The sequence below is a fragment of the Wenyingzhuangia marina genome (assembly GCF_900130035.1).
In the GTDB taxonomy this organism is placed as follows: domain Bacteria; phylum Bacteroidota; class Bacteroidia; order Flavobacteriales; family Flavobacteriaceae; genus Wenyingzhuangia; species Wenyingzhuangia marina.
Window position 1 is genome coordinate 1 of sequence record NZ_FQXQ01000004.1, and the last position, 57671, is coordinate 57671.

43 protein-coding genes and 2 tRNA genes (1 of these 45 running past the window's edge) are annotated in these 57671 nt (G+C 31.4%); 21 read left to right on the forward strand and 24 right to left on the reverse strand.

Annotated features, from left to right (window positions below; translation table 11 throughout):
• Positions 1–252: 252 nt before the first annotated feature.
• The 4 genes from katG to BUB70_RS09510 all read right to left on the reverse strand — a co-directional run bounded on the left by katG (position 253) and on the right by BUB70_RS09510 (position 7286).
• Complete coding sequence (gene katG / locus BUB70_RS09495; RefSeq protein WP_073120962.1) at positions 253–2421, reverse strand: catalase/peroxidase HPI; 2169 nt, start codon at positions 2419–2421, stop codon at positions 253–255.
• Positions 2422–2735: 314 nt separating this feature from the next.
• Positions 2736–3074: a cupin domain-containing protein gene (locus BUB70_RS09500; RefSeq protein WP_073120964.1), complete on the reverse strand. Its 339-nt coding sequence runs from the start codon at positions 3072–3074 to the stop codon at positions 2736–2738.
• Between the two features lie 219 nt (positions 3075–3293).
• Positions 3294–4514, reverse strand: coding sequence for a 2-oxoglutarate dehydrogenase complex dihydrolipoyllysine-residue succinyltransferase (gene odhB, locus BUB70_RS09505; protein WP_073120966.1), 1221 nt, complete (start codon positions 4512–4514; stop codon positions 3294–3296).
• 48 nt (positions 4515–4562) lie between these two features.
• Positions 4563–7286: a 2-oxoglutarate dehydrogenase E1 component gene (locus BUB70_RS09510; protein WP_073120968.1), complete on the reverse strand. Its 2724-nt coding sequence runs from the start codon at positions 7284–7286 to the stop codon at positions 4563–4565.
• Between the two features lie 217 nt (positions 7287–7503).
• On the opposite strand from BUB70_RS09510, the gene BUB70_RS09515 reads away from it, so the two are divergent.
• Together BUB70_RS09515 and BUB70_RS09520 are read left to right on the forward strand one after the other, a co-directional pair.
• Positions 7504–7577, forward strand: a tRNA-Asn gene (locus BUB70_RS09515).
• Positions 7578–7644: 67 nt separating this feature from the next.
• A tRNA-Asn gene (locus tag BUB70_RS09520) sits at positions 7645–7721 on the forward strand.
• Positions 7722–7766: 45 nt separating this feature from the next.
• On the opposite strand, the gene BUB70_RS09525 is transcribed toward BUB70_RS09520, so the two are convergent.
• Positions 7767–10253: a pectate lyase family protein gene (locus BUB70_RS09525; protein WP_073120969.1), complete on the reverse strand. Its 2487-nt coding sequence runs from the start codon at positions 10251–10253 to the stop codon at positions 7767–7769.
• Between the two features lie 608 nt (positions 10254–10861).
• Between BUB70_RS09525 and BUB70_RS09530 the strand changes: the two genes are divergently transcribed.
• The 5 genes from BUB70_RS09530 to BUB70_RS09550 all read left to right on the forward strand — a co-directional run bounded on the left by BUB70_RS09530 (position 10862) and on the right by BUB70_RS09550 (position 21897).
• Positions 10862–16852 (forward strand): pectinesterase family protein, encoded by a 5991-nt coding sequence (locus BUB70_RS09530; RefSeq protein ID WP_200777492.1) that lies wholly within the window; start codon positions 10862–10864, stop codon positions 16850–16852.
• Positions 16853–16962: 110 nt separating this feature from the next.
• Positions 16963–17772 (forward strand): T9SS type A sorting domain-containing protein, encoded by an 810-nt coding sequence (locus BUB70_RS09535; RefSeq protein ID WP_073120973.1) that lies wholly within the window; start codon positions 16963–16965, stop codon positions 17770–17772.
• A 193-nt stretch (positions 17773–17965) separates the two neighbouring features.
• On the forward strand, positions 17966–19108 hold the full coding sequence (locus BUB70_RS09540; RefSeq protein WP_073120974.1) for a sterol desaturase family protein: 1143 nt from the start codon (positions 17966–17968) through the stop codon (positions 19106–19108).
• Positions 19109–19149: 41 nt separating this feature from the next.
• Positions 19150–20172: a Holliday junction branch migration DNA helicase RuvB gene (gene ruvB, locus BUB70_RS09545; RefSeq protein WP_073120976.1), complete on the forward strand. Its 1023-nt coding sequence runs from the start codon at positions 19150–19152 to the stop codon at positions 20170–20172.
• Positions 20173–20175: 3 nt separating this feature from the next.
• Positions 20176–21897, forward strand: a complete 1722-nt coding sequence (locus tag BUB70_RS09550) for a SulP family inorganic anion transporter (RefSeq protein ID WP_073120977.1) — start codon at positions 20176–20178, stop codon at positions 21895–21897.
• Positions 21898–21903: 6 nt separating this feature from the next.
• Here BUB70_RS09550 and BUB70_RS09555 read toward each other — a convergent pair whose 3' ends face one another.
• From BUB70_RS09555 to BUB70_RS09565, 3 genes are read right to left on the reverse strand one after another with little or no spacing between them, the layout of a single operon-like run.
• Entirely contained in the window at positions 21904–23397 is a 1494-nt protein-coding gene (locus BUB70_RS09555) for a DUF4301 family protein (protein WP_073120979.1), read from the reverse strand.
• Between the two features lie 13 nt (positions 23398–23410).
• Complete coding sequence (locus tag BUB70_RS09560; RefSeq protein ID WP_073120981.1) at positions 23411–24115, reverse strand: phosphoglycerol geranylgeranyltransferase; 705 nt, start codon at positions 24113–24115, stop codon at positions 23411–23413.
• On the reverse strand, positions 24102–24728 hold the full coding sequence (locus tag BUB70_RS09565; protein WP_073120983.1) for a 4'-phosphopantetheinyl transferase family protein: 627 nt from the start codon (positions 24726–24728) through the stop codon (positions 24102–24104). Before BUB70_RS09565 ends, BUB70_RS09560 begins: the two co-directional genes overlap by 14 nt.
• Positions 24729–24783: 55 nt before the next feature.
• On the opposite strand from BUB70_RS09565, the gene ahcY reads away from it, so the two are divergent.
• Positions 24784–26097, forward strand: coding sequence for an adenosylhomocysteinase (ahcY, locus tag BUB70_RS09570; protein ID WP_073120985.1), 1314 nt, complete (start codon positions 24784–24786; stop codon positions 26095–26097).
• Between the two features lie 45 nt (positions 26098–26142).
• On the opposite strand, the gene folK is transcribed toward ahcY, so the two are convergent.
• On the reverse strand, positions 26143–26643 hold the full coding sequence (gene folK, locus BUB70_RS09575) for a 2-amino-4-hydroxy-6-hydroxymethyldihydropteridine diphosphokinase (protein ID WP_073120987.1): 501 nt from the start codon (positions 26641–26643) through the stop codon (positions 26143–26145).
• Positions 26644–26705: 62 nt separating this feature from the next.
• On the opposite strand from folK, the gene sppA reads away from it, so the two are divergent.
• Both sppA and BUB70_RS09585 read left to right on the forward strand, forming a co-directional pair.
• Positions 26706–28436, forward strand: a complete 1731-nt coding sequence (gene sppA, locus BUB70_RS09580) for a signal peptide peptidase SppA (protein WP_073120989.1) — start codon at positions 26706–26708, stop codon at positions 28434–28436.
• A 3-nt stretch (positions 28437–28439) separates the two neighbouring features.
• Complete coding sequence (locus tag BUB70_RS09585; protein WP_073120991.1) at positions 28440–28889, forward strand: GNAT family N-acetyltransferase; 450 nt, start codon at positions 28440–28442, stop codon at positions 28887–28889.
• A gap of 106 nt (positions 28890–28995) precedes the next feature.
• On the opposite strand, the gene BUB70_RS09590 is transcribed toward BUB70_RS09585, so the two are convergent.
• From BUB70_RS09590 to pyrR, 4 genes are read right to left on the reverse strand one after another with little or no spacing between them, the layout of a single operon-like run.
• Positions 28996–29910 carry a ribonuclease Z gene (locus BUB70_RS09590; protein ID WP_188351960.1) on the reverse strand — a complete coding sequence of 305 codons (915 nt, stop codon included), beginning with the start codon at positions 29908–29910 and terminating at the stop codon, positions 28996–28998.
• Entirely contained in the window at positions 29910–30236 is a 327-nt protein-coding gene (locus tag BUB70_RS09595) for a hypothetical protein (protein ID WP_073120993.1), read from the reverse strand. The genes BUB70_RS09590 and BUB70_RS09595 overlap by 1 nt, the downstream gene beginning before the upstream one ends.
• Positions 30237–30241: 5 nt before the next feature.
• Positions 30242–31171: an aspartate carbamoyltransferase catalytic subunit gene (locus BUB70_RS09600; RefSeq protein ID WP_073120995.1), complete on the reverse strand. Its 930-nt coding sequence runs from the start codon at positions 31169–31171 to the stop codon at positions 30242–30244.
• Positions 31172–31720: a bifunctional pyr operon transcriptional regulator/uracil phosphoribosyltransferase PyrR gene (pyrR, locus tag BUB70_RS09605; protein ID WP_073120996.1), complete on the reverse strand. Its 549-nt coding sequence runs from the start codon at positions 31718–31720 to the stop codon at positions 31172–31174.
• A gap of 151 nt (positions 31721–31871) precedes the next feature.
• On the opposite strand from pyrR, the gene BUB70_RS09610 reads away from it, so the two are divergent.
• The 8 genes from BUB70_RS09610 (at position 31872) to BUB70_RS09645 (ending at position 40285) form a co-directional block, all read left to right on the forward strand.
• Entirely contained in the window at positions 31872–33236 is a 1365-nt protein-coding gene (locus tag BUB70_RS09610; protein WP_073121653.1) for a tetratricopeptide repeat protein, read from the forward strand.
• Positions 33237–33270: 34 nt separating this feature from the next.
• Entirely contained in the window at positions 33271–34194 is a 924-nt protein-coding gene (locus BUB70_RS09615; protein ID WP_073120998.1) for a polyprenyl-phosphate transporter, read from the forward strand.
• Positions 34195–34196: 2 nt separating this feature from the next.
• Positions 34197–35201 (forward strand): DUF368 domain-containing protein, encoded by a 1005-nt coding sequence (locus BUB70_RS09620; RefSeq protein WP_073121001.1) that lies wholly within the window; start codon positions 34197–34199, stop codon positions 35199–35201.
• A gap of 3 nt (positions 35202–35204) precedes the next feature.
• Positions 35205–35948, forward strand: coding sequence for a shikimate dehydrogenase family protein (locus tag BUB70_RS09625; RefSeq protein ID WP_073121003.1), 744 nt, complete (start codon positions 35205–35207; stop codon positions 35946–35948).
• 82 nt (positions 35949–36030) lie between these two features.
• Positions 36031–36411 carry a hypothetical protein gene (locus tag BUB70_RS09630; protein WP_073121005.1) on the forward strand — a complete coding sequence of 127 codons (381 nt, stop codon included), beginning with the start codon at positions 36031–36033 and terminating at the stop codon, positions 36409–36411.
• Between the two features lie 30 nt (positions 36412–36441).
• Positions 36442–37029, forward strand: a complete 588-nt coding sequence (locus BUB70_RS09635; protein ID WP_073121006.1) for a penicillin-binding protein activator LpoB — start codon at positions 36442–36444, stop codon at positions 37027–37029.
• A gap of 76 nt (positions 37030–37105) precedes the next feature.
• Positions 37106–38524 carry a COG3014 family protein gene (locus BUB70_RS09640; protein ID WP_229742993.1) on the forward strand — a complete coding sequence of 473 codons (1419 nt, stop codon included), beginning with the start codon at positions 37106–37108 and terminating at the stop codon, positions 38522–38524.
• Positions 38525–38566: 42 nt separating this feature from the next.
• Positions 38567–40285, forward strand: coding sequence for a DUF349 domain-containing protein (locus BUB70_RS09645; protein ID WP_073121010.1), 1719 nt, complete (start codon positions 38567–38569; stop codon positions 40283–40285).
• Between the two features lie 37 nt (positions 40286–40322).
• Here BUB70_RS09645 and BUB70_RS09650 read toward each other — a convergent pair whose 3' ends face one another.
• The 10 genes from BUB70_RS09650 to BUB70_RS09695 form a co-directional block, all read right to left on the reverse strand.
• A complete protein-coding gene (locus BUB70_RS09650) occupies positions 40323–40727 on the reverse strand; it encodes a Crp/Fnr family transcriptional regulator (protein ID WP_073121012.1) in 405 nt (134 codons plus the stop codon).
• Positions 40728–40939: 212 nt separating this feature from the next.
• On the reverse strand, positions 40940–41254 hold the full coding sequence (locus BUB70_RS09655) for a DUF6122 family protein (RefSeq protein ID WP_073121014.1): 315 nt from the start codon (positions 41252–41254) through the stop codon (positions 40940–40942).
• A complete protein-coding gene (locus BUB70_RS09660; RefSeq protein ID WP_073121016.1) occupies positions 41241–41876 on the reverse strand; it encodes a WbqC family protein in 636 nt (211 codons plus the stop codon). Before BUB70_RS09660 ends, BUB70_RS09655 begins: the two co-directional genes overlap by 14 nt.
• Before the next feature lie 2 nt (positions 41877–41878).
• Complete coding sequence (gene lepB, locus BUB70_RS09665; protein ID WP_073121018.1) at positions 41879–43432, reverse strand: signal peptidase I; 1554 nt, start codon at positions 43430–43432, stop codon at positions 41879–41881.
• Between the two features lie 15 nt (positions 43433–43447).
• Positions 43448–44149, reverse strand: coding sequence for a 4-hydroxy-tetrahydrodipicolinate reductase (gene dapB / locus BUB70_RS09670; protein ID WP_073121020.1), 702 nt, complete (start codon positions 44147–44149; stop codon positions 43448–43450).
• A 2-nt stretch (positions 44150–44151) separates the two neighbouring features.
• Complete coding sequence (locus BUB70_RS09675) at positions 44152–44715, reverse strand: DUF5683 domain-containing protein (protein WP_073121022.1); 564 nt, start codon at positions 44713–44715, stop codon at positions 44152–44154.
• On the reverse strand, positions 44705–45604 hold the full coding sequence (locus tag BUB70_RS09680) for a ParB/RepB/Spo0J family partition protein (RefSeq protein ID WP_073121024.1): 900 nt from the start codon (positions 45602–45604) through the stop codon (positions 44705–44707). The genes BUB70_RS09675 and BUB70_RS09680 overlap by 11 nt, the downstream gene beginning before the upstream one ends.
• A gap of 5 nt (positions 45605–45609) precedes the next feature.
• Entirely contained in the window at positions 45610–46371 is a 762-nt protein-coding gene (locus tag BUB70_RS09685; RefSeq protein WP_073121026.1) for a ParA family protein, read from the reverse strand.
• 136 nt (positions 46372–46507) lie between these two features.
• The gene (locus BUB70_RS09690) at positions 46508–47962 is read right to left on the reverse strand and encodes an aminoacyl-histidine dipeptidase (RefSeq protein WP_073121028.1); all 1455 of its coding nucleotides are present in this window, start codon (positions 47960–47962) and stop codon (positions 46508–46510) included.
• Complete coding sequence (locus tag BUB70_RS09695; RefSeq protein WP_073121030.1) at positions 47962–48591, reverse strand: NAD(P)H-dependent oxidoreductase; 630 nt, start codon at positions 48589–48591, stop codon at positions 47962–47964. The genes BUB70_RS09690 and BUB70_RS09695 overlap by 1 nt, the downstream gene beginning before the upstream one ends.
• Positions 48592–48672: 81 nt before the next feature.
• Between BUB70_RS09695 and BUB70_RS09700 the strand changes: the two genes are divergently transcribed.
• The 3 genes from BUB70_RS09700 (at position 48673) to BUB70_RS09710 (ending at position 55176) form a co-directional block, all read left to right on the forward strand.
• The gene (locus tag BUB70_RS09700) at positions 48673–49947 is read left to right on the forward strand and encodes a DUF2851 family protein (protein ID WP_073121032.1); all 1275 of its coding nucleotides are present in this window, start codon (positions 48673–48675) and stop codon (positions 49945–49947) included.
• A gap of 81 nt (positions 49948–50028) precedes the next feature.
• Positions 50029–52647 (forward strand): two-component regulator propeller domain-containing protein, encoded by a 2619-nt coding sequence (locus BUB70_RS09705; RefSeq protein WP_073121034.1) that lies wholly within the window; start codon positions 50029–50031, stop codon positions 52645–52647.
• Positions 52648–52734: 87 nt separating this feature from the next.
• Positions 52735–55176: a glycoside hydrolase family 31 protein gene (locus BUB70_RS09710; protein WP_073121036.1), complete on the forward strand. Its 2442-nt coding sequence runs from the start codon at positions 52735–52737 to the stop codon at positions 55174–55176.
• A 72-nt stretch (positions 55177–55248) separates the two neighbouring features.
• Here the strand turns inward: BUB70_RS09710 and BUB70_RS09715 are convergent, their stop codons facing one another.
• Positions 55249–57671 carry the 3' portion of an alpha-ketoacid dehydrogenase subunit alpha/beta gene (locus BUB70_RS09715; protein WP_073121038.1) on the reverse strand. The gene runs 34 nt beyond the window's last position, so the window shows 2423 of its 2457 coding nt (coding positions 35–2457); the start codon falls outside the window, past its right edge; it ends in the stop codon at positions 55249–55251.

Consider the following 57671-nt stretch of genomic DNA (forward strand, 5'->3'; position numbering starts at 1 on the left):
GCAATTGCTGGGAGAGTATGTCATCGCCTTTTTTTAGAAACCTCATTCATCTTTTTGAATGAGGTTTTTTTTTTGAACTATATTTTAATGAAGAAGAGTATCAGATAAATAAAGTTTAAAATAAATAAAAAGACTTCGTTATCTTGATTTAGCTCGATGATTTAAAATATATTTAGTTATTATCAGTAGAAATAAATTTATAAAAAAAGCATCTTAATTATTTTAAGATGCTTTTTTTAGTTTTATTGTTTACTATAAATCAAAACGATCTGCATTCATTACTTTAGCCCAAACTTTGACAAAGTCTTTAACAAACTTTTCTTTATGATCATCTTGTGCATATACTTCTGAATAGGATCTTAGAATAGAGTTAGATCCAAAAATTAAGTCTATACGCGTAGCAGTCCATTTAATTTTATTTGTTTTTCGGTCTCTAATTTCATACATATTTTTATCAACGGCTTTCCAAGTATTTGACATATCAGTTATGTTTACAAAAAAGTCATTGGTTAAAGTACCTTGCTTATCTGTTAAAACTCCATGTGTAGTATTCCCGTAATTTGTACCTATCACACGCATACCCCCTAATAAAACGGTCATTTCTGGAGCTGTCAATCCTAGAAGTTGAGCTTTGTCTACTAACATTTCTTCTGTACTTATATTGTCATCTTGTTTCTGAAAGTTTCTAAATCCATCAGCAGATGGTTCTAAAAATTCAAAAGACTCTACTTCTGTCATTTCTTGAGATGCATCCCCACGACCGACTTTAAAAGGTACTGTAATTTCATAACCAGCATTTTTTGCGGCCTTTTCAATTCCAATATTACCAGCTAATACAATCGTATCTGCTAGGCTTATATTAAATTCATTAGCTATAGGCTCTAAGATATTTAAAACTTTTTGTAATTTTTGAGGTTCATTTGCTTCCCAATTTTTTTGAGGTATTAAACGAATACGAGCTCCATTGGCACCACCACGCATATCTGATCCTCTGTACGTTCTAGCGCTATCCCAAGCAGTAGTAACCATTTCTGATATACTTAATCCTGAATTGGATATTTTTTCTTTTACTTTATTTACATCGTAATTTTTATTTCCTGCAGGGATAGGATCTTGCCATATTAAATCTTCAGAAGGAACATCAGGTCCAAAATATCTAGATTTAGGCCCCATATCACGATGTGTTAATTTAAACCAAGCACGTGCAAATGTCTCAGAGAAATATGCATGATCATTTTTAAACTTTTCACATATTTTACGATAAATAGGGTCTACTTTCATGGCCATGTCTGCATCTGTCATCATAGGCATTACTCGAATTGTAGGATTTTCAACATCAACAGGCTTGTGTTCATCTTTGATATTGATAGGCTCCCATTGATGTGCTCCAGCAGGACTTTTGGTTAATTGCCATTCATAGCCAAATAACAAATCAAAATAACCATTGTCCCATTTTGTAGGATTGGTTGTCCAGGCACCTTCAATACCACTGGTTACTGCATCACGACCTTTTCCTTTTCCGTTAGGGTTAGACCATCCAAAACCTTGTTCTTCTATACCAGCAGCTTCAGGTTCTGGTCCTAAAATACTTGCATCTCCATTTCCATGTGCTTTTCCTATGGTATGTCCACCTGCTGTTAGCGCTGCAGTTTCTTCATCGTTCATTGCCATACGAGCAAAAGTTTCACGAATGTGTAGCGCTGTCTTAGCAGGATCAGGATTCCCATTTACTCCTTCAGGATTTACATAAATTAATCCCATATGTACTGCTGCTAATGGCTTTTCCAGAGATGTAGGAGTTTCTAGGTCTTTATAACGATTTTCACTAGGTGCTAACCATTCTTTTTCTGCCCCCCAGTAAATGTCTTTTTCTGGATGCCAAATATCATTTCTACCAAAAGCAAAACCAAATGTTTTTAATCCTACACTTTCGTAAGCAATATTACCTGCAAGAATAATTAAATCTGCCCAGCTTATTTTATTACCATATTTCTTTTTGATAGGCCAAAGTAAACGTCTGGCTTTATCTAAACTAGCATTGTCTGGCCATGAGTTTAATGGGGCAAAACGTTGATTTCCTGTTGCTGCTCCTCCACGTCCATCAAAAGCTCTATAAGAACCTGCTGAATGCCATGCCATACGAACCATTAATCCAGCATAAGTACCCCAGTCTGCAGGCCACCAATCTTGACTGTCTGTCATTAAATCAGTAACATCTTTTTTAAGAGCCTTAACATCTAATTTTTTTAATTCTTCGTGATAATTAAAATCTTGACCAAGAGGATTGACTTTGACATCATGTTGATGTAAAATATCTAAATTTAACGTCTTTGGCCACCATTGATAAGATTTTTCACTAACGGTATTTCCTCCGTGAAAGGGACATTTAGAGATGTCTCCAGAAAAGTTATTATTATCCATAAGATTATATTTTTAATTATTTTTTCAAATCTATGTCTTTATTTTGAATTGTTTTCATCTATAGTTTTTATATTAAGATAGTTTTTGTTTATGGTTTTTTCAAGTTGTTTAGTTTTTCTTATAAGTTCTGAAATATTTATAAATAGAGCAAAAAATATTGATCAATAAAAGATCCTTTAAATTACTAAATAGTTATTGTAAATAATAAAGTACAAAAAAGCCGATTCTCTAATATTAGAATCGGCTTTTAATTTATATTCAATAATTTATTTTATAAATAGAGTTTCATTGGCTTGTTTTGAGCAATCAAAAAACTAATCAGTGGCTATACCAAAATAGATCCACGTAACGTCTTCTGAGTAATTATTCTGTTGCGAGTGGTTTTCATTAGGTTCTATGGTGATACAATCTCCAGCAACTGCTGTGATTTTTTTTTCATTAATGATAAAGTCTATTTTTCCTGTTTGGATATAAAATACTTCATACATAGTTTTGTGTAGATGTGTTTCCACTTTATCACCAGGTTTAAAAGTAGCTGAACCAAACATCATTAATTGGGGTATTTCTCCTTTTTCTATAAAGACTTTCTTTTTTACGTTAGCGTTATGATTGGTTAATATCTCTTGTAAAGAATTTGTGTGAGTAAGTTTCATATGGTGATAAAATGTATGTATAAAAGTAATATAATTTATACAGGAATTTTTTGCGTTAGGGATTGAGAGGTGTGTTTGAGCTCTTTTAAAAGGTTCTAGGCTTTGCTCGGACATCTTTTAAAAAGCGAGTAACGAAAGCCCGACCCTTTGGATAACGCCCAAAAAGAAAGAGCACCTTAAATGAATAAGATGCTCTTTTAATATTTAAAAAGTTTTAGACTATAATTCTAATGCTTTTTTAGGATTGTTGTTCATTAACAATTCAATTGGGTTTTCAATAGCTTCTTTAATAGCTACTAAGAAACCAACTGATTCACGACCATCTACAATTCTGTGATCGTAAGATAATGCCACGTACATGATTGGTTGAATAACCACTTGACCGTTTACTGCCATTGGACGCTCAACGATGTTGTGCATTCCTAAGATAGCAGATTGAGGAGGGTTGATGATTGGTGTAGACAACATAGATCCAAACACCCCACCGTTAGTGATTGTGAAAGTACCACCTGTCATTTCATCTACAGTAATTTGACCATCACGAGCTCTTAAAGCCAAACGTTTTACTTCTGCTTCAACTCCTCTAAAAGTTAAGTTTTCTGCATTTCTAATTACAGGAACCATTAATCCTTTAGGACCAGAAACTGCGATAGAAATATCTGCGAAATCATTTTTGATTTGGTAATCACCATCAATCATAGAATTTACATCAGGATACAATTCTAAAGCTCTAGTTACTGCTAAAGTAAAGAAAGACATAAATCCTAAACCAACTCCGTGTTTAGCCTTAAATTCTTCTTTATATTGATTACGTAAATCAAAAACAGGTTGCATGTTTACTTCGTTAAAAGTAGTTAACATTGCTGTTTCGTTTTTAACAGAAACCAAACGTTGTGCTACTTTTCTACGTAGCATAGACATTTTTTTACTTTCTGAAGCACGACTACCAGTAGCGGTTCCCATTGCAGGTACTGCGTTGATAGCATCTTCTTTAGTAACTCTACCGTCTTTACCAGTACCTTGAATAGCACCAGCTTCTATTCCTTTTTCGTCTAAAATCTTTTTAGCTGCAGGAGATGCACTTCCTGTAGCATAAGTTTGGTTTTCATTTTTAGGAGCGGCAGGAGCTTCTTCTGCAGGAGCTTCTTCTTTTTTAGCAGGCTCAGCTTTTTTCTCTGGAGCAGCTGCACCATCAGGTCTTGCAGCATCCATATCAATTAAACATACTACAGCACCAACGGCTACAGCATCACCTTCTTCTGCTTTTAAAGTGATAATTCCACTTTCTTCTGCAGGTAATTCTAAAGTTGCTTTATCAGAATCTACTTCAGCAATTGGTTGGTCTTTTTCTACATAATCACCATCTTCAACTAACCAAGTTGCGATTTCTACTTCTGTGATTGATTCTCCCGGAGAAGGGACTTTCATTTCTAAAACCATTAGATAATATTTTTGATGTTATTTGTTTATTTAGTGTGTGTTCTTTGTTTATGATTGAAATACTTTGTTAAGCACTTCTTGATGTCTCTTTTTAAATCTAGCACTAGATCCTGCAGCAGGAACAGAGTAGAATTTAAGTGAGGCTACGGTTAAAGGTACCAATTTAAAACGTTGTAACATGTATGACCATGCTCCCATATTTTCTGGTTCTTCTTGTGCCCATACAAATTCAACATCAGCAGGATAAGAATCTATTACAGCTTGAATTTTTTCTTCGTGTAAAGGGAACAATTGCTCTATACGTACCAAAGCAACAGTTTCATTATTTAAGTTTTCTCTTTCTTCTAACATATCGTAATAGAATTTACCAGAACAGAAAACTACTTTTTTAACGTTTGCTTTGTTGATGATAGTATCGTCAATTACTTCTTGGAAACCTCCATCAGCTAATTCTTCAATAGTATTTACAGCCTTTGGATGACGTAATAAACTCTTAGGCGTAAAAACTACTAATGGTTTACGGTGGTTACGTTTCATATGACGACGTAACAAGTGATACATGTTTGCTGGTTCTGTACAGTTAGCAATGGTCATGTTGTCATAATCACACAATTGTAAGTATCTTTCAATTCTTGCAGATGAGTGTTCTGATCCTTGTCCTTCGTAACCGTGAGGCAATAACATAACAATACCGTTTTGTAACTTCCATTTGTCTTCTGCAGCACAAATGTATTGGTCGAACATAATTTGAGCTCCGTTTCCAAAGTCACCAAATTGTGCTTCCCAAATAGTTAAGGTATTTGGATGAGCCATCGCATATCCATAGTCAAACCCTAAAACCCCGTATTCTGATAATAAAGAGTTGTAAATGGTCATTACCCCTTTGTTGTTTTTATTGGTATTTAATAAGTTGATTCTTTCTTCTGAAATTTCATCTCTTAAGATAGCGTGACGGTGGCTAAAAGTACCACGTTCTACATCTTGTCCAGAAATACGAACGTTAAATCCTTCTTCTAACAGAGAACCGTAGGCTAGGTTTTCTGCTGTTCCCCAATCTAATTGATTGTCTTCAAAAACCATTTTAGCACGGCTTTCAATAATACGCTGTGCTTTACGAACAAATTTTACTCCCTCAGGATTTTGAGAAATCACTCTAGTAATATCTTCTAATTTGTTTTTAGGATATGTAGTATTGATAGGAGCCAACATTTCTGCTAACCCTTCTCTAACAAAACCTTCCCATGTTTCTTCCATAAAAGGAATTACTTTAGAGGTTTCATCATTCTTAGCTTGTAAGAATTTATCTTCTAATAAATTCTTGTATTCATCTTGTAAACCTTGAGCATAAGCCTGATCTATACTGTTTTCAGCAATTAACTGATCTACATATATATCTCTTGGGTTTTTATGTTTTGCTATGTTTTTATATAATTGAGGTTGCGTAAATCTTGGCTCATCTCCTTCGTTATGTCCATATTTACGGTATCCTAATAAGTCGATAAAAATATCACGTTTGAATGTCATTCTAAATTCTAATGCCAATTCAATTGCATGACAAACAGCTTCTACATCATCAGCATTTACATGTAATACAGGTGATAAAGTTACTTTGGCAACATCTGTACAATAAGTACTAGAACGAGCATCTAAATAGTTGGTTGTAAATCCTACTTGGTTGTTGATAACTAAGTGTAAAGTACCTCCAGTTTTATAACCATTTAGTTTACTCATTTGAATTACTTCGTAAACGACTCCTTGACCAGCAACAGCAGCATCACCATGAATAATAATTGGTAAAATAGCTCCTTCATCACCATTATAAAGGGTATCAATTTTAGCTCTTGCAACTCCTTGGGCAACAGGACCAACAGTTTCTAGGTGAGATGGATTAGGTAATAAGTTCATTCTCATTTCTGAACCATCTTGATAGGTTTTACTGCGAGTTAATCCCATGTGGTATTTAACATCTCCATCAATGTTTTCTTCATCAAAATCTTTTCCTTCAAATTCAGAGAATAAATCACGAACAGGCTTTTTAAAGATGTTTGTTAAAGTGTTTAAACGACCACGGTGAGCCATTCCCAACACACATTCTTTAACATTGTATTTTTCTGCAGCTGTTTTTAATGCAGTTGCTAAAGCAGGAATAACAGTTTCACCACCTTCTACAGAGAAACGTTTTTGACCTACATATTTTGTTTGTAAAAAGTTTTCGAACCCAACAGCTTGTGTTAACTTTTTAAGGATGTATTTTTTTTGATCTACGTTAAAATCTGCTTGATTGGCATTTTTGTTCAATCTGTTTTGCCACCATTTGATTTCTTCAGGTTGACGAATATACATGTATTCGATACCAATTGAATCGCAATAAATTTCTTTTAATCTATTAACAATAGCCTCTAATGTTGCCGAACCAATACCAATAACTTCACCAGCACTAAAAACAGTTTGTAAATCGTCTTTAGATAATCCAAAGTTTTCAATCTCGAGTTTAGGTTCGTAATGTCTACGCTCTCTTACAGGGTTCGTTTTGGTAAATAAATGCCCTCTAGTTCTGTAACCATTAATTAATTCAAGAACTAAAAACTCTTTTTTAACTTCTTGTGGTACTTTAATATTGGTTTCATCTTCGTATAATTCATTTGCTAAATCATACCCTTGAAAAAAACTTTTCCAACTTGGCTCAATACTGTCTGGACTTTTTTGATATTGCTCATATAGGTCAGCAATAAATCCTGTGTGAGCAGCATTAAGAAAAGAAAATTTATCCATGTTATATATGTGTTGTCTTATATTTGATGTTCGTTGTCGAATAAGCAAAAATAATTAAATTGTTGCTTTCACAAATCTTTATTTCATATAATGTAAGAAATCAGTAATATTCTAACAAATTGTTTTTTTTTGTTTTTTTTGAAAAAAATTATGTGAGATTTAGAAAAAGATATATATTTGCAACCGCAAAAAGGAAATGTTGTCGCTATAAGCAAATTCCTCCTTAGCTCAGTTGGTTAGAGCATCTGACTGTTAATCAGAGGGTCCTAGGTTCGAGCCCTAGAGGGGGAGCAAGCAACACTAGTTAAGTCTAGAATTTTCAAAAAGCACTAAGGCATATTTTTCCATTCATGGAAATTCCTCCTTAGCTCAGTTGGTTAGAGCATCTGACTGTTAATCAGAGGGTCCTAGGTTCGAGCCCTAGAGGGGGAGCCAAAAACGCTATCACAATATTGTGATAGCGTTTTTTTTATGCTTTTTTTAATTCTTTAAAATGATTTGTCTATAAATTCCTTTATTTGTTTTAACAGATAAAAAATATCCCCCACTATTTAAATAGTTAACATCTATAAATTTAGAGTTTCCCTTGATGCTTTTGACTAAAGATCCTAACATGTTTAAGATTTGAATCTCTTCTATATCTAAACTAGTATCTATCTGTAATAAGTTTGTTACTGGGTTGGGGTATAGGTTAATTTTAGGTAAGTTTTTGGTGTTTTTAAACGCTAACGTGTTGTATGTTGTTTTGATGTAAAAAAGATTTGTAATATTGTTCTTTGTAATATTATGTGTTCCTGGGGCAATGTCTGTAATGGTAACGATTCCATTAGAAGCTGAGTAATCAATACCGTCTAGTTTAATTTTCCCAGAAAAGGTAGTGTCAAAAACTAAAGTTAAGCTAGAGGTTTCTGTTGTTGTATAAGTAATGTTTGTAGAGGATTCTATTTTTAAACGTTTAGTTAAAGTTAAGCCATTGTAGTTAGCAGATCCATCAGTAGAGTTTATGTTTCCTGTGATAGTGTAGAAATCACTTGTTTTTGCTGAAGTCGTAAAATTGTGAACTAAATCTCCTTCAACTATTGTGGTTAGACTAATAGTTCCAGATTTAGAGACTGGAGTTCCAGTATTCCCACTAGTAGTAATTGTATAAGAAATATCTGCAGTAGGAGTACCAGAAATAGTTACTGTTTTTGCCGAATGATCTTTTACAAAATCAATTCCTGAAGCAGGAATTCCTGTAACGCTAACATCAGTAGCATCACCACCCCATGTAAAAATAATTGGATCTATGGAGGTTTCCTCTAGAACAGATTGGTCTTCATTGCTTGATGTAATTGTTAAAGTTTGACTACTTGGTGGTTCACTGATTCCCTGAATACAAACTAGATTTGTTTTATATGAAGTTAGAGCTTGTTTTAAGCCTGTGTTAACATTTGAAGAAGTATCATCAATACTATTATTAAATATCCATGTAAAATCACCTCCTTTTAATCTACCAGCATATTGCATTACTTTTGTTTTTGCTTCTTCTGCTGTATCAACGGTATATGTATAATCTAAACTACCATTGGTGTCAAAATTATTATAAAGATTACTTCCTTTTTTTGATATGATAGTATTAGGTATTATTTCGTTTTTAGTACTTGTTACAATAGCATCAAATTCAGTCGTGTTATCGTTATAGTTACTGTCTCCGTAGGCAACAAATCTTTTTTGACCTATGATTGTATTTCCGTATGCTTTTATTGATCCTCCATCTTCTCCTGAAAATGTTGGATACCCATAAAAGAGATCAGTTCCTTGTAAAGAGGTGAGCATTGGGTATTTACAGTTTCTGAAATAATTGTTTTCAGAAAAAACGGAAGATCCTAAAGTTGAACCAATCCCGTATTTTGAATTACCATCGTAATAATTATTGTAAATATGAGCAGAATAATAACGTACACGAGGATGACGTGAGTCGGAGTGGTCGTACCAATTGTGATGATAGGTAATAAATAAACCTTCATTTGTTCCCTCACTAAGTCCTAATAAATTTGATTTACCAGAATCCCAAAAGTGATTGTATGAAAATGTTACATATGTTGATTTTTTACAATCTAATGCACCATCTCCTTTGGCTTGATCGGCATCACCTCCTGCATCACCATAAAAGAAATCTACGTTATGTACCCAAATATGATTGTTGTTTTGTTGCAAACCAATATTATCCCCCTCACCACTATTACAATTCATAATACCAATATTTCTAATTTCAATATTTGATGCATTTTTTATTCGAATTCCCCATCCATCGGCTACAGCATCATTTCCAACTCCTTCTAACGTAATATGACTGTTGATGTTTTGATCATTTTCAATAACAATATCTCCATTTAATAAATAAGAAGGATCTGTAATTTGTCCAATCATTCTAATAATTAATGGGCGAGTATCTTTTCCTTTCTTAAATCCATCAAGAATGTCTTGTACACCAACACTAGTTGGTGTACTTGCTCCTGTTACATTAAGTTCAATGGTGTTTTTAGTTTCTTCAGTAATGTATAAAATTACGGCATCAGATTGTGGCGTTCCATCTAAATTATAAGCTCCTGCAATTCTATTATTTGAAAAAGCAAAACCAGCTCTGTCATGTGGAATTACATTTATTGAAGAGCTTATTGTGGCAGTTGCTTCTACACCATTTATTACAGGAGCGATTGATATGGTGTAGCTACCAGATTTCAGTCCTAAAATATCAGCTCGATAAGTACCATTATTATAACATCGTATTAATTCTGTGTCAATTTTTTGATGTGTAATTCCTTCACCTGTAAAGTATACATTGTAGCTTGTTGCTTCAGAGACAGATTGCCATTTAATGTAAGCTGATTCAAATGAGCCTCCAAATTCATCAATTTTAATGGATTGTGAACTTAAATGAAAAGATATGAGCAAGATGAATAGATATATTATTTTTTTCTGCATTATTTTATTTTTACGTAATCGATTACACTAATTTATATTTTTTTTAATAAAATAAGGTTTATTGTCTTACTTTTTTATTTTGATGAATGTCTTGTTGTAGATGTTGATTTTAAAGGTTTTTTTAATTTTTTTCGATTTTTTTTCTGAGATATCTCATGTTTTTATGAATTAAACACGAAATAAAAGGCACAAATCTTAGTAAGTTGAATACAATCGATTACATTTTTATGACTTGTTGATAGTCAAAATAATAGTATATTAGGTTAATCGATTACATTTTTACGAAATTCTTAGTTTTATTGTTTATTTTTTTATTTATTTACAAAAAAAACAGTAAGTGTATAAAAATATATTAGCGTGTGAATTGAAAAATTACTCTTAAAAAAATAACCAAGTTATATTTAAAATAATTGATTCTTTTCATAGAAAAATGTTTTCTGTTTTTCAAGTATTAATCTAATTCTATATCTATAAAAATAGGATAATAAAGATTATTGCTAATAGCATTTAATGGTTTCCTAACTAGTATTTTTTAGAAAATAAAATTTATTTAGAGTGGATGATTAAAAACTTTACTAAACTAATTAATTAAACAAAATTTAATAATAATGAAAAAAACATCCTTTTTTCTGTTATTGTCCATGCTCTTTTTTTTGCATTGGGCTCAAGGTCAGGTCTCTAATTCAGTTGTTTATGATTTTAGAGATGGAACTATAATTTCCAATCAGCAAAGTACTGATGCAAAATTAACTTTAGGAGGGAATTATTCATATCATGGAGCTCAGTATGGGCTTGCGATGAAAGTTGATGGAACAATATCTATTTCTTTAGATGGAAGTTCAACAATAAGATTTCTAGGTTCGAATTATTCAGGATTAAATGTGAAAGGAACTGCAACGATTGATGGTGACTTAGGAATTCAGGTTGCAAAAGTAGCTAATGATTTAACCGATACTTTTGATTTTGTATATTCTGGACCAGCAGCAACAATAACATTTGCTACACTTGCAGGTACTGGTAACGACCTTTATTTGCCGTCTATTGAAGTTATTCCTGCTCAATTGGGTAAAGATTTTACAACTGCCGAAGCAAATGTTATATATAATTTTGATTTAAGAGATAATAGTATTTATGCTAGTGGTTCGGGAAATCATGTAGAGTCAGGACTGATTGTTATTGACTCTGGTAATAGTAATGCATTAAGTTTAAATGGTTCACAACATGGAATCACTTTTAAAGATGGTAATACTATTACATTACAGGTAGCAGGTAATAGTAAAATTAGAGTCGCTACTGATCAATATTCTTCAGGTGCAATTAGTGCAACAAGTACAACAGGTGTATTTGATATAGCTTCTCAAAATAATATTGGAACAACTTATAGTGATGGAGTACAAACGTGGGTAGATTTTTTATACGTAGGAACAGAAGGTACTATAGTGTTAGAGCATGTAGATGGAGGAACAGCATATTTACCCTACATACAAATTGCCCCAGTACCATATGAGGTTTCATTAAGTTCATATGTGCAAAAATCAGGAATTGTTTCGTTAGGTGGTGTTGATATCACTCTTACTTCTGGACTTACACCAGCAGATAACGCCATGATTACAGTTAGTGAAGGTATTGTTATTTCTGAATCTAAAAATAGTGGAAAAGTAGCAATTAATTTAGAGGGAGCTAATTTATCAACCATTACTCCAGTAGTTTCTGGAGATATTGCTTCAGCAGTAATTAATGAAAATGAACTTAAAATCACTTTTGTTAACGAATCTACTGATCCTAAAACCTTTACTATTATATTACATGATAATGGTGTGTTAAGTAATGTTGTTTCTTACGATTTTAGAGATGGAACCATTATAAGTGCAGGGCAAAGTATTGACAATAAATTACTTTTAGGAGGAAATTATTCACATCATGGAACTCAATATGGGCTTTCTATGAAAGTTAACGGTACAATCAGCCTAGATGTTGATGGAAGTTCTACTATTAGGTTTTTAGGTTCTAAATATTCTGGTTTAGATGTAAAAGGTACAGCTAGTTCAGATGGAGATTTAGGAATTCAAGTAAGTAAAGTAGTAAATGATTTATCAGATACTTTTGATATTATTTATTCAGGACCAGCAACTACTTTAACATTTACTACAGTTGCAGGATCAGGAAATGATTTATATCTACCATTAATACAAGTTATTCCTTCTCAGTCAGGAGTGGCCTATGCTTCAGCGGAAATTAACATTCCTTATTATTATGATTTTAGAGATAATACTATTGTACCTAGTGGAGCACCTGGAAATGTTATAATAGAAAAAGGATTGATTAAAATAGAATCAGGACCTTCAAATGCATATGCATATCACGGAACCCAGCATGGAGTAACTCTTAAAGATGGAAACATCATTACACTTCAAGTATCTGGTAATAGTAAAATTAGAATAGCTTCTGATCAGTATTCTGGAGGAACTATTAATTTATCGAGTACAACAGGAGCTTTTGATACTTCATCACAAAGTAATAATACGGGAACTACATATAGTGATATGAATCCAACATATATAGACTTTACATATATTGGAGAGGAAGGAACAGTGATGATTACTAATACAGGTGGTACCAGTTATCTACCTTTAATTGAAGTATTACCAATTGTTTACGAAATGAGCTTAACTCCGTGGAAGAAAAGAACAGGTACAATAACTATTAATGGAAGTCAAATTGATTTTGCATCGGGTACTGAGGCTAGCGAAACAGCAATGGTTAATATTAATAATGGTACAGTGTTTAGCAGTACAAATACGGAAGCTTCAATTGAAATTGATTTAGGAGGTGCAGACTTATCGTCTTTTACACCAATAGTATCTGGTGATATTATATCAACATCGATAGATGGAAACATACTTACGATAAACTTTACAGATGATGGAAATGACCCAAAGTCATATATTTTTAATATTTCAGACAGTGGAACAATTGTAGACGCAACACCAGGAGAAACCTATATCTATAGTTTTGCAGATGGTTCGGAAATGCCACAAACTAGTTATACATCTTTAAGGTACAATACATTCAAAACAAGTGATGGAATTGTTACTATGAATAGTAATACTGCAGAAGAGTCTGGGCAGTTTGGTTTTCATGATGCAACCCATGGAGGTGTCTTTTTCCCAGGAAATTCATTTGATATTATTGTTGCAGGTAATGCTACTGTTACTTTTATTGTAGATCAATATGGTTCTGCAACAGATGCCATTTTGGAATTTAAAGATATTAATGGTAACGTAATAGGAAATATTCCAGCTCAAAATATTACAGAAGCAATTGATGGTGTTCCGATGAATTTTAGTTATACAGGAGGAGCAGGTAAAATTACAGCAACAATATTAAGTGAGGAATATCCTAGTGCCGAAATTTATTTACATGGAATGTCTTTGGAAAATGCAGCAACTATTGAAACTTCTAATGGGAAAATTGATGTATGGGATTTTGGTGCAGAGCAATTAGATTCACAATTATATAACAACAAATTAGATGAAGATAAAATTAACGCTTGGTACAGTGCTTCTATTCAAGTGGGGAGTTCAGCATCATCAAACACTTTACCTTCATGGTCAGAAGGGATATTAAGTTGGGTAGGAGGAACAAATGACCGTTTAAGAACAAACAATACAAATTTAACTCGTTATGATGAAAATTTAAGTAGTGTTGAGGGATATAACGGAAGAATTTACGTAAATGGTGCAGGTGCTATTGGAAGATATATGAGTCTTACATTAAGTGAGGATGATGAAGTGTCAATAGCAATGTCCACACAAAATGGAAATGGGAGTATTCACTTTACTTATGTTGCAGATCCAGAAGTTCAAGATGATGTAGTAAGTGTAAAAACAAATAGCGAGATTTCAATTGTTAAATTTGTTGCAAAAAATGCTGGTTCCTACCGTATATATGATAGTGTAGATAAACCGAGTTACTTTAGAATTGAAAGAAATGATGCAGTATATAAAACTTTAACAGGTAATGTTGATATAAGTCAAGCAGATGGGATTTCTAATAATTATGGAATTACATTTACTAATGAGGCAGGTAAGACATGGTCTGTGTTTCCATCAAATGGAGTTTATAGTATAAATTTACCACAGGGATATAACTATAATTTAAGCTTAAAAGATGCAAATGGTTATGTAATTAGTACTTCTAATTCAATTTTACTAGAAGAAGTTACAGGTTCATTAGATATAAATATTGAACGAGTAGAATTATATACAGTAAGTGGGAGTATTACTGGTCTTGGATCTAATATTTCTAATGCTGTTATAACTTATACTACAGATACACATGCAAATAAAATATTTGTTCCAGAAATAGTGATTGACGTTGAAAATTCAACTTACACAGTTCAATTAGAACCAAATACGGAGTATACAATCAGTGCAAAAGGGGTTAATGATTATGAAATATTAGCAAATACAATAACTATTGGAGCGGCTAATGAATCTACAGATATAGATTTTTCTAAAAAAATGTTATATGATGTAATAATCAATGCACCGGGTTTAAGTGCAACACAGTTGAGTAAACTTGAACTAACATTTTCTAATTTAAATGAATTGGGGTATGAATATCATTTTACAGATGTTACAAATATAGCATTAAGAGATGGAGTTTATACTATTGATTATTCTGGGTTAGATGAGTATCCAATTACCTTAGTATTAACATCAAACACAACTATATTAGGAAAAGATGTTTCAAAAGATTTAGAATTTAGTCCAGTAACAAATTGGAGTTTTGATGATAAAGAAATTTTGAATACTGATACACATTATAAAGGATTGGTGTTATCTGGTATTAAAAATGAAAAGGCAAAAGGTCATATAATAGGTTCTAACGAAAGTTCTATAGAGGTTCCATTAAGTCCAGGACAAAAAATGATTGTGACTTATTACTATGCTGCAGAATTTACCATTAATGGAGGAGAAACAATTATAACATCAAGTGGTAGTACTTCTTCTATGGAGTTTGTTGAATATGTTTATGAAGGAAATACTGCCGGAACAGTAACTATTTTATGTTCAGGATCAAGCTCATCTTATTTAACAAATATAGAAGTGAAACCAGTGGTTGCTTTTAATTCATTAATTACAGTAGGAATAGGTAAGGATTACGAAACTATTAATGAAGCGTTAAATACAATTGCAGAGATGAATCGTCCAAATAATGAGCGTGTCACAGTAATGATAGATCCAGGTAATTATGAAGAAATGGTAGTAATTAATAATCCAAATATAACATTTAAAAATGCTTCGGCTACACCAAGTATAGACTTGTTAAATAAAGGGGTTGATATTGATGCTAATGCAGTAAGAATTACATCATACTATGGAACAGGATATAATTATTATAGTCAGGATACAAATAACAAATGGAGTGCTAAAGCTTTGGAGGTAAACACTGAAAATGGTTATCAATTATATGAAAATAAATCGGGAACCACTAATGCTTCATATTGGTGTGCTACTATGGTTATTTTAAGTGATGGATTTATTGCAGATAATATTATTATTGAAAACTCATTTAATCAATACATTTCTAAAAAAGAATCTGAAGATATCGTATTGACAACTAATGCATCTCCAAGTGGTGGAGAAAGACCAAAAACATATGGAGATACATCGGTTCAAAATAGAGATTTAGGATATGTTGAAAGAGCAGCTGCTATTGGTGTGGTTGGAGATAAAACAATTTTAAATAATTGTCGTATTGTAGGTCGTCAAGATTCTTTTTATGGCCAGCACAATTCAAGGATTGTTGTATATAAAGGAGCTATAATGGGGGCTGTAGATTATTTGTTTGGAGGCATGGTTGCGGTATTTTATCAATCAGATTTAGTGCTAAACACGAGTGATGCTAGTAGTGATGTTGCTTATATAACAGCAGCACAACATTCAGGAGGTAGAGGTTATTTAATGTATGAATGTAATATTAGATCTGCTGAGCCAGGTATTGAAACTGCATCAATTAATTATGGTAAGCCTGGTTATTTTGGTCGTCCTTGGGCAGCTACTACTAGTGAAGTTGTATTTTATAACACAAAAATAGCTAGTTCTCAAAATCCATTATATAATGGACAGTCTATGATTTTTAAAGAAGGTTGGAATAATACTTTAGGCGGTGAATCTCAGTTTATGTATGAATATGGTACTATTGAAGAAGCATCGGGTGTTAATAATCTTGCAACTAGAGCTTCCTGGTCTACGGTTTTAACAACACCTGTCTTAGAAGATAATACAGAAATTACACCTTTTAGTTTTACCAAAGGAAATGACGGTTGGGATCCAATTAATCAGCTTGATTTTTTAAGTATAGAGTCTTTAACCAATAAAGAAAATAGTGTTGATGTAAAAGCATATAATGATAGAGTGTATATAAGTCATGTAAATTCTAAAACTAAAATTAAAGTATACAGTATTACAGGAGTGTTAATAAAGTCCTTAAGTACCATGATTGATACTGAATTTAATCTTCAAAAAGGATTTTATATTATAGTATTAGAAAACGTAGAAGGAAAAAAAATCACTAAAATTTTGATGAATTAAAAAAGCAATACATTATAAATTTAGGAAGGAGATACCTAATTATGAGTATTTCCTTCTTAATGATCAAGAAAAAAAATAGTGAATTAGATTAATAATAAAAATTAAAAAAGATGAAAAAAAAATTACTTATTCTATTATTAGTTACTAGTTTTTGTAACATAAATGGACAAAACAAAATTTGGGATTTTGGAGGAGATGTTAACTATACTAGTGCAACGCAAATTGCCATGTGGCCAGTAGAAGCTTATAATGCTGCAGAAGGTGCAACAGTAGTAAAAGATGGTTTGACTTTGGTTGGAGATAGTTCAGGCGATCAATTCGGACAAATAGAAAATTCTGGGGGAAAAACATGGGATGCAGGTACAGATGATGAATATAAAGCAATTAATCGTTTTAAATTTAATGGAGGATCAGCACCAGTAGATTTTATGCCTAGTTACAGCTATTTATCATTTCCAGTTACAGGGCCTGTAGATGTTAAGGTATGGTTTAGGTCTGGAAGTAGTAGTGCAAATCGAACACTATACATCTCTGATGGTACAATTTTATTAAATTCTTTTGATGCGGTTGTGGATAATACAGATCCGGAAACAATTACGGCTAGCTATACCGGTACAGGGGGAATAATTTATATTTATACATCTAACTCTTTTAACTTGTATAAAATAGAGGTAAAAGAATCAACTCTTGGGTTAGAGTTTAATGATGTGATAAAGACTAATGTTAAGGTGGTTGATAATCAGGTTTATATTTCAGAAGTAGATACGGATACTGAGGTTAATATTTATAGTGTTACAGGTGCACTAGTAAAAAAAATACAAACAGGTAAAGATGTAGATTTTACAATGAAATCAGGCTTATGGATTGTTGAGGTTAAAACAGATAAAGGAATTAAGTCTTTAAAATTGGTAATAGAGTAACTAAAAAATGCAGAAAAAATAAAAAAACACCGTCAAGAAGCCTTGACGGTGTTTTTTTATTTAATTACAAATTTAATTAAGAATGTATAAAATTGTTAGTAAAACAATTTTAATAGACTAAGAAAATTCTAAACATATATTAGCGAGTTATTACTATATAGTTTTTTATTTTTGTTTCCTAAAAAAGAAAAGAATGAAAGAAGAAATTTCTTTAATGCCTAAGAATGACAATGCGGGGTTATTTATTGTCATTTCAATTGTGATGTTTGTTTTGGCTACAGAATATATTGTTGCTAGAAGAAAAGGAAAAAAGATTTTTAGGTTTGAAAACACCATTGCTAACATTTCTATGGGAATTTTTGATAGGATTGCAGGAGTTTTTATGGTACCTGTTATCTTTTTTTTCTATCATTATTTACATGAGTATTTTGCCATTTTTACAATTCCACAAACGACTACTTGGTTTTTAGTAGCTGTATTAGTTTCTGATATTGTTTGGTATTTTTATCATTTATCAGGTCATCGAATTAATCTTTTTTGGGGATCTCATATTATTCATCATCAAAGTGAAGATTACAACTATAGTGTAGCTTTTAACTTAACCCCTTTTCAGGTTTTTATTAGAATTATGTTTTGGTCTATCATGCCTATTATTGGTTTTTCTGCCGAAGTAGTTTTGGGAACACATGCTGTTCTAGGTTTGTATCAATTTTTATTACATACTCCTTTAATTCCAAAGCTTGGAATTATAGAAGAATTTATGGTAACGCCATCACATCACAGAGTGCATCATGGTAGTAATCCAGAATATTTGGATAAAAACTATGGTGGAATATTCATTATTTGGGATAGGTTGTTTGGTACTTTTCAAAGGGAGGAAAAAGAGGTGAAATATGGTATTACTATGGATATTAACTCCAGAGATTTTGTGACAGGAGTTTTTCATTATTATGCCAACTTACTTTATATGATGAAGCAAATGCCAACCATAGGAGGAAAGTTAAACGTCTTGTTTAAAGGGCCTGATTGGGTACCTACAACTGGAGCATTAGAGCATTTACCATTATATGTAGAAAAAGGTTCTTATCAATACAAAACCTATTCTTTGGCAGAGAAAGTATATATTATTGGTAATATTGTTTTAGTAGCTTTGGTACTGTGTACCATGTCTTATAAAATTACAGAGATTCCAAGTTTTGGTTTAGAGGTGATGACTTTTTATATGTTAGTAACTCTGGTATCTATAGGAAGGTTAATAGAAAAGCAATCAGTAAAATATATCGAAATATTTAAATATTTAGTGGTTCTTGCATACGTATTGTATTCATTTATTTAATTGCTGCTGAAAGCTTATATTTGCTTTTAGAATAGCAAGACATGAACGAAAACCTAAATCCAGACAATACAAATTTTTCTAACGATGAACTTGATGTAGAGAAAAAGTTAAGACCTCTGTCTTTTGATGATTTTACAGGCCAAGAACAAGCGATAGAAAATCTTAAAATATTTGTAGAAGCAGCTAATATACGAGGTGAGGCATTGGATCATACTTTGTTTCATGGACCTCCAGGATTAGGGAAAACCACTTTGGCTCATATTTTAGCAAATGAGTTAAATGCTGGAATTAAAGTGACTTCAGGTCCTGTATTAGACAAACCAGGAGATTTAGCAGGATTGTTAACAGGTTTAGATGAACGTGATGTTTTGTTTATTGATGAAATCCATCGGTTGAGTCCTATTGTAGAAGAGTATTTATACTCGGCAATGGAAGATTTTAAAATCGATATTATGATAGAGTCTGGACCCAATGCTAGAACGGTACAGATTAATTTAGAACCATTTACCTTAATAGGAGCGACTACTCGTTCAGGATTATTAACAGCACCTATGCGTGCTCGTTTCGGGATTTCAAGTAGATTACAATACTACGATACAGAATTGTTAAGTACTATTGTACAACGTAGTGCTCAGATTTTAAAAGTACCTATTAGTATGGAAGCTGCTATTGAGATAGCAGGGAGAAGTAGAGGAACTCCTCGTATTGCCAATGCTTTGTTACGTAGGGTAAGAGATTTTGCTCAAATTAAAGGGGATGGAACCATTACTGTTGAAATAGCTAAGTATGGTTTAAAAGCTTTAAATGTAGATGCTTTTGGTTTAGATGAAATGGATAACAAGATTTTAACAACTATTATTCAGAAATTTAAAGGAGGGCCAGTTGGAATTAGTACTTTGGCAACAGCAGTGAGTGAAAATGCCGAAACTATTGAAGAGGTTTACGAACCGTTTTTAATTCAGCAAGGATTTATTATTAGAACTCCCAGAGGTAGAGAGGTAACAGATTTGGCTTATAAACACCTAGAGATTTCAAAACCTAGAAGTCAAGGAGAATTGTTTTAAGCTATGAAAAATATATTTCCCATATTAGAATGGTTGCCAAAATATTCTAAAGAAAAATTAAAAGCAGATATTATTGGTGGTTTAACCGTGGGAATTGTATTAATTCCACAAGGAATTGCTTATGCTTTAATTGCAGGTTTACCACCTATTTATGGATTATACAGTGCCTTGTTGCCTCAAATAATGTATGTAATTTTTGGAACCTCACAACGTGTGGCTGTAGGACCTGTTGCTATGGATTCTTTAATTGTAGCTGCGGGTATTTCTACTTTGGCTGTGGCTGGAACAGAGGCCTATATTTCTCTAGCTATATTACTCGCTTTTATGGTGGGGCTTTTTCAGTTTGTATTAGGAATTGGGAAATTAGGATTCATTGTTAATTTTTTATCAAAACCCGTTATAAGTGGTTTTAGTTCAGGGGTTGCCTTAATGATTGGAGTGAATCAACTAAAAAATTTAACAGGAATTAACATTCCTAGAAGTAGCCACTTACAAGCGATTGTTTATTCCTTTTTTAAGAATTTTCAAGATTTAGAAATTCAAACATTTGCAGTAGGAGGAATTGCTATTGCAGTGTTGTTTACGGTTAAATCTATTAAAACCAAAATACCGGGACCTTTGTTGGTAGTGATATTAGGAATTTTGATTTTACATTTTTTCCACGATACTTTATCACAGGTGAGTGTGTTAAAAGAAATTCCATCAGGATTACCTTCTTTTAAAATGCCAACGTTTACTTTTAAAATGATGGCAGATGTATTTCCTATTGCGGTTACTTTGGCGGTCATAGATTTTTTAGAAACGATATCCATAGGAAAATCATTAGAGCAAAGTACAGATGATACAATTATTCAACCTAATAAAGAATTGGTTGCTTTAGGAATGATGAATATGGTAGGGGCAATGTTTAAATCTTATCCAACAAAAGCAAGTTTTTCTAGGTCGGCAGTAAATGATGAGGCGGGTTCTAAAACCGCATTGGCAGGGCTATTTTCAGTAATGGTTATTGTTATTGTATTACTTTTTTTAACCTCTTATTTTTATTATTTGCCTAAAGCTGTTTTAGCTGCTATTATTATGGTATCAATTATAAAATTGTTAGATTATAAAGAAGCAATAAGGTTATGGAGCTTAAACAAAAGTGATTTTTGGATGCTAGTAGCTACCTTTTCAGGAACTGTATTTTTAGGAATAAAAGAGGGGATTGTAATAGGAGTTGTATTGTCTTTAATGATGTTAATTGCTAGAACATCAAGACCACATGTAGCTGTTTTAGGAAGAATTCCAAATACAAATATTTTTAGAAATACAGATAGATTTGAAGAAGTAGAGATAGACGAAGAAATTTTAATTATAAGATTTGATGCCCGTGTTTACTTTGCCAATGCCAATTATTTTAGCGAAGTTTTACAAAACAATGTAAAGCGAAAAGGAGCTACTTTAAAGTTAATTTTATTGGATTGTGAATGTATTAATGGAGTAGATAGTACAGCAATACAAATGATAGATGCTGATATTGAGTTTTATAAAGACAAAGGAATAGAAGTATTCTTTTCTAATGTAAAAGGACCTGTTAGAGACATGCTTACCAAAAGTGGAATTGTTGATAAATTAGGGAAGCAAAAATTCTTCATTAATAACAATGATGCTGTTACTTATTTTAAAACAGGAAAATTAGATAGAAATGAAGACTTGACCAATTATATTGGTCAAGCCAACATTTAATATTTTTTATGCTTGATGCATTGGAGATAGTAAATCTGTAACCGTTTTTACTGGGTTAAAAGTTTCAATAGGAACTTCAACAAAAACGGTCAACCAATCAGACATTCCACCATTCCATAAACCAGGGAGTTCTAATCCTTTTACAGGTTTACCACCTACACTTTTATCGGTCACAAAAACAGCATCATGATCTACAAACTGAGTTAAATCAAATTTGTTTCCTTCAAAATCTCTTATAGAACAAACAATATCTACAGGGTTAAAATGTGTAGATTGATATAAAATATCTAATTGTTCTTTATTGGTTTTGTCTATTTGTGCTCCTTCAATAATTTGTAAAGTAGATTCTGTACAGTTTTTCATAACCCAAAATGGACCACCACCCGCATCTCCTTGGTTTTTAATCATTCCACAAACTCTAATAGGTCTGTTTAAAAGATTAAATAAATATTCTTCATTACAATTTTCGTCAGTAAGGTTAATAAAGAAGTTTTCTATTAAAAAGAAACGAATTTCTTGAAGATTTAAATCTGCTGATTTTTCTTTAATTTGTTTTAAAAATTCGTGTATTTTTTCTTGTAACAATAATAATTTTCCACCAAGTATTTGTTTGTACTTAATGGTTTCTTCCATGTGATTTTGATGACTTACGTTATCTATATTTTTAATAAAAACAACATCAGCATCTAAATCATTTAAGTTTTCTATTAAAGCTCCATGTCCACCAGCTCTAAAGACATAATTTCCATTATCATCTTTAAAAGGAGTATTGTCATAATTTACAGCAATGGTATCTGTACTTGTTTTCTGTATAGAAAAAGTAATATTAAAGTTAATATTAGAATTATCGTAATTGGTTTCTAAATAATCTTTAACAGATTCTTTAAATTTATCTATGAACAATGGGCTTACCGTAAAATGAATGTTTACAGTTTGATCTTTACTAACACAATAGTGAACACTTTCGTCTATTTGCTCTTCCAAAGCAGATTTGTTATCAATATCATATTGATGAAATCTAATCAATCCTTTAGGAGTGTTTTGATAATTTAAATGCTCTTTACTTAAGATAAAATTTAAAAAAGATAACTTATTGGTTAAGTTGTCTAGTTTTTTAATTTTAGGATAAACCTTGTTAAACTCAATAATAATATCCTTGTAAAAAGGAAATTTATGTAGGTTGTTAAAAAAATATTGAGACATGGCGTTGTTTATCTTGGTAATGTAAAATTCAGATAAACCTTTAAACATTCTAGAAGCTAAACCAGATGCTGGTGTAAATTTATAAATCACCAAATCTTGTTGTTTGATGTTGTAGATATTCATTAATTTACTTCTATCAATGCTGTCAATAATTTTAATACCATCATTAATAGTTGCAATTCTGTCTAATTCTAAAGTTGGAGTTCCTTTTACAAATGCAATTAATTGCCTTGTTAATTTTTCGTTAGAGATTCCTCTTTTGTCAATTTCTTCTTTTAATTTTCTTTCTAGTCTCATAAACAATTTATGCTTAAAAAATTTTGTTCAGTTCAAAGGCAGTCCCAATAACCACTAGGGTTGCTCCTGCTTTATGAATTTCGTTAATCTTTTTTAGTGTCCTAATTCCACCTCCTAAAATAATAGGAATATTTACGGAATTAAAGACTGCGTTAACAACATCTTTTCCTACTGGTATGTTTGCTCCACTACCAGCTTCTAGATATAATACTTTTTGTCCCATGTATTGACTAGCAATAGCTGTGTTAACTATGTGTTCCTTTTTTTGTTGACAAATAGGCTTTGTTTTAGAGACTTTAATCGTACTGGTTTCTGTGCCTCCATCTATTAGAATATAGCCTGTTGGTATAATTTCCAAATCACTTTTTGATAAAAAAGGAACTGCTTTTATTTGCTGATGAATTAAATACTCTGGATTGTCTCCTGAAATTAAATTTAAAAACAATACGCCATCAGCATAATTAGTTAAGTGACTGTAATCGCCTGGAAAAAGAATAAGGGATTTTGTAGTGTGTTTTTGTACTTCTTTAGCAATAATTTCTGTTTGATTTTCGCAAACTGTACTACCTCCTAAAAATATATAATCTATAGGAGCATTATTAATTCTATGGCAAATGTTTTCTACATCAGCCACAGAAATTTTATCAGGATCTACTAAAACTGCTGTTAGCTTTTTATTCTCTTTTTGAGCAGTTTGTAAGGTGTTAAGAAAGTTCATTATTTATGGTAGCTATGGCTAAAGAATAATTTTCAATTTGATAAAAATAAATATCGCAATTTTGTTTTAATTCAGGAGTGTTTATGTAACCTTTAGCATTTAGTGTACTTATTTTTTTTAGAATTAAGTCATTCTTAAAACTCATACCTCCACAAGGATGGATTTTAAACATGGCTTCTTTTCCTCCCCAAATAAAAGTTAATTGTTTGATGTATTTTTCATCACTTAAATCATTTTGTTCTAAATCAGTAAACCTATGCTTAATGATTTTTATTTTCTCTCTATTTTTCTCAATATCAATTCCTACAATTTCATCAGAAACAACAATCGCTGAAAAATCATAAGAGTGGGTAATAGAAATATGTTGATGATTTTTTAATAAAGGTTTTCCAAATTCATTATAAAACAAATCATCATCGTTCAAGTTGATGTGTTGTAACAAATGACGAATACTTAAAAATCCTTTTTGATGAGATTCGGATTTCATCAAATTCACTCTATTTAAACTGTTTTTAGATAAGTGTACATCTCTTAAAACATCAATGCTTTCAGTTATTTTCCAAACGTAAACTGTGGTGTTTGGGCTAATTTGGATTGTTTTAAATAAAGGCATTTATTATAGTAAGGATTTCGTAAATTTGCAGTCTAAAAGCAACAAAGATAGTAATATGAGTTTAGAAACAACATACGTTCCTTATAAAGTAAAGGACATCTCGTTAGCAGAATGGGGTAGAAAAGAAATCCGTTTGGCAGAATCTGAAATGCCAGGATTAATGAGTATTAGAGAAGAGTACAAAGGTAAAAAGCCATTGGCAGGTGCAAGAATTGCAGGATGTTTACACATGACCATTCAAACAGCAGTTTTAATTGAAACTTTGGTTGATTTAGGAGCTGATGTTACATGGTCTTCTTGTAATATTTTTTCTACACAAGATCAGGCAGCAGCAGCTATTGCTGCTACAGGAGTTCCTGTTTATGCTTGGAAAGGTATGAACGAAGAGGAATTTGATTGGTGTATTGAACAAACTATTTTCTTTGGTGAAGATAGAAAGCCATTAAACTTAATTTTAGATGATGGTGGAGATTTAACCAATATGGTGTTAGATAAATATCCAGAATTGGTTTCTGGAATTAAAGGTTTGTCAGAAGAAACTACTACAGGAGTTCACCGTTTAATTGAGCGTGTAAAGGCAGGTACATTGCCAATGCCAGCAATTAATGTAAATGATTCTGTAACAAAATCTAAGTTTGATAACAAATACGGATGTAAAGAATCTTTAGTAGATGCAATTCGTAGAGCAACAGATTTGATGATGGCTGGTAAAGTAGCTGTGGTTGCAGGATATGGTGATGTTGGAAAAGGTTCAGCAGCATCCTTAAGAGGAGCTGGAGCAAGAGTTATTGTTACAGAAATTGATCCTATTTGTGCTTTACAAGCAGCAATGGATGGTTTTGCTGTGAAGAAAATGGATGATGCTATTAAAGAAGCTGATATTGTAGTTACTACTACTGGTAACAAAGACATTATTGTAGGGCGTCATTTTGAAGCATTAAAAGACAAAGCTATTGTTTGTAATATTGGTCACTTTGATAATGAAATTGACATGGCTTGGTTAAATAAAAATCACGGAGCTTCTAAAGTAGAAATCAAACCTCAGGTAGATTTATACAACGTAAATGGTAATGATGTGATTATTTTAGCAGAAGGACGTTTGGTAAACTTAGGTTGTGCAACAGGTCACCCAAGTTTTGTAATGTCTAACTCTTTTTCTAACCAAGTATTGGCTCAGTTAGAATTGTGGCAAAATGCAGGTGCTTATAAAAACGATGTATACACTTTACCAAAGCATTTGGATGAAAAAGTAGCACGTTTACACTTATCTAAGATTGGTGTTGAATTAGATACTTTATCAGAAGATCAAGCAAAATATATTGGAGTTGAGGTTGAAGGACCATACAAACCAGAATATTATAGATACTAGTATTCTAGTATTTAAAAAAAAAGCCTCACAATTGTGAGGCTTTTTTTATGTGTTTAATAGATGTTTTGTTCTAATAATTTCACTTTTATCCTTACACTCATCAAACAAAGTTTCTAAAGTTTTGTTTAATACTGGATGATTATAATTAGAGATGATTTCAATCAAGGGAATTAAAACAAAATTACGGTCTTGCATTCTTGGATGTGGAATGGTTAAGTTTTTAGTATTGATAATTTCATCATTAAAAAAAATGATATCAATATCTAAAGGTCTTGCTTGGTAACCTAAATCTTCAGCTTTTCTAGTTCTTCCTAATTCAGATTCAAAAGACAATAAAGAATCAATTAATTCGCTTGCTGTTAAAGAAGTTTCTAGCGTAATTGCAATATTAAAAAAATCATCACTTTTAAATCCCCAAGGAGGGGTTTGATACACAGAAGAGGTTTTTAAAACCTTTCCTAAAGTGTTTATTTTTTTTATGGCATTGTTTAGGTTTTCTAGTTTGTTTCCTAAATTAGTTCCTAAAGATAAATGGGTAATGTTCATCAGTGTATCTCTCTTTTGGCAAAGAAATCATTTATATTTGTTTTAATAAAAAAAATCAGAGCATGAATTTTATAAAAAGTGTATTATCATCATTATTAGCTATTTGGATAACCATTGTTGTTTTTGTTGTAGTTGCAGTTGGAGTAGTGGTTTCTTTAAGTAATGACATGGTAAAAGAGGTAAAATCTAATTCAGTTTTAGAAATTGATTTACATGGAGAAATAAATGATTACAGTCCTTTTGGAATAGATCCTGTTACAGAAATGTTAGGAATTACGGAACAAACTATTGGTTTTAATAATTTATGTAAGGCTATAGAAAAAGCGACTTATGATGATGATATCAAAGGAATTAGTTTAAAAAATATTCCAGAAAACATGGGCTTGGCTCAATTAACTGCTTTGAGAAAAATGTTACAAACGTTTAAAGGTCAAGATAAATTTATCTATGCTTATAACGATACGTATTCTCAAAAACAATATTATTTAAGTTCTGTGGCCGATATGGTTGCTATTTCTCCATTAGGGTATGTTGAGCTAAAAGGATTGCATTCTGAAGTGATGTTTTATAAAGATTTTCAGGAAAAATATGGAGTAAAAATGGAGGTGATAAGACATGGAAAGTATAAAAGTGCTGTGGAGCCTTTTATAGCCAACGAAATGAGTGATGCCAATAGAGAACAAATTAGCGAATTGATTAAAAGTGTTTGGAGTGAGGTTAGTAAAGAAATAGCAGTTTCTAGAAATATTAATGTAGATGAGGCGGTGAATAAAATGTATGGACAGTCTTCACAAATGTCATTAGAACACGGATTGGTTGATAATTATATGTATGTTGATGAATATGATAATTATATCAAAGGAAGGTTACATACGGAAGAACTTGAAAAAGTATCTATTTTGGATTATATGAGTAATTTATCTTTATTGAACTTAGTTGAAGAAAAAAATAAAATAGCAGTGATATATGCTCAAGGAGAAATTCAATATGGACAAGGGGATATCAATATTATTGGTCAGAAAAAAATGATTGAAGCTCTAGAAGATGCTGCTAAAGATAAGGAGATAAAAGCGATTGTTTTTAGAGTAAATTCTCCCGGAGGAAGTGCTATGGCTTCTGATTTAATTTGGAATGCTGTTGAAAAAGCCAAAACAGAAAAGCCAGTGATTGTTTCTATGGGGAATTATGCAGCTTCTGGAGGATATTATATTGCTTGTGGTGCTGATAGAATTTTTGCAGAACCAACAACTATTACAGGTTCAATTGGGGTGTTTGGAATGTTGCCAAATGCAGCAGAATTGGCAAAAGAAATAGGAGTGAATTCAGAGGTGGTAAGTACACATAATAATGGAGCGTATTATAGTGTGGTGATGCCTGTAGATGATCGTTATAAAAAAGTAGTAGAAAACGGAATTGAAAATATTTATGAAGAGTTTTTACAACGAGTTTCACAAGGTAGAAATATGAAAGTAGAAGAAGTTGATGCCATTGCGCAAGGTAGGGTGTGGACTGGCGTAAAGGCTTTAGAAATTGGTTTGGTTGATGAAATAGGTGGTTTAGATGCAGCCATAAGCTATGCAGCAAATTTGGTTGATGCTAAAGATTATAGTTTAAAAGAAATGCCAACATATGATATGGATTTTAAAGAAATGTTTAATTTAAATCCGTTTGCAAAAAGTAATATTGATGGATTGTTATCTCAATATAATTTAGAGTGGCTAGCGAATACCAAGGAGTTGATGGATTCCAAAGGAATTCAGGCAAGAATACCTTTTAAAATGAATATTGAATAATTAATGATTGAATTAAAAAGAACCAATTCTGATCATCCAGATTTTAAAAAACTGGTTAGGGAATTAGATATTGATTTAAAAGATTTTTATAAAGAAGAATTAGCTTTTTATAATGAACTGAATGATATCGAAAAAATAAAATATGTAGTTGTTGCCTACGAACAAAATATTCCTGTTGGTTGTGGAGGAATTAAGCAATATGCTAATGATGTTATGGAGGTGAAACGAATGTATGTTCCACCAATAAATCGTGGAAAAGGAATTGCTTCAATGGTTTTAACAGCATTAGAAAATTGGAGTAAAGAACTTAAGTTTAAAAGGTGTGTATTAGAAACACTCAAAGAAAAAGATACTGCAATTAGTTTTTACCAAAAGAACAATTATAATGTGATTCCAAATTTTGGAGCTTACGTAGAAGCTAAAAATAGTATTTGTTTTGAGAAAACATTATAAACTGGTAAGGTTGTCAGTTCTCGATTTCTCTCGAACACCATATGATATTTAAGCAGAGTTGTTTATTTTGAAAGTAATGCTATGAGGTTATCGAGGTGTTTTTTGCTTATACACTAAAAACTTTCCCGCTTTCTGCCAATTCAACATTATTGAACTCAGTTTCCGCTTCTAGTTTAAATTCATTTAAGTCGCTATATCTACTAGAATAGTGACCTAAAATCAATGTTTTTACCTCGGCAGCTTTGGCAATTAAACCAGCTTCTTTTGCAGTACTGTGTTTTGTTCTTTCAGTTAAGTTCTTTTTGTCTTCTAAAAAAGTAGATTCATGATACAATAAACTAGCTCCTTTTATCATAGGAACAATATCTGGTTTGTAAGCAGTATCACTACAAAAAGCATAACTATAAGTGTCTCTTGGAGGCAGAGTTAAATCTTCGTTTTCTATAACAGTACCGTCTTGTTTAACAAAATCTTTTCCGTTTTTTAAGTTGTGATAATCACAAATTTCAATTTCGGATTCCATGGAAACATTTTCCATGTTTAATTTTCTTAAACTAGGTTTTTCTTCAAATAAAAATCCGTTGGTATAAACTCGGTGATCTAAAGGAATAGTAGAAACTTTAAGTTTTTTATCTTCAAAAATTACTTCACTTTCTTTGCTTTCTAATTCGTGAAACAACAATGGAAAAGAAGTCCATGATTTTGATAGCTTAAGTTGGAGGGTAATAATTTCTTTAATTCCTTTTGGACCGTAAATATGCAATTCTGTTCTACGATCTAACAATCCAAAAGTGGAAATTAATCCTACCAATCCAAAAAAATGATCTCCGTGTAAATGAGAAATAAAGATATGTTTAATTTTAGCAAATGGAACTTTTTGTTGTCTTAACAGCACTTGAGTTCCTTCTCCACAATCAATTAAAATATGTCTTTCATTTATTTTTAAATATTGAGCAGTTGGATGCGCATTGGTTCTTGGTGTGGCTGAGTGACAACCTAATATGGTGAGTTGAATCCCCATTAAAAACCTAGGTCACGTGTCATTTCATCCATATCAATAATATCCACTGCTTCAATTAAAGTAGGTACTACATTTAATTCCTCATCAAAAGCATCTGCATCAAAACTAGGTAAAATAATGGCAAAAGATTTATCATTATCTGCTTGAGTTTCGGCAAATCCTTTTAAGGATTTTATTTGAACTTCTGTTGTCTTGATGTTAGAAAAATCAAGTACAATATTTCTGTTTTTATATTTAGCTAATACTTTTGAAACTTCATCAAAAAAAGTATCAAAATCAGTTTCTGCTAAAAAAAGGGTGTATTTGTCTGAGGTAGTAATTTTCATAAAACCTATTGTTTAATTTGTGATGCTAATAAATAAATACATGCCATACGAATGGCAACTCCGTTTTCTACTTGATTTAAGATAATCGCTTGATCAGAATCGGCAACATCAGAAGTAATTTCTACACCACGGTTAATAGGTCCTGGGTGCATAATGGTTACTTCGGAGTTTATAGAATTTAATAATTTTTTATTAACTCCGTATAATTGTGTGTATTCTCTGGTTGATGGAAAATATTTAATATCCATACGTTCGTTTTGTACACGTAACATATTGGCAACATCTGCCCATTCTAAAGCTTTTCGTAAATCGGTTTCTACACCAACGCCTAAGCTTTCAATGTATTTTGGAATTAAAGTTACAGGTCCACAAACTTTAACTTCGGCACCTTGTAATTTTAAAGCATATATGTTAGATAAAGCCACACGAGAGTGTAAAATATCTCCTACAATGACCACTTTTTTACCAGCAACATCACCTAAACGTTCTCTTATAGAAAAAGAATCTAATAAAGCTTGTGTTGGATGTTCGTGTGTTCCATCACCAGCATTGATAATTTTGGTGTTTACATGTCTCGATAAAAATTCATGAGCCCCCACATCAGGATGTCTCATTACAATAATATCTACTTTCATAGATAAAATATTGTTTACGGTATCAATTAAAGTTTCTCCTTTTTTTACGGATGAACCTGAGGCAGAAAAATTAATAACATCCGCAGATAAACGTTTTTCGGCCAACTCAAAAGACAATTTGGTACGAGTACTGTTTTCAAAAAACAAATTGGCAATGGTAATATCTCTTAAAGAAGGTACTTTTTTAATAGGTCTGTTAATCACTTCTTTAAAATGATCGGCAGTTTCAAAAATTAAGTCAATATCTTCTTTAACTAGGTGCTTAATTCCTAATAGGTTTGGAACACTTAAGGTCTTCATCTATTTCTTTTTCTTGTTGGTTATATATACAGCATCCGATAAGGTGTCGTTGCTCCAATTTACTACTACTACTTCTTCGTTAATTACATCTACCGTAGCACCTTTATAATCAGGTTGAATAGGTAAATGTCTACTAAAACGTCTGTCAATCAGCACTAAAAGTTCTACTTCTGCAGGTCTTCCGTATGACTGAATGGCAGTTAATGCTGCGTTAATACTTCTACCAGAAAATAAAACATCATCAATAAAAACTACTTTCTGACCTTCTACTAAAAAGTTGATTTCGGTAGAATTTGCATTCAGAGGTTCATCTCTACGTCTAAAGTCATCTCGGTAAAAAGTAATGTCTAATTTTCCTAGTTTGATGTTTTTTACATGGTAATCATCTCTTAAAATAGAGGCAATTCTCTCAGCAAAATAAGTGCCTCTTGGTTGTAAACCAATTAAAACTGTGTTAGAAAAATCACCGTGATTTTCAATTAGCTGGCAAGCCAATCGTTGTAGAATGATTTGAATTTTTTTTGAGTTTAGAAGTATTTTATCACTCATAAGATCTAAGTAAATTAGTAGTACAAATATAGGTTTTTTGTTGATTAATTTGTTAAAAACATTTACTTACAAGGGCATGATAATTGAGTAATCTCCTTTATATTTATGTAAGACTAACAGAGTTTGCTCTACTAAAACGAAAAAGAAGATGATGTCATTATCGAAATTTGAGGAAATGCTTAAGACAAACGATGTGTATTTTTTTGATACTACTGAGTTTGAAGAGATTATCCATTACTACTTAGATGATGGAAATACTTCTATGGCAAAAAAAGCAGTTTATTTAGCGTTGGAGCAACATCCAGATTCTGCAGATATTAAGTTAATACAAGCAGAAATTATGGTTTTTGAAGACAAATTAACCGAAGCTAGACTTTTGTTAGATAATTTATTGGCCATTTATCCTTACAATGATGAGGTTTATATTCAGATTGCCAATTTGCTTTCTAAAGATGATAAGCACAAAGAAGCTATTGATTTTTTAGTGAAAGCCAAAGAATATACAGATGACTTGGCAGATGTTTCTGCGTTGTTGGGAATGGAATATTTGTACTTGGATGATTATGAAAAATCTAGAGAACATTTTTCTGTTTGTTTAGATTTTGACATTGAAGATTATCAGGCTTTATACAATATAATTTATTGCTTTGAAATGGAATCTTGTCATATAGAAGCGATTACTTTCTTAGAAGATTATATTAATAAAAATCCATATTGCGAAGTTGCTTGGCATCAATTAGGACGTCAGTATTTTGTGTTAAAAGATTATAAAAGAGCCTTAAAAGCATTTGATTACGCAGTGGTTATTGATGAAGCTTTTATAGGCGGATATGTAGAAAAAGCAAAAACTTTAGAAAAGTTAGATAGATACGATGAAGCGATAGAGAATTATCAAATTACTTTAGAGTTAGATGATCCTACAGCTTTTGCTTATTTACAAATTGGAGAGTGTTACAAAAAGAAAAATAATGCCACCAAGGCTATTTACTATTATAAAAAAGCTTTACACGAAGATCCTTTATTAGACAAAGGGTGGATGTTGTTGGCTATTGTTTGTAATGAAGAGAAAGCTTACGACAAAGCTTTACATTATTTAAATAAAGCCATTGCTTTGGATGAAACCAATGTAATATATTGGAGGTATAATGGAGAAATTAATTTACGTTTAAAGTTTTATGAGGAAGCTGCCGAAGCTTTTGAAAAATGTATAGAACTAGATGATTCTGGAGTAGATGTTTGGATTACTTTATCTGATATATGGATTTTTACAGGAGATTTTTTTAGAGCTTTAAATGTTTTGGTTAGAGCTAAAAAGCAACATCATAACTTTGCTGAGATTGAGTACAGATTAGGTTGTATCTTTTTTATTACAGATCAAAAAAAGGAAGCATATTTACATTTAAAAACTGCTTTGAGTTTAGATTATGAATATCATCTAGTCATGCAAGAATTGTATCCAACGGTTTTTGAAGATTTAAAAGTGAAAAGAATGGTTTTAAACTTTTTGGAGAACTAGTATTTAAAATTACATTTGCTCTAAAACACTTTTAATGAAAAGAACACTTAAAGATTACGCTATTATTTCTTTAAAAGGAATGGCTATGGGGGCTGCAGATGTAGTGCCAGGAGTATCAGGAGGAACCATTGCTTTTATTTCTGGAATATATGAAGAATTGCTAACAACCATTAGCAATATCAATTTATCTCTGTTAACAGTTATTAAAAAAGAAGGAATTAAAGCAGCTTGGAAACAAGCCAATGCAAATTTTTTAGTGGCTTTACTTTTAGGAGTTGCCATTAGTGTTATTTCTTTAGCAAAAGGAATTTCTTTTTTGTTAGCTACTAAGCCTATTCTGGTTTGGTCTTTCTTTTTTGGATTGGTATTAGCGAGTATTATTTATGTAGGAAAGCAAATAGAAAAATGGAACTTTCCACAAATCATTTCTTTGATTTTGGCTTGTGGAGTAGCCTATTATATAACCATTGTAAAACCGATGGTGAGTGATGATGCTTCTTTTTTATTCCTGTTCTTAGCAGGAGCATTGGCTATTTGTGCCATGATTTTACCAGGGATTTCAGGAGCTTTTATATTAGTATTACTCGGGGCTTATGAAACCATTTTAACAGCAGTTCACTCTAGGGATTTACAAATTATAGCTATTGTTGGCTTAGGGGCTATTATTGGTTTATTAAGTTTTTCTAGAGTTTTAAAATGGATGTTTGTCCATTATAAAAATACAACATTGGCGGGTTTAACAGGTTTTATTTTAGGATCTTTAAATAAAATTTGGCCTTGGAAAGAAACCATTACCACAAGAATTAACTCAAAAGGAATAGAAGTACCAGTGTTGCAAAACAGTGTTTTACCTTCTAACTATAATGGTGATGCACAATTAATGATCGCCTTGTTACTTGCAGTAGCTGGATTTGCTCTAATTTTAGGTTTAGAGAAATTGGCTAGTTATAAATCTTAAATATGTTTCCAAAAGGAAGTTTAGTATATAGTGTGTTACTCTTTTTAAAAGGAATGCTCATGGGGGTGGCTAATAAAGTCCCTGGTGTTTCTGGAGGAGCAGTAGCCTATGTCTTAGGTTTCTATAACGAGCTGATTTACTCTTTTCAAAAAATCAATGGCAAGGCTTTTATGCTGTTAATCAATGGTCGTTTTAGGAGTTTATATAATTATATTAATGCTAAGTTTTTAATTTTTATTGTTGGTGGAATGGTATTTAGCTACTTTACAGTTTCTAAATTATTAGACTATTTTTTGCAACATAACGAATTACAAGTTTGGTCTTTGTTTTTTGGAATGATTATAGGTTCTGGAATTTATCTGATTAGAAAATATGAAGGGTGGGAGTTTAAAAGTTACGTTTCTTTAGCTTTAGGAATTGCCGTTGGCTTTGCTATTACTTTCATCCATCCAAGTGGTGAGAATGACAATCTATGGTTTGTATTTCTTTGCGGAGTGATTGGTGTTTCAGGTATGACTGTACCAGGACTTTCAGGATCTTATATTTTAATGCTATTAGGAAATTATGTTTTTTTGTTAGTAGACTCCGTAAATGTTTTGAATGATGTTTTGATGGGATTGTTCACAGGAAATACAACAGTTTTATATGATTCAAATAATCAAAAGTATTTAATCATAATAAGTGTATTTACTTTAGGCTCTCTTTTTGGATTGATCTTTTTATCTCAAGTGTTGGCTTTTGTATTAAACAGATGGGGAAAGATTGTGAATGCAGTTATTATTGGTTTTATTATAGGGTCTTTAGGAACTGTTTGGCCGTGGAAAGAAAAAGTATATGCGCAAAGTAAAGGTGTGTTTTTAACAGATAATTTTGATCGTAAAATAGTAGTAGGTTTTCACAAGTATTTACCAGATATTAATTCCGAACAAACATGGATAGCTCTTTTGTTTGCTGTAATTGGTGTTTTTTTAGTACTGGGTGTAGAACGTTTTTCAAAAACAAATTAGTAAATGAATAAGGTGACTTTTGGATTGGTAGGTAAAAATATTTCATATTCTTTTTCTAGAGGATATTTTGCAGAAAAGTTTCAGAAATTAGGATTAGAAAATCATCAATATGTAAATTTTGATTTACAAGAAATATCTTTATTAGAAGATATTATTAAGGCCAAAGAAAATGGATTAAAAGGATTAAATGTAACCATTCCTTATAAACAAGATGTGCAACCTTTTTTAAACAGTATTGATGCAGATGCCAAAGAAATAGGTGCAGTAAATACCATTAAATTAAATGAGGATGGAACCGTTGTAGGTTATAACACAGATGTATATGGATTTCAAAAATCATTAGAACCTTTGTTAAAATCCCATCATACCAAAGCTTTAATTCTGGGAACTGGTGGAGCATCAAAAGCAGTAGCTTTTGCATTTAAAAAATTAGGAATTGAATATAAATTTGTGTCAAGAACAGCTTCTGAAAATAAATGGAGTTACGATGATTTAAACAAAGAAATCATTCAAGAATATACAGTTATTGTAAACTGTTCTCCTTTGGGAACGTCTCCTAAAGTAGAATTAAAACCAGAAATTCCATATCAGTTTTTAAATTCAAATCATTTGTTATATGATTTAATATACAACCCTGCAGAAACTACTTTTTTACGTATGGGAAAAGAGCAAGGAGCAGTTATTAAAAACGGATTGGAAATGTTAGAACTTCAGGCAGAAAAATCTTGGAGTATATGGAATAGTTAATTTTATAGCTAATTAATTCTGTATAAAAGTTTGGTATAATTTTAGTAACTTTCTTGTGTATAAACACTTAAATTATACAGATATGAAAAAGTTAGTTTTATTAGTGGTATTGACATTTACAATGTATGTAAATGGACAAACTACTTCAGATCAAAATCCTAATGCACAAGTAGCTTATCAAAAGTATGCTAAGATAGCAGATACATATAATTTAAAACAAGGAACAACTGCCCAAGAAACTTATGTAGCGATTGATCCTATGGAAGAAAAAAGAATCAGAAAAAAAATACGAAAAGATCATAGGGCAATGAGATCTTTATGGAGACATGAAGAACGATTGGAAAGAGCAAAGAATACACAATACATTTTGTCAAATCCTTATCGTTATTCTTGTAATAGTATCGTAGGAAATCCTTTTTATGGAGGTATTGGTTTAGGATATTTTATAGGAAGACGATTTTAAAAATAATAAAGAAACATAAAACAAATAAAAATGAAAAAAGGATTGTTAATTGCAGTAATGAGTATTGTAGCATTAATAGCTACAACTTCATGTGCTAGAAAAGTAACTAGAATTGATACTAATGAACAAATTGATATTAGTGGAAGATGGAACGATACAGATGCTAGATTAAGTGCAGAGGCATTAAGTGCACAAATTGTTACTGGAGATTGGATTACGGATTATGTACAACAAACAGGAAAAAAACCAGTGGTTATTGTCGGTTTGGTTCGTAACAAATCTCATGAGCATATTGATGCTGAGGTGTTTACTAAAGAGGTAGAAAAAGCTTTGGTAAAGTATCAAAAAGCAAGAGTGGTACAAGGAGGAGAGATGAGAGAAGAGTTAAGAGCTGAAAAAGCAGATCAACAAACAAATGCATCAGTTTCTACCATGAAAAAATTTGGATTAGAAACAGGAGCTGACTTTATTTTACAAGGAACTATTAATTCTGTAGTAGATGCATTAAAAAAGCAAAAGGTAGTTTATTATCAAGTTGATTTAGAATTGACCAATATAGAAACGAATGAGAAGGTTTGGTTTGGTGATAAAAAAATCAAAAAATACATTAAAAATTAGTTTTGATATAGTATTTAAGAAAAAACTGTTTAAGAATTATATAGGATTCTAAACAGTTTTTTTATTCATGATTGATATGAAAAAATCAAGCTTTTTAATAAAGTATTTACTTTTTACACTCATAGGATTAAGTGTTTTTAGCTGTGCAACTTATAAAGAGTTAAGCGCAAAATATCAACATGAAGTATTGGCTGGTGAATTTGATGTTGCCATGAAAAGTATTGATAATAATAAGTTTCTTAATAAAGATAGAAATGAATTATTATACTGTTTGGAAAAAGGTAAAGTTGCTTATTTAAAAGGAGATTATAAATTGAGTAATGAGCTTTTTAATAAGGCAGATTTGTTAATTGAAGATCATAAAGTAAATAAAGTTGGTGAAGTTTTAGGAGTGTTAGCCAATCCAGAAAAAACAACTTATAAAAGTGAAGATTTTGAAAAAGTAGCCATTCACTACTATAAAGCCATGAATTATATATTTTTAAATTTATATGATGATGCTTTGGTAGAAGCTAAACGAATTAATATTCAACTTCAAGAAATTAATGATTCTTATCCTGCGGGTAAAAAAAACAGATACACAACAGATGCTTTTGCGTTGAATTTACAAGGTTTGTTATATGAAACCACAGGGAATTTAAATGATGCTTTTATATCTTATAGAAATGCTGTTGAATTATATCAGCAAAATGATGGAACTTATTTTGGAGTAAACATTCCACAACAATTAAAACAAGACTTAATCAATGTGGCTCATCAATTAGGTTTTGTAGATGAAGAATTAAGGTATTCAGAGCTTTTTAATCTTAAATACAAACCAAAATCTGCAGATTTTAAAGGAGAGGTCATCGTATTTTGGGAAAGTGGTTTGGTTCCTTATAAATCTCAAACTTATTTTACTTTTACTGCTTTACCAGGAAATAATAATGGATTTACAAGTATAACCAATGAAGAGTTAGATCTTACCTTTCCAGTTCCAACAAGTAATAACAGTAATAGTGGAAAATTTTCTAGTACTAGTATTTTTAATATTGCTTTCCCAAAATATGAAGATAGAATTCCATATTTTACAAGCGGTAAAGTTGTTTTAAACAATGATATCTCTAAAAATTATCAATTAGAGCTGGTAGAGGATTATAAAACCATTGCTTTTAAAACATTAAAAGATAGAACAGTAAGAGAGATTGGAAAAATAGCGATTCGTGTGGCAGCCAAAAAAATATCTGAAAATATAGTAAGAAATCAGAATGAAAATTTAGGGGCTGTTTTGGGAATCTTAAATGCATTAAACGAAAAAACAGATACTAGAAACTGGCAAACATTGCCTAATAAAATATATTATACCAGAATACCTTTAAATAAAGAAGATAATATTGTGAAAGTTGAGGTAAAAACAAATCATGAAGAAACAATAGAAAAGGAATTTATTGTAAAATCTTCAGGAAATTTAAATTTCATCAACTATATTACACCTCAAAGTGAAAACGTTAACTAAAATTAGTTAGTTTTGAATTAGATAAGAGAAAATTAAAATATAATGATTACCATAGATATGGAGAAAGAAACTCAATCAATAGACTATAAAACAATGACTTTAGAGGCTTTGATTGCTACGTTAAAAAAAATGATTGATGAAAATCCTATTCAGGATATAAAAGAACAAGCAAGTGCTATTAGAGCTTCTTTTTATTATCAATATAATGAGCAGTTAGAAAAAGCAAAAGATTTGTTTGTTCAAGAAGGTGGAAATGAAATCGATTTTGAGTATTCTCAACCGATACAAACTGAATTTAAAGATTTATGGAAATCTTATGTTGAGAAAAAGAATAGTCACTATAAAAAGATAGTCAAAGAACTTGCTACAAATCTTGCGAAAAGAGAGGAAGTAATTGCATCTATAAAAGCCTTGGTAGAAAAAGGAGAAGTTTCTAGTACTTATAAAGAATTTCAGCAGTTGATGGCTGATTGGAAAGAAATAGGACCTGTTCCTTCGGATAAATATCAAGAAACTTGGGGGAATTATCATTTGTATGTAGAGCAATATTACGATTTGTTACATATTAATAATGATTTAAGAGCTATTGATTTTAAGCATAACCTAGAAGCTAAAAAGCAAATAATTGAAAGAGCTAAGCAGTTATTAGATCATGCAGATGTTCAATTTGCTTTTAATGAATTACAAATTCTACATAAAATTTGGAAAGAAGAAACAGGACCTGTTGCCAAAGAATTTAGAGAACCAGTTTGGGAAGAGTTTTCATCATTGTCAAATGCAATTCACGATAAAAGATCTGTTCTTTTAGAAGAGTTAAGAAATGTTGAAGAGAAAAATTACGAACAAAAATTAGCTAAAATTCAAGAAATCAAAAATTTTGATTTTTCTAAGAATAAATCTTTTGGAGATTGGAAAAAGAGTATTGATGCTTTTGAAGCTTTAAAAGAAGAGTTTTTAGCAATTGGTAAAATTCCTAAAAACAAAAACAAACAAATTTGGGATACTTTTAAAGAGGCAACCAAAGAATTTAATAGTGCTAAGAATAATTTTTTCAAGGAGATAAAGTCTTCGCAAAATGAAGCAATTTCTAGTAAAAAAGCATTGATAGAAGAAGCTTTAGCGTGGAAAGATTCAGAAGATTTTGATGCCGCTACAGAAGTATTTAAAAGAATTCAGGCAGCCTGGAAAAAAGTTGGTTTTGTTCCTAGAAAACAAGCTGATGTTTTATGGAAAGAATTTAAAACGGCTTGTGATGCATATTTTGATAGACTGAATAATGTTAAAAAGGAAGGGACTCCTGAAGAGCAAGAAAATTATAATAATAAAGAAGCTTTCTTAGCAAAGTTGGCGGATAAAGAAATTAATTTAGATAATTATAAAATTTTATTAAAAGAATGGATTGCTTTAGGTTTGGTACCATCGCAAAAAAATAAAATTGATCAAGATATTTTACAATTTATAACTAAAGCAATTACATTACCAAAAGAAAAAGTAGAGGCTGAGTTTATAAAATATCAGTTGAAGATAGCTTATTTATTAGCCATTGACAGTAAAAAGTTATACACTGAATATGATCAATTAAGAAATGAAGTTGACAGTGCTACCAAAGATTTAAAACAACTAGAAAATAATTTAGGATTCTTTTCTAATACTAAAAAGAGTAATCCTTTGTTTGAGACTGTAATGAAATCTATAGAAACAGAGAAGAAAAAACTTTTGTTGGCTAAGAAAAAAATAAAATATTTGAAATCATTTCAATAAAAACAAATAAAAAAGAGAAGCTATTAGCTTCTCTTTTTTATTCTCTAAGTAATTTTTTTCTAATTCTACTCAACTGTATTGGAGTGATTCCCAAATGAGAAGCAATTTGAAATTGTGGAATTAATTGATCTATATTTTTGATATTTTTTCTTAAAATTAAATAACGTTCTGTAGCGTTTTTAGACAGTAAATCTATTAAAGATTCTTCTAGTCTTGTATATTCTCTTTCCACTGTTTTATACATAAATTCACTAAAATCAGGGAATTGTTTTCTTAAACTAGCTAAATCCTCAACGGTTATTTCTACAACAACAACATCGGTTAAAGCTTGGCAAGCAATTAGCGCAGGAGATTTATCAATGGCAGATTTTAAGGATCCTGCTATTTGACCAGGAGCTGTAATAGATTTATTTATTTCTTGAGCATCTGGGCTAGTTTTCATATATGTTCTTGTAATTCCATCAATAACAAAAAAAAAGTTTATTGTTTACAATATCTATTTCACACAAATAATCGCCAGATTTGTATGATTTAACTTTAGCCAAACTAAGAAATTTTTTAAGCGTTTCTTCAGGTAAAGGATGTATATCATTTATAAATTTTAAAAAACTATCCATAGCATGAATTACAAAAAATGTTATTAACAAATGTAAATTATTTTAAGTAACAATCCACGTAATCTGTGAATAAATGAAATAAAAAACCTATAGCGATTAGATTCGTTTTTTTATGAAATAACAAAATGGTGTAGATAAAAAGAGCGAAATGTGTATGTAATGGATGGAACCCTATACTACATCTATTTGGATCAAAAATAGGAGTTGCTAGCAGATGGTCTAAATCTATTAGCATTGTTGATATTAAAATCAACCAATTTCGTTTCCATTGTTTAGGATTATATGCATAAGCAATCAATCCTGGAAATAAAAAATGTAATCCGTAGTGAATACAGAATTTAAGAGAAAGCATTATTTAAATTTAAATTTTCCAAATACATAGCAGCATTAGGACCTTCCATAAAAATTAAATCTAAAATGCTAAGATTTTCTATAAAACCATGCTTTTCGTCAAACATTTGAATATAAGTAGGGAAGTTTATGTTTAATTTTTTTTTAGCATCAATCCAACTTCTTATATCGGTCTTATCTGCGTAGTCTTTAAAATATTCGGTAGTTTCAGATAATGGTTTTTCCTCTTGTAAAGCATCTAATACAAAGGCATTTGTTTTTTGATGTAACTCCCACAAGTATTTGTGTTTTGTTTCAAAAATATTCATCAAATCAGCTTCGTAATATTCGTAGAAAGGAGAAGTTCTATAAGCAGATTGCAAAGATTTTAAATGATTTTTTTGCCAATCTTCATCATAGTTTATTTCTACTTCTGTGCTCGCTATTTTATAGTCTTTTATTTTGTTTACAGGAATGTTTAAAAGTAATTTACCATTGGCACCATATATATAACAACGCGTTCTATAAGTTTGTTTAGCAAAATGATCTTGCGTTTCAAATTCAATTGTTTTTGATTGTAAAATGGCTGCATACTGTGCAATAGGGGCAAAGTATGCAGGTTGTACCAAGAGTTTTGAAATCATATTTATTTTTTTCTTCGTTTAACAACTTCTTTTCCTACATAATATAGTCCAAGAGCTACTAAGAAATATACAAAATAAGATTTAGGTTTTCCATCTCCACCAACTGTAGTAAATAGTCTATCCCAACGAACTTTTTTGTTGATGGCTGTTTCGTTTTGATCTAAGCTCATCCAAATAAATACTGGTTTACCAACTACGTGATCAAACGGTGTATACCCCCAGAAACGAGCATCTAAAGAACGTTGACGGTTGTCTCCCATCATCCAAAAATAATCTTGTTTAAAAGTATATTGATCTGTCTTTACTCCATTGATGTAAATATCTCCATTGTCCTTTATTTCAAAATCATTGTTTTCGTATTCAGAAATAATTCTTTGGTAAAAAGGAAGAGATTTTTTATCTAAAGTTACTTTGTCTCCTTTGGCAGGAATGTATATAGGTCCATAATTATCTTGACTCCAAGCATATTGTGGATCATGAGGAAAGATATCTGGTTGATAACTTCCTTTGGCCTCAATATTCCTTTTGATAGAAACAACCTTAGGATCATTTTTCATCATTAAAGCATGCTCCTTATCTAAATTAATAAAATACTCGGTTCTTTCTTGATTTAATACAGAGGCTTCAGAAGGATTTACATTGTAAGTATGTATGATTTCATCAGCAGTAAAAGGAGTATTAGTGTTAACATAATAGTTAAACTGTGGTTTTGCTCTATCTGGTAAAACAGTTTTTTTACCATTTATATAAATGTAACCATTTTTAATTTCTAAACTATCTCCTGGTATTCCCACACAACGTTTTACATAGTTGGTTTTTTTATCAATAGGTTTGTAGGTAAACTTATCAGAGGTATCTCCCCACATCAATGCAAGTGAATCTGATGGCCAGTTAAAAACCACAATGTCATTTCTTTTTACTTTTTGTAATCCCGGAAGTCTCATGTATGGAAATTCAATTCCTTTTACATAAGAACGTAATCCTGTTCCTGGAATCGAATCGTGTACCATTGGTAAGGCTATAGGGCTAATAGGTACTCTCGCTCCGTAATGAAATTTACTTACAAATAAGAAATCTCCAATTAATAAAGATTTTTCTAGTGATGAAGTTGGAATGGTAAACGGCTGCATAATGTAAGTATGTACAAAAGTAGCAGCTGCAATAGCAAATGTGATAGAGCTAACCCATTCTCCTGTTTTACTAGGTGGTTTAATACTACGGTTTGCATTGTATTTTAATTGGTCAAAAATAACGTAGTTTAAATAGAAGTTATAGAACCCTAATGATAGAATTGCCAACCAAGTATCTTTGGTATCAAATTTTCTAAAACTACGAGCAATTTCTACCCAAATAACTGGAAATATTAACAAGTTAATAACAGGGATAAATAAAAGAATTACCCACCATTTAGGTCTGTTAATAATGCCCATTAAAACTACAGCATTGTAAACAGGAATGGCTGCTTCCCAAGACTTTCTACCTGCTTTTTTGTAAAGTTTCCAAGTTCCAGCAAAATGTAATACTTGTACTACTAAAAAGAATATAATCCAGTTCATTTTTTTGTTTTTATATTATAAACCTAACACATCTCTCATTGAAAAGACTCCGTGTTTACCCACTAACCACTCAGCAGCAATAACTGCTCCTAAAGCAAATCCTTGACGGTTGTGCGCTGTGTGTTTTATTTCAATACTGTCTACCTCAGAAGTATAATCTACTGTGTGCGTTCCTGGTACTTCAGGGCTACGAATGGCTTTGATAGGAATGTTTAATTCTTCGGTAGCTTTATCAACTTCCCAACCGTTATATTTGGTGTGTTCTATCACCCCTTCAGCTAATGTGATGGCCGTTCCACTAGGCTCATCTAGTTTTTGTTTGTGATGAATTTCTTCCATCGTAACATCATACTGAGATAAGTTTTTCATCATTTTAGCCAAATGTTGATTCAGCTCAAAAAAGATGTTTACTCCTAAACTATAGTTTGAGGCATAAATAAACCCACCATTTTTTTCATTACATAAATTTACCATTTTGTCATAATCGGCTAACCAACCTGTAGTTCCAGAAACCACTGGTACACCATTATTAAAACAGTTAGAGATGTTATTTACGGCTACAGAAGGAATACTAAAGTCAATGGCAACATCTGCCAAAGTAATATCGTATTCTTTGGTGTTTTCATCAACTTTCACCACTATTTCATGTCCTCTACTTACAGCTATTTTTTCAATAGTCTGTCCCATTTTTCCGTATCCTAATAATGCTATTTTCATTCTTAAAATTTAAGATTTAAAGATAACCCTACATAATTGTCTTTAGACACATTGTCTCTCATTAATTTAGGGTCAAATGTTATTTTATCTGATATATTAAATTGCAACAAATGTGCATCTATACTGGCTTCTAAAATTTGTAAAGCATACAAGCCTACAAAAGTTAATAAGGAGGTATCTCTGTTTCTTCTCAAAACTTGCTGTGCGTTTTCTAAACTTTGATCAGAAAAAGTATTGTAAAACTCGTCTTGTTCACCAGCAGCTCTTTGCTTAAAAGCTTTACGATATCTTTTGTAAGATTTAGCATTAATGCTATAATAATAAAGAGGTGTTATTAAAGCACCGTAGACAATAGGAATTTTCCAATATCGTTTGTTGTAAGCTTGACCTAATCCTGGTAAAACTGCTGAGTAAAAAGCTGCTTTAGCAGGAGTTAAAGGATCATAACTATCTGTATCCTCTAGAAAGGATTTACTGTCTATAGACAATTGACCTTCTGAATCTTGCGAAAATGAAGATTGTATTGCAAGAATAGCTATGACGATTATGAGTATGTTACGAATCACCTAAGTTTAATAAAGCTTTTATTTTGTTAAATTCTTCTTCTGATCCAAAAGAAATGGCAATTTTCCCTTTTCCTTTGGCATTAACACTAATGGCAACTTTTTGACCAAAGAATCTGTTAAATTTATCTTGACTTTCATTTACAAAAGAAGGAGTTGTATTGCTAGTAACGGTTTTATTTGGTTTTTCTTGTTTCATGTTAGCTACCAAAGCTTCCGTTTGCCTTACAGACAGTCCATCTTTTAAGATTTTTTCATAAACTTCTAATTGAAGTAAAGTATTATCTATGTTTATTAAAGCCCTACCATGTCCCATGCTCACAAAACCATCTCTCATTCCAGTTTGAATGATAGGATCTAATTTTAACAAACGCAAATAGTTGGTTACTGTAGAACGTTTTTTCCCTACACGACCACCTAATTCTTCTTGTGTTAAGTTGATTTCATCAATCAAACGTTGATAAGACAAAGCAACTTCTATAGGATCTAAATTTTTACGTTGGATGTTTTCTACCAAAGCCATTTCTAACATCTCTTGGTCATTTGCCAAACGGATGTATGCAGGAATGGTTTTGTTTCCAATTAACTTAGAAGCTCTAAATCTACGCTCACCAGAAACTAATTGAAATTTGTCATCAACTCTACGAACAGTAATTGGTTGAATAACGCCAAGTATTTTAATAGAATCTGCTAATTCTTTTAAAGCTTCTTCGTCAAAATAAGTTCTTGGTTGAAATGGATTGACCTCAATTTGATCCAATTTCAATTCAATAATATTTCCAATTATTTCTGTCGCTTTTTCGTGATTGGCAGAGCGAACAGTCATATCGTTTTCTTTCAATAATGCAGAAAGACCTCTACCTAAAGCTTGTTTTTTTGTTGCTTTTGCCATGTGTTTTAATTCTTTGTAATCACTTCGTGAGCTAAGTTAATATAGTTTACAGCACCTCTACTAGTGGCATCATAAGCTATAATACTCTCTCCATAACTTGGAGCTTCACCCAAACGAATGTTACGTTGTATAATGGTTTCAAAAACCATGTCGCTAAAGTGTTTTTTTACTTCTTCTACAACCTGATTTGATAAACGTAAACGCGAATCGTACATAGTTAATAAAAGGCCTTCAATATCTAAAGAAGGATTGTGTATTTTTTGAACACTTTTTATCGTATTTAATAATTTACCTAAACCTTCTAAGGCAAAATATTCACATTGAATTGGAATAATTACCGAGTTTGCAGCAGTTAAAGAGTTTAAGGTAATCAACCCTAAAGATGGAGCGCAATCAATAATAATAAAATCATACAAATCAACAATAGGCTTTAAAGCCTCTTTTAACATGTACTCTCTATTTTCTTTATCGACCAATTCAATTTCAATAGCTACCAAATCAATGTGTGCAGGAATGATGTCTACATTAGGGGAATTGGTGGGCATAATTGCTTCAGCAGCTGTACAAGAATGTTCTAATAATTCGTAAGTTCCTTTTTCTATACTTTCAATATCAATACCTAAACCAGACGAAGCATTGGCTTGTGGGTCAGCATCAATAATCAAAACTTTTTTTTCTAAAACCCCCAAAGAGGCAGCTAAGTTAACTGAGGTAGTTGTTTTACCAACTCCCCCTTTTTGATTAGCAATAGCAATAATTTTTCCCATGTAATAGATGCTGTTTATAATGTACGTAAAAGTACAATTATTTGTGAGTTGACGAAAGTTAAGATATTAACAATTATTGATAAAGGTGCTGAATTAGTGAATGTCATTTTTTTTAGTAGCTATTATTTGTAAATGTCTATTTATGAGGAATGTTCTTTAGAATTTCTGTTAAAAAACACCAGAATTTTTGGGTAGAGGTGATGCTAGCTCTTTCGTCAGGAGAATGTGCTCCCCTTATGGTAGGTCCAAAAGAAACCATTTCCATGTGAGGATAATGTTCTCCAATAATTCCACATTCTAATCCGGCATGACAGGCATTTACATTCGGTTTATGATCAAATAAATCTTGATATATTTCTTCCATGGTTTGTAAAATACTTGACTTTGGATTTGGTTGCCAACCAGGGTATGCTCCATCCGTTTGTACTATAAAACCTCCTAAATTAAAAGTAGCTGTTAATTTATTGGTTAAATCTTCTTTTTCACTTTCTATAGAAGATCTGGTTAAACAAGCAATGATGATAGATCCGTTTTCTACTTTTACAGAGGCTACATTGTTAGAAGTAGCAACCAAACCATCAATATTGGCATCCATAGTATATACTCCATTATGACAAGCATATAAAGTATTTAATAATTGGTCTTGTTCTTTAACATCTAGTCCACTCACAGAACTTTCAGTATTTTTATAGTTAACAATTAAATTAGGTTCTTTAGTTTGCCATTCGGTTTTAAGTTTAGAAGTAATATCAACAAAATTTTGTTGAAATTTTTGTTGATTATCAACAGCAATTACACATTCAGCTTCACGTGGAATAGCATTTCTTAAGTTTCCTCCTTGAAGTGAAACTAGTTGAAAGTTGATGTTTTTTTGAAGTTCAAATAAAATCCTTGTAATTAACTTATTAGCATTTCCTAAACCTTTAATAATATCCATTCCTGAATGTCCTCCGTTTAATCCGTTTAGAGTAATGCTATAAAAATAACTATCGGGTTTTATAGGTGTAAGGTGATATGTTTTTGTAGCAGTAATATCAATTCCACCTGCACAACCAATAGTAATTTCATCGTCTTCTTCGGTATCTAAATTTAATAGAATATCTCCTGAAATAAATCCTGGTTGTAGCTCAAAAGCACCGGTCATTCCAGTTTCTTCATCAATGGTAAATAAAGCTTCCAAGTCAGGATGCTCCATGTTTTTATCAGCAAGAATAGACATAATAGCAGCAACTCCTAAACCATTGTCTGCTCCTAAGGTAGTTCCTTTGGCTTTTACCCAGTCTCCATCTACAAACATGTTGATTCCTTGAGTATCAAAATCAAAAACAGTATCATTGTTTTTTTGGTGTACCATGTCTAAATGCGATTGCAAAGTCACCTTTTTTCTGTTTTCGTACCCAGCCGTGGCAGGCTTTTTTATCAGTACATTTAAGGCCTTGTTTTGTACGGTTTCTAATCCTAAATTTTGACCAAAAGAAACCATAAAATTAGAAATGGCTTGTTCTTTTTTAGAAGCTCTAGGAATGGCGTTTATCAAATTAAAATGAGCCCAAATTTCTTTGGGCTCTATATGTTGTAGTGGGTTTTTCATTATATTTCTATGATTATTTCTGATAGGGGTTTTCTTACTTTTTTTTCTTTGGCCATAAAATCATCTTTGGCTCTAAAACCTACAGGCAATAAAAGTGCCGATTTTAGGTTTTTGTCTTTTAATTTTAATACTTCATCAAATTTAGAAGGATTAAATCCTTCCATAGGACAAGAATCAATTTTTTCTAAGGCACAAACGGTCATTAAATTCCCTAGGGCAATATAGGTTTGATTGATAAAAGCTTTGTGTTTGTCCATTTCGGTTTTGCTATCAAAGTCATTCATTAAAAAATCTCTAAAAGGTTTTAAGATTTCATCAGGAGTTTCTCTTTGTTCTTTAACACGATTAAAATATTCTTCAACATTCTTACTACCAAATGTATTAGGATAACAAAGTACTAGTAAATGAGAAGCATCTACAATTTGTTTTTGATTGTAAGCAAATGGTAATAATTCTTCTCTAACTTCTTTGTTTTCTATAATAACCAAACTTAAGGTTTGTAAACCATATGATGTTGCGGTTAAGTTAAAAGCTTCTTTAATGGTTTGTAATTGCTCTTTTGATAACTTTTTAGTGTTATCAAATTTTTTGGTTGCATATCGCCATTCTAGGCTTTCAATTATATTCATGGTTCTTATCTTGATTCTAATGGCAAAAATAAGGTATTTATTTTTTAACTTAACGTTCAAAACATCAGATTCTAAAACGCTATGAAAGAGTCTTTTTTACATTTGGTTTGGCAACAGCAGTTGCTAAGTCAGCAAGGATTGTGTACCACAAAAGGAGAAAGTTTAAAAATTCATAAAATAGGATTTTTAAATGTTTTACAGGGACCAGATTTTAACAATGCTCTGATTGAAATTGACCATCAAAAATGGGCAGGGAATATAGAAATTCATGTAAAATCATCAGATTGGTATGCACATCAACATCAAAAAGATAAAAATTATAACAATGTAATTCTACACGTTGTTTATGAACATGATGTAGAGATTTTTGATTTGCATAGTAATGAAATTCCTACTTTGGAATTGAAAAATTTTGTTTCTGAAAAGGTGTTGAATAATTATGAGAAATTGATGAAAAACACCCAACAGTGGATTTTTTGTGAAGAAAATATAAAAGAGATTGATCTATTTAAACTCAATAACTGGTTAGAACGTGTGTATGTAGAACGTTTAGAAAGAAAGGTTGAGGAAATTACAAAAATTTATAAAAGTACAGACAATGATTGGGAAGCAACGTTATTTTTAATCATAGCAAAATATTTTGGGGGGAATTTAAATGGTCAAATCTTTCTAGAAGCTTTTTCTCAGGTTGATTTTTCCATTATCAGAAAACAAATAGTAAACAAAACCTCTTATTCTTTTTTATATGGATTGTTGGGGTTGCTTGAAGATAAGGAAGTAGAAGATGTTTATTACCAGAACTTACAAAAGGAGTTTGTTTATCAAAAACAAAAATATCAATTAGAGGATTTGCAAAAGGTTTTATTACATTTTTATGGTTGTAGACCTCAAAATTTTCCTACCATTAGATTGGCTCAATTGATTGCTTTTTACGAGGAGCATTCATCAGTTTTTAATAAAATATTGACTTTAGGAAACGATATCCATTGTTACAAAGATTTGTTTAATGTAAAAGTAAATGAATATTGGCAAGAACATCATCATTTTGGTAAGCCTTCTAAAAAATCATCCAAACAAATTAGTAAAGGTTTTGTTGATTTGTTATTGATAAATGTGGTTATTCCTGTTTTGTTTCTGTATGCCAAGACTAAAGGGGAAGAGGATGCTTATCTATTAGAACTGATGTATGAAATTCCACAAGAAAAAAATAGCATCATCAGTAAGTTTAATCAGTTGGGAATTAAAACGACTTCTGCTTTACAAACCCAAGCTTTGTTAACGTTAAAAAAAGAATATTGCGACAAAGAGCGATGTGCCGAATGTGCTGTTGGTGTTGAGTTGATGAAAAGTTATTAATTATTTCCTTAGTTTTACCAACCTTGTTTAAGGTTATTTAAATAAGGCGTATATAAAAAAGACAATTTAAGTTATTAATTAATGATGATCATCAATATAAAAAGCATACAAAGGTTACTATATCTAGCATTCTTTTTCTTTACAACATCAATAGCTTTTGCTAACGATTTTGTTTTTACGCCCATAAATGTTTCTCAAGGGTTGAGTGATAATCAGGTTCGTTATATTTTACAACTTGCAGATGGGCGTATGGTGTTTACCACAAGTGGGAATTTAAATATTTATGATGGTTCTAAATTTTCATATATTCATCGTACTTCGGATCATATTTATCCGATAAAAAAGTACGACGGTTTTTATCGTATTTATCATGATCAAGATTCTTTACTTTGGATTAAAGATCATCATAAATTGATGTGTGTAAATCTTCGTAAGGAAAAGTATCTTCTAAACCTAGAATCTTACTTTAAAGCAAAAGGTTTAAAAGAGCCAGTTCAGAATTTTTTTATGGATTCACAAAAAAAAATGTGGGTTCAAACATCTAGAGGTTTGTTAGATTTAAATACGTTATCCTCTATTGATTTATCTATTAATAAAGGAGGTTTACAAGATGTGGATGCTGATGGAGATTTATTGTATTTGTTTTATAATACGGGAGAGGTTGTCTGTTATAATACAATAACCAAAAAAAGGTTATATGTTTTAGCTGCTTACCCAAAAGTAGAACAAAAGTTTTTTAAAAGAACTTCTCTTATTGTTAAGGGAAAATCAGGATTTTATCAAATTCGTAATGGAGATAAAAGTGGCTGTTTTTTCTTTGATGTTAAGAAACAAAAATGGAAAACATTGTTAGTGTCTAAAAATGTATTAAACACTTTAACGCTAACACCAGAAGAAACAATTTATATTAGCACAAGTAGAGGTTTTTATAATGTTAATCCTAAAACAGGAGAAAATCAATACATTCCTTCTCTAAAAACAAAAGATGGAAATTTGATTGATACGGAAATCAGTAGCATTTTTTATGATTTTCAAGGAGGTCTTTGGGTGGGGACTTTAAATAGAGGTTTGCTTTATTATCATCCTTCTAGATATCAATTAAAACAGGTTGGGCGTTCTTTGTTTTTACCTTCTACTTCTAAAGAAATATCTGTTCAAGCTTTTGCAGAGGATTATTCAGGAAGGATCTATGTTAAAACAGGATCTAACTTTTATCTGTACGCTTCAGAAATTAATAAAGAATTAATTCCGGTTAAACAAAACTCACTGCCCAATGAAGTTTTAACTAAGTTTAAAAAGAAAACAGCAACAACTTTTAAAGATAATGTTTATACTTCTGTTTGTAAAGATTCTAGAGGATGGATCTGGGCTGGAACTCCGGATGGACTAATGCTTTTTACATCTGAAAAAGAAAATGCTTCAAAAATATTTTATACGGAAGATGGACTGATTAATAATTTTGTTCATGCTTTGTTAGAAGATAAAAACCACAATATTTGGGTAACCACAAGTTATGGGATTTCTAAAATTACGGTAGATGATGTTGTTAAGCAAAAAGTTCATTTTACCAATTATAATATTTACAATGGAACTTTAGAAGGAGAGTATGTAAATTCTTCTATTTATGAATCTTCAAAAGGAGAATTATATTTTGGTGGAATTGATGGGTTTAATGTTTTAAATCCTACGAAATCTTCTGAGTCTAAAGATCTATTCTTTAAACCAGCTTTTACCTCATTTTATTTACGAGGTGAAGAAGTTAAGATAGGAGCGCAATATGATGGAGAGATAATTTTAAGTCAATCTACAAATTATACTCAAAAAATAGAGTTATTATATAATCAGAACTTTTTAACTTTTGAATTTTCAGCCCTTAATTATTTAAATAAAGAGAAGACTTATTATAGATATTATTTACAAGGAATAGATGATGATTGGAATCAAGTATTGGCAGGTAGAAACGGAAATGGCCTTACAAAAAATGGTGTTTTAAAAGTTTCATACACAAATTTATCGGCAGGTAAATATATGCTTAAGGTAATGGCTTCAGAAAACCCTAAAGTTTGGAAGGGAGAGGCTACAAAAGTTTTAATTGTTATTCATGCTCCATGGTGGAAAACTACTACTGCGTATATTGTATATGTTTTTTGTTTTTTAATTATACTCATTGGCGGAATTTATATGTATGTAAAAATTACCAAGAAAAAGATAGAAAGAGAACATAATGAAGAAATGCTTTTACTCAGAGTTAAAAATCTTATTGATCAATTAAGCCATTATGAAAGAGAATCGATAGTAGATGTTGAGAAAAGTAAAGGGGAGGAGTTGGATAATTATAAAGATAAAAATGAACAACCAAAATCTGTTGATACAGAATTTATTACTCATGCTATAGAAACTGTTGAAAATAATTTAGATACTCCTGGGTATTCTGTTGAACAATTAAGTAAAGATTTGTGCATGGATAGAACAGGGCTTTACAGAAAATTAACAGATATGTTAGATGAATCTCCAAGTCTTTTTATTCGTAATATACGTTTGCAGAGAGCAGCCAAATTACTCTTAGAAAACAACATGAGTATTACTGAAATTGCAGAAAAAGTTGGGTTTAGTACAACGAGTTATATGAGTAAGTGTTTTCAGGATATGTATGGTTGTAAACCTTCAGAATATGCTAAAAAACTAAAGAAATCAACATAATTGTTGTTTGTTTCAACATAAGTTTTGTTTAATAACAAGCATCTAGCTTTATGTTTGTTTCATAATTTTAATTTAAAATAACAAATCATGAAAATAACTTTTTTTAAAAGAATTAGTTTATTGTTGTTTCTGATTGTCTTTTCGACAATGAGTAATATCAATGCTCAAAATTTTCAAAAAACTTCAAATGGAGTTTCAGTTCCTGTAAATGGATTAAATGTGAGTATTGAGTTTTATTCTCCAGAAACAGTAAGAGTTTTAAAATCTCCAATAGGAAATGATTTTGAAAAAAAGAGTCATTCTGTAATTAAGACACCTGAAAGTGTAAATGTAAGTTTGTCAGAAAATGAGAATCAAATTATCATCTCTTCATCCAAGTTAAAAGTTTATATAAATAGAAAAAATGGAGCTGTTTCTTTTATTTCTCCAGAAGAGAAATCTTTGCTTGTAGAGAAAGATTATGGAGCTCAGTTTACTTCTATAAAAGATGTTAATGAAGATAGTTATGTAGTTCGTCAATCTTATGTTTTAGATAAAGATGAAGAGATTTATGGTTTAGGACAATTTCAAGATGGAAACATGTCTCAAAGAAATCAAAAGTTACATCTTTTACAAGAAATTTTAATTACAGCAGTTCCTGTAATGCAATCTTCAAAGGGATATGGAGTGTTTTGGGATAATTATTCCCCAACAGATTTTACAGATAGTGTTTTTGAAACTTCTTTTGAGTCTAGAATTGGAGACTGTGTAGATTATTATTTTATGTATGGAGGTAATTCCGATGGTGTTGTAAAACAAATAAGAAATTTAACAGGGCAAGCACCAATGTTTCCTTATTGGACCTATGGTTATTGGCAAAGTAAAGAACGATACAAGAGTCAACAAGAGGCTTTAGATGTTGTTAAAAAGTACAGAACATTAGGAGTGCCTATTGATGGACTTATTCAAGATTGGCAATATTGGGGAGATAATTCTCATTGGAATGGTATGGAGTTTTTAAATCCAGAATTCCCTAATCCTAAAAAAATGATTGACGAGGTTCACAATTTAAATGCACATGTTATTTTTTCTATTTGGTCTTCATTTGGTCCTAAAACGAAACCATTTAAAGAGCTTAATGAAAAAGGATTATTGTTTGATTTTAAAACATGGCCTTTAACAGAAAAAAATATATGGCCACAACCAAAAGATGCTAAAAAGTCTGGTGTAAGAGTTTATGATGCATTTAATCCTGATGCACGTGATATTTATTGGAAATATTTAAACAAAGGTATTTTTAGTTTAGGAAATGATGGTTGGTGGATGGATTCTACAGAGCCTGATCATTTTGAGAGAGAAGATAAGGATTATGATGAACAAACTTATTTAGGTTCTTTTAGAAAATACAGAAACTTATATCCTTTAAAAACAGTTGGAGGGGTTTATGATCATCAACGTGCGACGAGTGATGATAAGCGTGTATTTATTCTTACTCGTTCTGCATTTGCGGGTCAGCAACGTTATGGTGCTAATTCATGGTCTGGAGATGTAACTGCAAATTGGCCTCATTTCAAAAATCAGATTGCTGCAGGATTGAACTTTTCTTTAACAGGAATTCCATATTGGAATACGGATATTGGTGGTTTTTTCTTGTGGAATTATCCTGAGACTAATCGTAATTCTGCGTATAAAGAATTGTATGTACGTTGGTTGCAATATGGAACTTTTTGTCCTATGATGCGTTCTCATGGAACAGATGGACCTAGAGAAATTTATCAATTTGGAGAAAAAGGAACATGGGCTTACGATGCTATTGAAAAATTCATCAATTTAAGATATAGATTATTACCTTATATATATGCTACATCATGGGATGTAACAGCTAATTCTTCAAGTATGATTCGTGCTTTGGTAATGGATTTTGCTGATGATAAAAAAGCTTTAGATATTAATGACGAATATATGTTTGGAAAATCATTATTAGTTTGTCCTGTAACAGATCCAATGTATGTTGAAGTAAAAAAAGAGGATAATAGGTTTGTTGGAGGAAAAGAAGATTTTAACACAACAAAATCAAGAGAGGTTTACTTACCTGCAAACACAAAATGGACAGATTTCTGGACTGGAAAAATTTATGATGGAGGTCAAACTATTCAGGCAGAGGCACCTATAGATATTATGCCTTTGTATGTAAAGTCTGGTGCTATTTTACCTATGGGACCTTTGGTTCAATACGCAACTGAAAAAATAAATGCACCTATAGAAATTCGTATTTATCCAGGAGCAGATGGAGAATTTGTTTTGTATGATGATGAAAAGGACAATTACAATTATGAAAAAGGTAAATATGCACTTGTTAAGTTAACTTGGGATGATCAGAATAAATCATTAACCATTGGTAAAAGACAAGGTAGTTTTGCAAAGATGAAAAAAAACCAGAAGTTTAATATAGTTTTGGTAAATTCTAAAAATGGAATAGGAGATAAACCATCTAAAACTTTTACTAAAACAATTACTTATAAAGGAAAAGAAAAAACAATTCAATTATAAGAATTGAATCATACTTTTATGAATATTTTAGCCTCAAATAATTTTATTTGGGGCTTTTTTTATTACTGATGTTTAGTAAAGCTTTGGAAATTTACTTGGATTTGCTTCGTGGAAAATAGCATATACTTTTTCAAAAATATCATCGTGAGAAGGTTTTGAAAAATAATCACCATCACTACCATAGGCAGGCCTGTGCTCTTGAGAAGAAATACAAATTGGTTTACTGTCTAAATATTGATAAGCATTTTGTTCATCTACCACTTTTTGTAAAATATAGGCAGAAGCTCCCCCAGGAACATCTTCATCAATAATTGCTAAACGATTTGTTTTAGAAACACTGTAAGAAATGTTATGGTCTAAATCAAAAGGCATTAAACTTTGTACATCTACTACTTCGGCATTAATTCCTACTTGAGCTAATTCTTTCTGAGCCACTTCCATCACTATTTTTAATGTAGAACCATAGGAAACTAAAGTAATATCGCTTCCTTCTTTTATAGTTTCAGAATATCCAATAGGAGTATAGTACTCCCCTAAATTGTTTGGTTTTTCTTCTTTTAGACGGTAACCATTTAAGTTTTCTATAACTATGGCAGGTTCATCAGTTTGTAATAAAGTATTGTAAAAACCAGCAGCCTTGGTCATGTTTCTAGGAACCAATAAATGCATTCCTCTTAAACAGCTTAAAATTAAGGCCATTGGAGAACCAGAATGCCAAATTCCTTCCAAACGGTGTCCTCTTGTTCTAACAATTAAAGGAGCAGTTTGTTTACCAAAAGTTCTGTAACGTAAACAAGCCAAATCATCACTTAAAGTTTGAATGGCGTATAAAATATAATCTAAATATTGAATTTCAGCTATTGGACGTAAGCCTCTTAAAGCCATTCCAATTCCTTGTCCCATAATGGTAGCTTCTCTAATTCCAGTATCAGCTACACGTAACTCTCCATATTTGTCTTGTAAGCTTTCTAATCCTTGATTAACATCTCCAATTTTTCCTGCATCTTCTCCAAAAATAAATAGATTGTCATGCTTTTTTAATAAAGCATCAAAGTTATCGCGTATGATAACTCTTGCATCTACAATTTCTTTTTCATCTGCATAAGTAGGTGAAACTTCTTGAATACTAGAAGCTCCAGTTCCAAAATCATTTAATAATTTAGAACTATATTTTTCCTGAGCAATAGGCAGGTTTTTTTGTAGCCATTTTTGTAAAATGGTTTTGCTAGGAATGTTTTCTTCTCGAATATAACTTAGTACTTTTCTAGCAGTACCGTAAATATCTTTACGGTGAATTTCTGCCAAGTCTTCTAAGTCGTGTTTTAGTTTTTGAATAAAGTTTTTGTTAATACTTTCTTCACAAACTTTATTTAAAATAATTAGCAGTTTTTGCTGTTCTTCTTTTAGAGGTTTTATAAAAGCTTGCCATGCAGCTCTTTTTGCAGCCATTACCTCTTGTTTGGCTTTTTTCTCTATGGCAATTAATTCTTCCTCACTTTCAACAAATTTTAATACGCTATCTTCTGTAGATAAATCAAAATCTAAAATCCACTCACGCATTTTTTTGTTACAGTCAAAATCTTTTTCCCACTGCAAACGTTCTTCACTTTTGTAACGTTCGTGAGAACCAGAAGTGGAATGTCCTTGAGGTTGAGTAACTTCAGAAACATGAATCATTACTGGAACATGTTCTTCTCTTGCAATTTGAGAGGCTTTGGTATAAGCGTCAATTAAGCTAGAGTAATCCCATCCTTTTACGTTAAAAATTTCTATCCCTTTGGTTTCCTCATCTCTTTGAAAACCTTTTAAAACTTCTGAAATATTTTCTTTAGTAGTATGATGTTTTTGATGAACTGAAATTCCATATTCATCATCCCAAATACTTGCTACCATTGGGATTTGTAAAACTCCTGCAGCATTAATAGCTTCAAAAAAGTGACCTTCACTAGTACTTGCGTTACCAATAGTTCCCCAAGCGACTTCGTTCCCTTTTTTGCTAAATTTTTCGTATCCTTTTTGAACAGAGTCTTCCTGTCTATATAATTTTGAAGCGTAGGCCAAACCTACTAACCGAGGCATTTGTGCTGCAGTACAAGAAACGTCTGAAGCAGTGTTGTATTGCTCAGTTAAATTTTTCCACTCCCCGTTTTCATCTAAACTGTGTGAGGCAAAATGACCTCCCATTTGTCTACCTGCTGCAAAAGGTTCGTGATTAATATCTGTGTGTGCATATAAACCAGCAAAGAACTGTTGAGGTGTTAGCTCTCCTAAAGCTAGCATAAAGGTTTGGTCACGATAATAACCAGAACGCCAATCTCCTTTTTCAAAGGCTTTTGCCATGGCTATTTGTGGTAATTCTTTACCGTCACCAAAAATTCCAAATTTTGCTTTTCCTGTTAAAACTTCTTTTCTACCAAGTAAACTACATTCGCGACTAAGGACGGCGATGTAATAATCATTTAAAATTTCCTCCTTAAATTGATTGAACGTAAGTT

Bases quoted from the DNA above. Each gene is read 5' to 3' on its own strand.
- BUB70_RS09565 (WP_073120983.1), bottom strand. From the start codon at position 24,728: ATGCCTTTATTTAAAACAATCCAAATTAGCCCAAACACCACAGTTTAC.
- BUB70_RS09590 (WP_188351960.1), bottom strand. From the start codon at position 29,910: ATGGGGATTCAACTCACCATATTAGGTTGTCACTCAGCCACACCAAGA.
- BUB70_RS09710 (WP_073121036.1), top strand. From the start codon at position 52,735: ATGAAAATAACTTTTTTTAAAAGAATTAGTTTATTGTTGTTTCTGATT.
- BUB70_RS09585 (WP_073120991.1), top strand. From the start codon at position 28,440: ATGATTGAATTAAAAAGAACCAATTCTGATCATCCAGATTTTAAAAAA.
- BUB70_RS09625 (WP_073121003.1), top strand. From the start codon at position 35,205: ATGAATAAGGTGACTTTTGGATTGGTAGGTAAAAATATTTCATATTCT.
- sppA (WP_073120989.1), top strand. From the start codon at position 26,706: ATGAATTTTATAAAAAGTGTATTATCATCATTATTAGCTATTTGGATA.
- BUB70_RS09510 (WP_073120968.1), bottom strand. From the start codon at position 7,286: ATGGATAAATTTTCTTTTCTTAATGCTGCTCACACAGGATTTATTGCT.
- lepB (WP_073121018.1), bottom strand. From the start codon at position 43,432: ATGAACTGGATTATATTCTTTTTAGTAGTACAAGTATTACATTTTGCT.
- BUB70_RS09595 (WP_073120993.1), bottom strand. From the start codon at position 30,236: ATGAAAATTACTACCTCAGACAAATACACCCTTTTTTTAGCAGAAACT.
- BUB70_RS09620 (WP_073121001.1), top strand. From the start codon at position 34,197: ATGTTTCCAAAAGGAAGTTTAGTATATAGTGTGTTACTCTTTTTAAAA.
- pyrR (WP_073120996.1), bottom strand. From the start codon at position 31,720: ATGAGTGATAAAATACTTCTAAACTCAAAAAAAATTCAAATCATTCTA.
- BUB70_RS09695 (WP_073121030.1), bottom strand. From the start codon at position 48,591: ATGAATATAATTGAAAGCCTAGAATGGCGATATGCAACCAAAAAATTT.
- BUB70_RS09540 (WP_073120974.1), top strand. From the start codon at position 17,966: ATGAAAGAAGAAATTTCTTTAATGCCTAAGAATGACAATGCGGGGTTA.
- BUB70_RS09630 (WP_073121005.1), top strand. From the start codon at position 36,031: ATGAAAAAGTTAGTTTTATTAGTGGTATTGACATTTACAATGTATGTA.
- BUB70_RS09525 (WP_073120969.1), bottom strand. From the start codon at position 10,253: ATGCAGAAAAAAATAATATATCTATTCATCTTGCTCATATCTTTTCAT.
- dapB (WP_073121020.1), bottom strand. From the start codon at position 44,149: ATGAAAATAGCATTATTAGGATACGGAAAAATGGGACAGACTATTGAA.
- ruvB (WP_073120976.1), top strand. From the start codon at position 19,150: ATGAACGAAAACCTAAATCCAGACAATACAAATTTTTCTAACGATGAA.
- BUB70_RS09655 (WP_073121014.1), bottom strand. From the start codon at position 41,254: ATGCTTTCTCTTAAATTCTGTATTCACTACGGATTACATTTTTTATTT.
- BUB70_RS09500 (WP_073120964.1), bottom strand. From the start codon at position 3,074: ATGAAACTTACTCACACAAATTCTTTACAAGAGATATTAACCAATCAT.
- BUB70_RS09660 (WP_073121016.1), bottom strand. From the start codon at position 41,876: ATGATTTCAAAACTCTTGGTACAACCTGCATACTTTGCCCCTATTGCA.
- BUB70_RS09690 (WP_073121028.1), bottom strand. From the start codon at position 47,962: ATGAAAAACCCACTACAACATATAGAGCCCAAAGAAATTTGGGCTCAT.
- BUB70_RS09685 (WP_073121026.1), bottom strand. From the start codon at position 46,371: ATGGGAAAAATTATTGCTATTGCTAATCAAAAAGGGGGAGTTGGTAAA.
- katG (WP_073120962.1), bottom strand. From the start codon at position 2,421: ATGGATAATAATAACTTTTCTGGAGACATCTCTAAATGTCCCTTTCAC.
- BUB70_RS09700 (WP_073121032.1), top strand. From the start codon at position 48,673: ATGAAAGAGTCTTTTTTACATTTGGTTTGGCAACAGCAGTTGCTAAGT.
- BUB70_RS09705 (WP_073121034.1), top strand. From the start codon at position 50,029: ATGATGATCATCAATATAAAAAGCATACAAAGGTTACTATATCTAGCA.
- BUB70_RS09560 (WP_073120981.1), bottom strand. From the start codon at position 24,115: ATGAACTTTCTTAACACCTTACAAACTGCTCAAAAAGAGAATAAAAAG.
- BUB70_RS09530 (WP_200777492.1), top strand. From the start codon at position 10,862: ATGAAAAAAACATCCTTTTTTCTGTTATTGTCCATGCTCTTTTTTTTG.
- BUB70_RS09640 (WP_229742993.1), top strand. From the start codon at position 37,106: ATGAAAAAATCAAGCTTTTTAATAAAGTATTTACTTTTTACACTCATA.
- BUB70_RS09550 (WP_073120977.1), top strand. From the start codon at position 20,176: ATGAAAAATATATTTCCCATATTAGAATGGTTGCCAAAATATTCTAAA.
- BUB70_RS09600 (WP_073120995.1), bottom strand. From the start codon at position 31,171: ATGAAGACCTTAAGTGTTCCAAACCTATTAGGAATTAAGCACCTAGTT.
- BUB70_RS09680 (WP_073121024.1), bottom strand. From the start codon at position 45,604: ATGGCAAAAGCAACAAAAAAACAAGCTTTAGGTAGAGGTCTTTCTGCA.
- BUB70_RS09635 (WP_073121006.1), top strand. From the start codon at position 36,442: ATGAAAAAAGGATTGTTAATTGCAGTAATGAGTATTGTAGCATTAATA.
- BUB70_RS09535 (WP_073120973.1), top strand. From the start codon at position 16,963: ATGAAAAAAAAATTACTTATTCTATTATTAGTTACTAGTTTTTGTAAC.
- BUB70_RS09645 (WP_073121010.1), top strand. From the start codon at position 38,567: ATGATTACCATAGATATGGAGAAAGAAACTCAATCAATAGACTATAAA.
- BUB70_RS09555 (WP_073120979.1), bottom strand. From the start codon at position 23,397: ATGAGACTAGAAAGAAAATTAAAAGAAGAAATTGACAAAAGAGGAATC.
- BUB70_RS09610 (WP_073121653.1), top strand. From the start codon at position 31,872: ATGTCATTATCGAAATTTGAGGAAATGCTTAAGACAAACGATGTGTAT.
- folK (WP_073120987.1), bottom strand. From the start codon at position 26,643: ATGAACATTACCCATTTATCTTTAGGAACTAATTTAGGAAACAAACTA.
- ahcY (WP_073120985.1), top strand. From the start codon at position 24,784: ATGAGTTTAGAAACAACATACGTTCCTTATAAAGTAAAGGACATCTCG.
- odhB (WP_073120966.1), bottom strand. From the start codon at position 4,514: ATGGTTTTAGAAATGAAAGTCCCTTCTCCGGGAGAATCAATCACAGAA.
- BUB70_RS09615 (WP_073120998.1), top strand. From the start codon at position 33,271: ATGAAAAGAACACTTAAAGATTACGCTATTATTTCTTTAAAAGGAATG.
- BUB70_RS09650 (WP_073121012.1), bottom strand. From the start codon at position 40,727: ATGAAAACTAGCCCAGATGCTCAAGAAATAAATAAATCTATTACAGCT.